Consider the following 47,824-nt stretch of genomic DNA (forward strand, 5'->3'; position numbering starts at 1 on the left):
AAAAAGTTTTTTAAACAAGAAACTGTTGTGTGCTTAAGTTTTTGTTTTGTTTGTTTGTTTCTATGGTTATAGTATATGAAACAGAAATGTCCAAAACGTGTTATGGAATTGAAGATTCCTTGAAGGATTTGTAAACAAAATATGAACAACGGCCTATTTTGCGAATGGGGTTCTGAATAGCTGCAATAGCTGCGGTCTTACGGTTCCAGCATTGACTTCACATAATCCTTCGGTGACAGCCTCGTATATTTCTTAAAGATCTGGCTGAAATACTGGGGATTATTGCCGAAACCGACCATTTCCGCTACCGCATAGGGAGATTCTTCTGAGTGCTCCAGTAAAAGTTTTTTCGCCTCCTGAATGCGGAGCTCTGTTACATAGGCGGAAAATTTGCTGCCAGTCTGTTTGACGAACATTTTGCTGACATAATCCGGATTCATAAAAAGATAATTTTCCGAGATCCATTTCAGTGAAAGGTTGCTGTCACTCAGATGCTCTCCGATGTACTTTATGACCTTTTCCACACAGTCTGTGTATTTGTGCTGCGGTTCCACAGAGAAGATCGAGGTCATGATCTGCTCCGCAGATGGAATCAGGTCATTCATGGTGACACAGACGTTGACTGCCATGAGACTGTCTGTGGTCTGCAGTTTGCTGAGCGGGTAATATTCCTTCTTGGAGGCCTCCATTACCAGACGGATCATCTGGGTCTTGGCCAGATCCACATCCTGTTCCCCGGATAATTCTGTGAAAAATCTTCTCTGCAAAAGTTTTTCCGGTGGCATTTCCGTGAGGAACAGCTGTGTCAGCAGGGAATCTACCCGGGAAGCAGTCTTGCTTTTACAGGTTTCCACACAGGATACGATGACCTGCGTGATCTCTGTTTCATTGGAAGGCTTTAACAGATAGTGTTTCACACCATAGCGCATGGCGGTCCGTGCAAATTCAAATTCACCATATCCTGAGAGGATGATAAACTCTGTGTTCAACTGGGCAGCACGGACCTTTTCAATCAGATCCAGCCCGGATAAACCGGGCATCTTGATATCTGTCATGACAATATCCGGGTATTCATCCAGAATACAGTCAAAGGCTTCAATACCGTCTTTGCAGACAGCAGCCACATCAATTCCCAGAGAATTCCAGTCGATCAGGGAATGGATCGTTTCACGTATGATCTTCTCATCATCCACGATAATCATCTTTAACATAAGGTATCTCCATTTTTACTACAGCAAAATCATTTTCGTTATAGAAGTGCAGCCCGTATTGCTGGCCGAACATCAGCTGGATGCGTTCTTCAATATTTAACAACGCAATGCCCAGACCCTGTTCCTGAATCTTATGTGTCCGGAGATTCTCCAATAAATCATCGGGGAATTCAGATCCGCTGTTTTTCACATAAATCTGTATCAGCCCCTGGGAATACACACAGGTGAGATTGATGATACATTCATCCGTGATCTGCTCCAGTGCATAGTGTACGGCATTTTCCAACAACGGCTGAATGGAAAGCTTGGGAACCTGTGCATCCAGACAAGCATCCGGAATGCTTTCCGTAAAATTCAGACGGTTGTCAAAACGAAGCTGCTGTATAGTCATATAATAATGTATAATATCAAGTTCCTGCTTCAACGTAAAGCGTTCTTTTTTGTTCAGCGTCATCCGCAGGAAATGACCCAGGGAGTCTGCAATCTGTGATATTTCCGGCTCTCCGATGGCCTTGGCCCGCCAGTTGATGGCATCCAGCGTGTTATACAGAAAATGCGGATTCATCTGGGATTCCAGACTTTTTAACTGCGCATCTTTAGCCAGCAGCTGTTGACGGTAATTTTCAACAACCAGTGTCTGGATCCGCTCTGCCATATGTGTAAATTGCCTGTGCAGAATACCAATCTCATCGGTACGATCATTATAATCATAAGGAATCTCTGCCAGTACGGTGGAGTCTTCACCGAACCGCTGCATACGGTAGAGCAGCAGATCAAAATGTCTGGTGATCTTACGTACGATCAGGTGGACGATCAAAATGGAGCACAGGAAACCGCAGAACAGGATCAATACATATAGAAATGCAGTCATCTGCTGGGATTTTGCCACTTCGTCATAAGAGATCAGATGCAGATAATTCCATTCATTGATGTCCATGGTGCCGCGGATGGCAAAATATTTTCTGCCATTCAGGGTGACAACAGCATAACTTTTGATTTTATCATTGATTTTCTGTACTTCCTCTGTATCCAATTCCGGAGAAGAGAACAGCAGCTGGTCTTTCTCATAGATGATCCAGTAGGAACCTTTATATTCATTGCTGATCTTGGACATTTCCGTTACCAGATCTCCCAGATTTACATTGATGATCAATGTTCCGAGATTATCCAGTCGTAAGTTCTTGATCTTTTTGATCTCCCGGACAAGAAATATACCGTGGTCTTCCGCATGGGAAGTTACCCATACCGGGGAGCCTTCCCCGGCCTCTGCCAGAGCTATCAGTTCTTTAGTCAGATCCGCATCCGGCCGACAGGCAATATTTTCATTGGTATAAGTGATGAATCTGGGGCAGGAAATTGCCGCCATTTTCAGGTAGGGCTGGCGGTATTCCAGGTAGTGTTTCTGTAAAGCAGAATAAATATCAGAGTAATAATGTACAGCATAGTCTTCCTGGGGCTGGTAGATTTCATCCAGTGTTGATTGGACTGTAGAATCTGAACGGACGATATTGGTCATGGTCACCAGATCCTCCAGCCGGTTAGTAAATTCATAGGAGACTAACGACGAGGAAGACTGCATGGACTGATACAGCAGCTTATGATAACGCGATGTAATAATGGAAAAGGCAGCTACCAGGAAAAAGAACAGAAAGAGAAGGTCAATCCCTATGGTAGAGAGCAGTAACTTGGTTTCTAACTTCTGATTTGCTATTTTTCTCGAGATATTCTTATTAAAAAATGACATGATATACAAGCCTCCATCAGTTCTTTATTGATTATATACACAACATGCACATGTTTTCAACAATGATATCGGTTTTTTGGTGCAAATAGACGGAAAAGTATATTCCTGGAAAAAATAAGAACTGTTATAATTAGAACATCAAAAAGAAGTAAATCCATAGCGGATTTACCTTTCGATACCAAAAGGAGGGTTATATTAATGAAAAAGAGAGTTTTATCCCTGTTAATGGCATCCGCCATGATCGTCGGACTGACTGCATGTGGTTCTTCCAATGAACCCGCAGCTACCGCTTCCACCGACAGCGGTAATACCGCAACCACGACTGCTGACAACAGCGGAAGTGCAGCGGCCGGAAATGTATCCATGACATTCACCTGGTGGGGCAACCAGACCAGAAATGAACGTACACAGGCAGCCCTGGATCTGTATTCTGAGCAGAATCCCGGTGTAACCTTTGATACACAGCCTGCAGAGTGGAATGATTACTGGACCAAGCTGTCCACCCTGGCAGCAGGTAATTCCCTTCCCGAGTGCCTGCAGATGGACTATTCCTATCTGGCACAGTATGTAGCAGCAGATCTGCTGGTAGACCTGACACCTTATGTAGAAGATGGTACGCTGGATGTATCTAATGTATCTCAGGGTATTCTGGATGCGGGTTCCATTGACGGTAAGTTATATGCAGTCTGTGCAGGAATGAATGCACCTTCCCTGTTCTACAACAAGACCTTGCTTGACAGCCTTGGAATCACTGTAAAAGATAACATGACAATTGATGAGTTCGAGGCAGTGGCACGTGAGGTTTATGAGAAGTCCGGTGTTAAGACTGATCTTCCTTACAGTGCAGGTGACAACTATCTGCCCTATGCAATGCGTTCTCATGATGTGGTGAAGCTGTTCAATGAGGATTCCCTCAATGTAACAGATGCAGCAAGTCTGGTACCGGGCTTCCAGATTTATGAAGATGGTGTCAAGGACGGATGGATCATCGGCGCAGATGTTCACGCTGAACTGACTTCCAACTCTGTAGAGCAGAGTCCTCTGGTATACTTCTCCTCCGAAGCAACCCAGTCCTGGTGCGGATTCTTCTGGTCCAACCAGCTGTCTGCTATGGTAGCGGCCGCTCCCGAAGGCATGGAGATCGGCATCACCACATGGCCTTCCGAGAACCCTCAGAAGTCTAACTTCTTAAAGCCCAGCCAGTTCTTTGCAGTATCCAGAGATGCCGGCGAGAATGAGGCAGAAGCTGTTAAGGTTGTAAACTATCTGTTGAACTCTGAAGATGCTAACAAGATCCTTCTTGGTGAGAGAGGTGTGCCTGCTTCTTCCGTAGTAGCATCCGCCATCGCTCCTCTGCAGGATGAGACTGCACAGGTGGTTACCAAGTATGTAAATGACGTAGTAACTCCCAACTGCTCCGCTATCAGCCCTGCGATCCCTGATGGAGCAAATGAAGTATATGATTACTACAACCAGCTGGTTGATAAGATCCTCTATGGTCAGATGACCGCACAGGAGGCAGCAGAAGATCTGTTCAAGATGGGCAACCAGATCATGTCCAGATAAGCTGTCTGAACTTACATAAGTAATAACAATCTTACAACATTTTTTAGAATGACAAAATGGGTACTGTGGAAGCATCCGCAGTACCCATTCTGAAAAAAGGCTGCTTCTATGAATGCTGCAGCAACGGAGGTAACGTTATGAAGACAACAAAGCACATGACTATCCGTCAGAAGCTGAATACGGAAAAGGCTGCAGGTATCGTATGTACTATGCCATTTATCGTTGGATTTCTGGCGTTTATGATTATTCCCATGTGTATATCGCTGTACTATTCCTTCTGCGATTACAACATTTTACAGCCCCCTACATTTACCGGCTGGGCGAACTTTAAGAGAATGTTTTCCGATGCAACGTTTTATCAGTCGCTGGTGGTAACTTTCAAATTTGCCATCATTTCGGTTCCGTTACGACTGATCTTCGCATTGATCGTTGCGCTGCTTTTATTTAAGAGTACGAAAATGACAGGCGTTTACCGTGCACTGTATTATCTGCCTTCCATTATCGGCGGATCTGTAGCAGTAGCAATCCTCTGGAAGAGACTGTTTGCGGTAGACGGACTTGTAAATAAACTTTTGATGGTGTTCGGAATGAAAGAGCCGGTAGCCTGGCTGGGAGATACCAGAACCGCAATCTGGACTCTGATCATTCTGGCAGTATGGCAGTTCGGTTCTTCCATGCTGATCTTCCTGTCTGCATTGAAACAGATTCCTGTCAGCCTTTATGAAGCGGCAAGAGTGGATGGTGCCAACGGATGGCAGCAGTTCTGGAAGATCACACTGAAGCTTCTGACCCCCACGATCCATTTTAACCTGGTAATGCAGATGATCAACGGCTTCCTGGCATTCACACAGTGCCTGATCATCACACAGGGTAAACCCATGAACTCTACTCTGTTTTACACGGTATACATGTACCAGCAGTCCTTCCTCTTCGGAAGTACCGGCTACGGCGCAGCACTGGCATGGATCATGTTGGCATTGATCGCATTTATTACATGGATCCTGTTTGCAACCAAAAAACTGTGGGTATACGATGGCGGTTTATAGAATCGGAAAGGTACGCCGCAATGCGTAAGTGGGTGTTATTATGAAAAGAAAAAAGACAATCAGTAATATTATATATCATGTTTTAGTATGTGCTTTCGGACTGGTAATGATTTACCCTCTGGTATGGATGGTAATGAGCTCCTTTAAGGATACGAACACCATCTTCACTACGGCCACCAGTCTGATCCCGGAGAAGTTCACATTACAGAACTATGTGAACGGCTGGAAGGGTTTTGCCAAAGTAGGATTCGGCACCTTCTTTAAGAACTCCCTGTTTATCTCCATTACCGCCACCATTGGAACCGTACTTTCTTCCTCTGTGGTAGCCTATGGATTTGCCAGATGCAAATTCCCCGGCAGAAAGCTTCTCTTCGCAGCAATGCTGGCATCTATGATGCTGCCGGCACAGGTACTGATGATCCCTCAGTATCTCTGGTATCAGAAGCTGAACTGGGTTGGAACCAATCTGCCGCTGATCGTGCCTTATTGCTTTGCTATTCAGGGTTTCTTCGTTTATATGATGACAAACTTTATTGAAGGCATTCCCAGAGAGCTGGATGAGGCAGCAAAGATTGACGGCTGCTCCTATTATACCATTTTCACCAAGATCATCTTCCCGCTGATGGTTCCTACCATGATCACCGGATGTATCTTCTCCTTTATGTGGAGATGGGATGATTTCCTTGGAGCATTATTGTATGTCAACAAGACAGAGAAATATCCTGTCAGCCTGGCACTGAAAATGTTCTGTGACCCCAGTTCTTCTTCCGACTACGGTGCTATGTTCGCTATGGCAACCTTGTCTATTCTGCCTGCAGTATTGATCTTCTTCTGCCTGCAGAGATATCTGGTAGAAGGAATTTCAACTTCCGGCCTGAAGGGCTAAGAGAGGAGCAGAGAGATGATATACGATGTATTGGAATACGGTGCAAAAGGTGATGGCGTGACGAATGACGCTGCAGCCATCCAGAAGGCGATTGATGCCTGCAGCCAGGCTGGCGGCGGTAAGGTCCTGTTACAGGGAGGACATGTCTTCCGGAGCGGAACTATTTTTCTGAAATCAAATGTAGAATTTCATCTGGAGATGGGGGCTGTCCTGAAAGCCAGTGACCATCTGGAAGATTTCGATATGTTGAAAGTGGGAACGCCGCAGATCAGTAAGGTAGATACTCCGACCTACAATGCCTGTGATTACAATGGAAAACCGACGCTGAATTTTGTATACAGCAAGGATGCCGAAAATGTGGCCATCACCGGATTTGGTAAGATTGACGGCAACGAGAAGATATTCTATGGAAAAGTGACCAAATGGCATATTGACGGATATTTTTATCCAAGAGTACCTTTGCTGTTCCTGGAAAATGTAAGGCATCTGACCATCCAGCAGGTAACCCTGACCGGCAGTGCATTCTGGACCACTCATCTGGTGGGATGTAAGGAAGTATTGATTGAGGGAATCCGTATTATTAATAATCTGCGTCTGGCTAACTGCGATGGCATTGATCCGGATCACTGCAGTAATGTGAGAATCTCCAACTGTCATATTGAATGCGCAGATGACTGTATTGTATTTAAGAATACGGCGGCTGCCATGGAATATGGTCCCTGCGAAAATATTGTAGTGGATAACTGTACCATGATCTCCACCAGTGCCGCTATCAAGTTCGGCACGGAGAGTGAAGCACCTTTCCGGAATATTTCCGTGACCAACTGTAGTATCCAGCGCACCAACCGTGCTATTTCCCTGCAGTTACGTGATAAAGGCTGTATAGAAAATGTCACATTCTCCAATCTGAATATTGATACCCGCCTGTTCTCCAAGGTACATTGGTGGGGCGAGGCAGAACCCATTACCATCACTGCGGTGAAGAGAAATACGGAGACGAATGTGGGATATATCCGGAATGTCCGTTTCCAGAATATCAACTGTGTCGGAGAGAATGGCATCCTGATCTATGGTGACGATTCGAAAAATATCCGGGATATCACATTTGACGGTATTCATGTCCAACTGGAGAAGAAGACGGACTGGCCGAAGAATTGCCATGATCTGCGTCCCAATGAGGGGAATGTGATCCTGGAGGATTCTCTCAGAGTGCTGTATGCCCGCAATGCGGAAAATATCCATTTCCGGAATTTCTCCTATGAGATTACTGAGGACATGAAGGGCGAAGTGCAAGATCCTATTTTTATTGAAAACTGTGAAAATGTGGAATACTGATCCATAGATATGAAAGCTATGGACATAAAAAGACCTCCGGAGATCAGAGAACATCTGACTTCCGGAGGTTATTTCTTGAAATCTTATCGATCCAGCTTGTTGGGTTCGGGATAGGTCTCGCCGAAGGTATCTACGGTAACACTTTCCATTACCTGGTCCTCCAGGGGACGATCGCTGTAATCGGTAGGGGTCTCAGCAATCTTATTTACCACATCCATACCCTCAATGACTTTACCGAAAGCGGCATAAGAGCCATCCAGATGAGGACTTGTCTTGTGCATGATGAAGAACTGGCTGCCTGCGGAATCGGGATGCATAGCTCTTGCCATAGACAGAACGCCTTCGGTATGTTTCAGATCATTGGTCACGCCGTTAGCAGCGAATTCACCCTTGATGCTGTAGCCGGGGCCGCCCATACCGGTGCCATCGGGACATCCGCCCTGGATCATGAAACCGCGGATGACACGGTGGAAGATCAGACCATCATAGAAATGCTTGCTGATCAGGCTGATAAAATTGTTAACGGATTCAGGTGCAACTTCGGGATAAAGCTCGCATTTGATCACACCGCCATCCTTCATGGTAATAGTAACAATAGGATTCTTTGCCATAATAATTTCCTTTCTTTCTTGACAGAAATAGAATAAAATGATGTCGGGGTCAAAAGCCCCCGACTTTGATGCCTACGAATTGCTTCGTGCTACGCACTCTCACAATTATACCCAATATTCGCATATCGTGGGATTATCATCCCACTTTTATGCTCATATCGGAGCGGGTCCTAAGGTCTTTCACCCACCTATGAGCAAGCTCATGTGGGCTTAGACCTTTTGACCCTGGCATCATAAAATATAAATATTATTGTAATGGATTCCCGGGGAAACGTAAAGAGGAGAATTGCTGCAGATGGATTTTTTGAAGCAGGTGTCAATAGAAATATATCCGGAAGGTGCATCGGACGAGGAACGAAAAAGCTACAGTAAAAAATATGGTGCGCAGATGCACGCCCTGCTGGATGCGATTCGCAGACAGAGACAGGAAAGAGAATTTTCCCAACAAAGAAACGGGTCGGGAAAAGAGTGCTTCGAAGAGAAAAGCGTCCGGGATAGCATGATGTCCGGGTATGAAAGCGGGCAGGGAAAACTCTGGATCGTAGATAACGGTATACGTGCACAGGAACTCTTGGAGCAGGGCTGCCCGGTGCTTGTCTGGCTCCATGAGGACAACGGGGATCAGGATTTTAGCGGTGTCCGTTATGCCTGTGAAAATATCAGTGAACTGGATTTTGATTATCTGGAGAAGGTCTATCGCAGATACGTGGGCATTCCCTGGGAGATTCTGACCACGGAGAGGTGTCTCATCCGGGAGACCGGTGCGGAGGATCTGGATGCCCTTTATGAGATTTATGCGGATCCTTCTGTGACGAAGTACACAGAAGGACTCTATCCGGAGCGGGCGAAAGAAGAGGCCTATCTGAAGGATTATACGGAAAATATGTATTATTTTTATAATTACGGCGTCTGGACGATCTGTGACCGGATGACCGGACAGGTGATCGGCAGAGCGGGATTCTCCAACCGCGAGGGTTACGAGGATCCGGAGCTGGGCTTCGTCATCGGTGTCCCGTGGCAGCGGCAGGGGTATGCCACGGAAGTATGCAAGGCATTATTAAAATACGGGAAAGAAGAATTGGGATTTGAGCGAGTGCAGATGTTAGTGATGCCAGAGAACGAAATATCCCTGCACCTTGCGGAAAGACTGGGATTTTCCCAACTGGATCAAGTCACCTGGGAAGGAACTTGCTATGAGCGACTTCTTATGGAACTGTAAAAATATAAAGAAAATATAAAAAACATGTTGACACTCTAAAACCACGGTGCTATACTCTCAACATAGCAAAGGCGCTACAGAATAAAACTGTAGCGCCCTTTTTGTTATGGCGACGAGGAAAGTAAACATCGTGCTGGCACGAATGGTCACTTGACGACCGCTAATCATACCGGGATGTATATCCCGGGTATTGTCCGACAGTATCACAACGCGCGTGGCCGGACAAAAATAGCGTATGGGTATGTGGAAAACAGTTTAACTGCTATACCCTAAGGATGCGATGCAATGGGGCTTCGAAGGATGAGACCATAGTATCGCATATTTTTTTACACCGGTGAAGTATGGTGGAAGATATTTCACGAAGAGTGAGGAGGAAAATGTTATGACAGAAGAAATCTTAAGTGCAGTAGACGGTCAATTATTTGCAGTCTGGTTTCTGATCGGTGCGGCCCTGGTGTTCTGGATGCAGGCAGGATTCGCAATGGTGGAGACCGGATTTACCAGAGCCAAAAATGCCGGTAATATTCTGATGAAGAATCTGATGGATTTCTGTATCGGTACTGTAGTATTTATTTTGATTGGCTTTGGATTGTTACTTGGTGAAGATGTAGTAGGTCTGATCGGCAAGCCGGGACTGGACATCTTTACTGCCTATGAGAATTTTGATTATTCCAATTTTGTATTTAATCTGGTGTTCTGTGCTACCACAGCTACCATCGTATCCGGCGCTATGGCAGAGAGAACCAAGTTCTTATCCTATTGTATTTATTCCGGTGTGATCTCCGCATTGATCTATCCCATTGAAGCTCACTGGATCTGGGGCGGCGGCTGGCTTTCACAGCTTGGCTTCCATGATTTCGCAGGTTCCTGTGCAATTCACATGGTAGGTGGTATTTCCGCACTGATCGGAGCAAAACTGTTAGGACCCCGTATCGGTAAGTTTGATAAGGATAAGAGTGGTAAGATCGTAAAAGTAAATGCATTTCCCGGACATAACCTTCCGATTGGATGCCTTGGTGTATTTATCCTGTGGCTTGGCTGGTACGGATTCAATGGTGCTGCTTGTACTTCTGTAGAGCAGTTAGGTTCTGTATTCCTTACCACTACCGTAGCTCCCGCAATCGCAACTGTAGTATGTATGGTATTTACCTGGATCAAATATGGCAAACCTGATGTATCCATGTGTTTGAATGCATCTCTGGCAGGTCTGGTAGCGATTACCGCTCCTTGTGATGTGACGGATTGCTTCGGTGCTATCGTGATCGGTGCAGTAGCAGGACTTCTGGTAGTATTTGGTGTATGGCTTCTGGATTATAAGCTTCATATTGACGACCCTGTAGGTGCTGTTGCAGTACATTGCATGAATGGTATCTGGGGTACTATCGCAACCGGTTTATTTGCAACCACTTCCGCACCCGGCAATGACAGTGTGGTAGGCCTGTTCTATGGCGGTGGCTTCAGGCAGCTTGGTTTGCAACTGTTAGGTTTTGTAAGTGTGGCGGCATGGACTGCAGTAACTATTACCATTGCTTTCCTGATCATCAAGGCTACCGTAGGCTTACGTGTATCTGAGGAAGAAGAGATTGTTGGTCTGGACTCCTGTGAGCATGGTCTTCCTTCCGCATATGCAGGCTTCAGCATTATGGATATTTCCAACACTATGACCATGGAGGTAAATGAAAATACCAGCCTTGGCGTAAGTGATTATGACACAGCTTCCGCAGCCATGAAGGAAGCGGCAGTAAAGGTAGAGACAGCTCCGGCAGCAATTCCTGCAACCGGAATCTACAAAGTAGTGGTTATTGCAAAGCTTGCCCGGTTCGAGGTACTGAAGAAGGCTCTGAACGATCTGGGTGTAACCGGTATGACCATGACACAGGTCATGGGCTGTGGCGTACAGAAGGGTGCCGGCGAGATGTATCGTGGTGTTGAAATGGATGCGACCCTGCTGCCTAAGGTGAAGGTAGAAGTTATTGTCAGCAAGATTCCCGTAAGCGCAGTCATCGATGCTGCCAAGAAGGCTCTGTACACCGGACATATCGGCGATGGCAAGATCTTCGTATACAACGTTGACAAAGTAGTAAAGGTTCGTACCGGCGAAGAAGACTTCGCAGCTCTGCAAGACGTGGAGTAATAATGCCAGGGTTATAATCCCTAAGACACGACGTGCCTGCACGGGAGTGGCTTGCCCCTAACTTAGCTTTTATCTAATCCCTCAATTTGGTATATACAGGGCTGTGCCCGGATGCTGCGACTCATCCGGGTGCAGACAGGATCCCCGGGTGCTTCCACCACCCGGGGTTTTTCCTGACTTCCGATGTGGATAAGATTACCCTCTTGAAAAGGTTTTGTGGAAATGATACTATCATCGTAGAAGTATAGATTTTCAAAGGGCATATTAATATGGAAGCAAATACAGAGAAAACACAAAAGCAGACAGAAAATGTTATAGAGAAAGAGAACAAGATCGTAACGGGAGTCATCTGGCAGCAGCTGCTCCTGTTCTTTTTCCCTATTTTGTTCGGGACCTTTTTTCAACAATTATATAATGCTGCAGATGCGGTGATCGTAGGGCGCTTTGTCGGAAAAGAAGCTCTGTCGGCGGTAGGTGGGGGCACCGGTACGCTGATCCAGCTGCTGGTGGGATTTTTCGTGGGATTGTCCAGCGGTGCCACAGTCATTATTTCCCAATATTATGGGGCAAAACGTGCCGAGATGGTAGGCTATGCCGTGCATACCTCCATTGCGTTCAGTCTGGTGGCGGGAGTCGGCATGATGATCGTGGGTATTACGGCGGCACCATGGGCACTGCGCGCGATGTCTACACCTGAGGATATTTTGGGACCGTCGACAACCTATATCCGAATCTATTTTCTGGGCGTTATCGGGAATCTGATCTACAATATGGGCGCAGGTATCCTGCGGGCTGTGGGGGATTCCAAGAGACCGCTATATTTCCTGATCGTCAGCTGCCTGACGAATATTGTGCTGGATATTGCATTTGTCATCGGACTGCATAGGGGTGTGGCTGGAGCCGCACTGGCGACCATTCTGTCGCAGGCACTCAGTGCGGTACTGGTATTGTGGGTGCTGATGCGGACGAAGGATATGCATCGTCTGGAACTGAGAAAGATCCGTTTTGATGGAAGAATGTTCCGCAGGATCATCCGGATCGGACTTCCGGCGGGATTGCAGTCGGTGATGTATACATCGTCCAATATTCTGATCCAGTCCAGCGTTAACGAACTGGGAACGGATACGGTAGCGGCATGGACAGCCTACAGCAAGATTGACAGCCTGTTCTGGATGATCGTCAATGCCTTTGGCATATCGATCACTACCTTTGTGGGGCAGAATTATGGTGCGGGGAAAATGGATCGTGTACACAAGGGAGTCCGTACCTGTATGGGGATTACAGCCGGGGCAACCGTACTGTTGTCCGTGATCCTCTATAATTATGCATCGATCTGTTATCAACTGTTTACCACAGATGCACAGGTGGTAGTGATCGGAGAACAGATTCTGCATTTTTTGGTACCTACATATTTTACCTATATTGCCATTGAGATTTTGTCCGGTACTCTGCGCGGTATCGGCGACAGCTGGCTTCCCATGATCATATGCTGCCTGGGGATCTGCGCACTGCGCGTGGTATGGATCCTGACAGCCGTACCTCTGAAAAATGACATTCTCACCATTGTATTCAGCTATCCGCTGACCTGGACGGTGACCAGTATTGCTTTTATTGTGTATTACCTGTTTTTCAGCCGGCTGAAGATCGTGGGACGTAAGAGATAATTCGTAAGATATTGCACTTTATTCTATAAAATTCGCATAGAAACGGGATGAAAATAAATTTATAATAATGTGTAACTATTCAGAGCCATGCAAAACTGTGTTCTGCGAATGCTTGCATTCAGGCAGATAAGCAGTTTTATATGGCGAAGTAACCTCATGAGCAAAAAGGAAGCCTCGCAGAGGCGGTTTTGCGAATGGGGTCTGAATAGTTACAATAATGTCAATAATTTTCTTTCGGAAAAAGGAGGTATTTAAATGTATCAGGCAGATGAGAAAAGATATGAAGAAATGAAATACAACCGCTGTGGTGCCAGTGGATTGCAGCTTCCGGCAGTCTCTCTGGGATTATGGCACAATTTCGGCTCCAATGGGAATTTTGATAATATGCAGGACATGTGCCACACAGCATTTGACCATGGCATTACACATTTTGATCTGGCAAATAATTATGGACCGGTACCGGGCAGCGCTGAGGAGAATTTTGGACGGATCCTTGCAAAAGGACTGGGAAGGTATCGTGATGAACTGATCATTTCCACGAAGGCCGGTTATGATATGTGGCCCGGCCCTTATGGCAACTGGGGCAGCAAAAAGTATCTGGTAGCCAGCCTGGATCAGAGCCTGAAGCGCATGGGACTGGATTATGTGGATATCTTCTACCATCACAGACCGGATCCAAATACACCGTTGGAGGAGACCGTTCGTGCACTGGATGGCATTGTCAGATCCGGTAAGGCATTGTATGTGGGAATTTCCAATTACAATAAAGAACAGACCATTGCAGCGGCAGAACTGTTCAAGGAATTGGGCACACCGTTTATTATCAACCAGAGAAAATATTCCATGTTTGTAAGAGATATTGAGAAGGATGGTCTGAAAGATTACGCGGCAGCTCACGGCATCGGTATCATTACCTTCAGCCCTCTGGCACAGGGACTTCTGACCGACCGTTATCTCCACGGTATTCCCGAGGACAGCCGTGTCCGTACCGACGGCAGGTTCCTGAAAGAAGCGGCGATCGTGGAAGAGACATTGAAGAAGGTACGTGCACTGAACGATCTGGCAGCCCAGAGAGGACAGACCCTGGCACAGATGGCACTTTCGTGGATCTTAAGGGATGGGGATATTACCAGTGTTCTGATCGGAGCATCTAAGCCCTCACAGATCTTGGATAATATCGGTATTGTACATGCAACCGCATTCAGTGAAGAAGAGAGACGCAGAATTGAGGAGATTCTGGCATAAAAAAGCCGGTGCCTGCAAGAATATTGCAGACACCGGCCTTTATGTTATCTTCCGTAGAAAATCTGTGCGATCGGGGAATCCGGAGACAGGATCACCGTCTTATTATCGCCGGTCATGGAAGCCTTCAGTGCATCCAGGCTTCTGACGAAGGAATAGAAATCCTGTTTGGATTCATCGGAATAAGCTTCTGACAGAATTCTCATGTATTCCGCTTCGCCCTCGGCAATAAGAATCTCCGCATTTTTATTGGCCTCCGACAGGAGAACATTGACTTCCTTATCTGTGGTATTGCGGATTTTCTGTGCCTCAGAGCTTCCCTCTGCGGTATAGGTTGCGGAGATGTTTTCACGTTCGGAGATCATACGCTCGTACACAGCGGCTTTGTTGTCACTGGGCAGATCCAGCTGTTTGGTTTCGAAGGAGAGCAATTCAATACCGTATTGCTCAGTGGTGTTCCCAATGTTTTTCATAATGGCTGCAGCCAGCTCTCCGTCACGCCCGGAGATGACGTCGTTCTGGGTCGTACTGCTTATGATATTTTTCGTAGAGTTATATACGATGGTGTCCAGACGGCTCTCTGCGTTGGAGATGGAGGAGTTCAGGGTCTGGGCAAATTTCAGAGGATCATTGATCTGCCATAAAATGTAACTGTCACAGATCATGGTCTTCTTGTCACTGGTGATGACATCGGAGGAAGACAGATCATAGAGCAGGATCTCCTTCGGAAGCTTATCGACGCTCTGTACAAAAGGAATCTTAAAGGTAACACCTGCAGAACTCACTACATGGTCTACTTTACCGAACTGTCGGATCAGACTGTATTCGTTTTCGTTGGTAACGACAATGCTGGAGGATCCGATGATCAACAATGCCAGTACTAATAGAATCAGAGATATATTTTTCACTTTTTTCATATTTATAAAACTGCCTTTCTGTAGACAATGGTTATTGTGCAGCTTCAGAGGTGCTGCTCTCCGAAGAAGCGGAAGCGGTACCTGTGAAGGATTCCAAAGGATAGAAGGTCTGTGTATTGCCGTTGGGGCTTTCGATGACAACCTTAAGGTCAGGCAGTACTTCTTCCATGGTCTCGTAGAACATACGCTGTTTGGTGACGGTCGGGTTCTTGATATATTCCTCGTACATAGCGTTAAAACGCGCAACCTGTGCAGTAGCCTCATTGATGCGCTCGGCCTTTTGCGCCTCAGCGTCTTTGATGATACCGTCGGCCTGTGCCTGCGCCAGAGGAAGCTGTTCATTGCGGTACTTATTGGCATTGTTCAGGGCAGTTTCTTTTCCCTGCTTGGCGGTTTCCACGGCCTTGAAAGCTTCCATGACTTCGGAGGTAGGCGGCTCGGAATCCTGGATTGTGATATTTACCAGTTGGATACCGATATCCTGTTCGCTCAGACGCTCCAGAATCATTTCTTTAATAGCGGCCTGAATCTCATTTTTTCCGGTAGTCAGGACATCGTCCACCGGATAACTGCCGATCACGGTACGGATACAGCTCTGGCTGATGTTACGCAGGATCAGTACGGGATCCTTGGATGCATAGACAGCTTTTACCGGGTCACTGAAACGATACTCTACGAAGAAATCGACGTTGACAAAATTATAGTCGGAAGTGATCATGAGAGAATCATCGGTTTCCGAAGAATTGGAATCTACATCATATCCCAGGGAAAATCCCTGAATGGTGGTATTTACTTTACGAACCTGCTGGATGAATGGTATCTTAAAATGAAGTCCGGGATCCGTTACCGCTTTGGCCTGGCCTAAAGTGATCAGAACCGCCTGCTCCTGTTCACGGATCTGGTAAGTGGAATTAAAAGCAAAAATAGCGATTACCAGAATCACAAGAATGATGCCGGGGACTTTCCACCAGCTTTTTTTCGTTTTTGCTGCTTCCGCGGTGCCGGAACCTAAATCTTCAAAGCCGTTCTGGCGATTACGGAAGGAGTTGAATTTTTTCATAAATATGCTCCCTTCTCATTGTAATTCGTTTATTGGTTGTATATTTTACTATATTAAAGGATGAATGAAAGGAAGGCAATGGAAAATTCTGCACGATAAAGAGGGTTAATGCCGGATTCTTATCAGTTGCAAAATTGTTCCAGTCGTAATATGATGAAAACATGTGGGATGAAAATTATCATATTTTAAAACCACAACAGAAATTACAGTAGAAAAGGATGGAAAAGATGAAAGTATATACTTGTTTTCCCGGCGGAAAAGCCAAAGCTCTGACCATGAGTTATGATGATGGTAAGTTACAGGATAAGCGGCTGATCGGTATTTTTAATAAATACGGGATCAAGGCAACCTTCAACCTGAATTACGGACAGGTCGGAGAGCGGCCCCGTATGACCTTCGAGGAAATGGAAGGATTATACGACGGTCATGAGATCGCAACTCATACCATGACCCATCCCACCATTGAGAGATGCCCACTGGTGGAAGTCGCAGAGGAACTGTTGGAAGACCGGAAAGGTCTGGAGAAATGGACCGGCCGGATCATCAGAGGACATGCATATCCCAACGGTTCTTACAGTGAAGAGATCAAACAGCTGTACCGTCAGTTGGGCGTGGCTTATGCCAGAGTGGTAGAGACGGTTCCGGATTTTGCACTGCCAAAGGATCCGTTGGAGTGGCATGCTACCTGCCATCATAATGATCCGAAGCTGATGGAGTACGCGGAATTTTTCGCCGATTTCAAGAAGAGCCAGTACCTGAAGCTGATGTATGTCTGGGGGCACAGCTACGAGTTCGATAATAATGACAACTGGGATGTGATCGAGAACTTCTGTAAATACATGGGCGGCAGAGACGACATCTGGTACGCCACCAACATCGAGATCATTGATTATATGGATGCAGCGAAACGTTTACAGTTCTCTGCGGATTACGAAAAGGTATATAACCCCAATGCCTGCAGCGTATGGCTGCAGTTAAACAGTGACAAGTGCGTGGAGATCGAGGGCGGAACCCTGGTGGATCTGAATACATTGCTGTAAAAAGTTAAGCCGGATAGCGATGACTGTCCGGCAGGTGTGCTGGAGAATACACTGATGAAAACCATAAAACTTGCGGACAGACAGTAAGAAAGATAGGATAGTAAAGACCGGATGGTGAGCTTATTTTTTGATAAGTTGTCGTGCAATTTATTAGAATGGAATTTTTGAAAGAGCCAGCACCTTGAATGGGCTGTCTCTTTCAATGTCACCTGTAATTGACAAACTTGAATTTATATAATTATTCCTCTAACTTTCCCCATTTTACAGGCTTTCCCGCCTGTCCATTAGTGAAATGATATGTAGTTTCCCTTATTTTTGCCCTTATGAGATAATCACAAGGGAAATAAGGGAAATTTTTTAGTCATTGCCCACCACTTTATCAAGAAGCCGAACTGATTTTCGTTTCGCATCTCTTGTGGAGTGAGCATAGACGTTCATTGTGGTACTGACATCTGAGTGTCCCAACAATTCCTGCACATCTTTTGGGGCAGCTCCATTTGCTAAAAGGTTGCTTGTATAGGTGTGACGTAACTGGTGGAAATGAAAGCCTTCAAATCCCTCTAATGTTTTTGCCACCTTTCTGCAAACAGTCCCCAAAGTAGTTGGAAGTTCCAAACAACCATCCGGTCTTAAACAGACGAAAGAAATTTCTTTATAATCTGTCGGGACTTCCTCTGTTCTGTCTAAACAATAATATTCGTAGTACACTCTGTTTTTCTCTTTGACCTCTTTGTAGTAGTTCGTGTGATAAAGTTCTCCGTACTGCATTCGATTTTTTAACTGCTCTTTCCGGGCATTACGGAAAATCTCTACCAGTGTATCTCCAAAATCAACAACCCTTACTTTTTTCCGCTTGGTTGGTCCGATGATATATTTGCGCTTTGAGCCATCATATCGGATGCTGCGTCTTATGGTAAGGCATTGTTCTTCCAGATTTACGTCCTGCCATGCCAAACCGCAGGCTTCTCCAATACGAAGCCCGGCATAATAGGCTATCTGGATTGGAAGTATTGCGGCTGGGTTCTTTTTTTGCAGATAAGCAAGCAATCTTTCATAATCTTCTCGTGAAATTGGTTGGACATTTCCGTCCATATCCTCATCGGAAAACAAATCCACTTCATCCGTCTGATACCGCAGTTTAATATACTGCATGGGATTGAACGTAATATACTGCTTTGGAAATACTGCAAAACGGAAGGACTGCTGCATGACTGCGGAAAAAGAATGGATATAATCTTTGCTGTAACCCTTTCTCTCTTTTCCGTCGGGATGAACTCCCCCGAAGGAAAGCAAATCGAAGAAGGATTGCAAATGTTCAGAGGTTACATTTTTCAGTTTCCGTTCTGCCAATGGGTGTTTCTTGATATTTCGGATTGTTCCGAGGTAATTCTCCACCGTACCATTGCTGAGCGTACCTGTTTTTAATTCCTCCTCTGCCCACACATCCAAAAGCTGTCCGACTGTGAGATTTTCCGCTTTGGCAACAAATTTCTTTTTCTCATAATCATCCATTGCCTGACGGAGCAGCTTTTCAGTTTCACTTTTGCTTTCTGTTCCAACGCATTCTTTCTGAACAAGATTGCCGCTTGCGTCCTCTACATAGAAGCGGTAGTACCATTTCTTTCCTTTTTTTCTTACAGATCCTTTTGCCATAATCGTATGTCTCCTTTCGATATTAGACAATCGGAACTGATGAAATGCTTCGTGCGTGTAAGTATATCATAACTCCGGTTGTCTTACTATACCGATTCGGAATCTTCGTATAAGACTTCTGATAAAAGATTTGCAAGCCTTTGTTCTGCTGTTTTTGGTTTCTTGGAATAGAGCCTTACAACGTCTGCCATCTCATTAAAAGCATTGATGGTGTGAGTGATTTCCCTTAAGAACATAATCTCATTATATTCATCATTCGATTCAAACCCTATTGTTTTGGCAATATCCGTCTGACCAGCATTCCCCTTGAAGTTTTTGCAGGCGAACTGGAAGGAATCCAAAAACAGACCATATTGTTTTAACATCAGCAGTAATAAATCTTTTGAAAAAGCATCTTCTTCTTTGGTAAGGGCAAGCGGTAACTGTTCCAGAATATCTCCCATCGCATCACGAATCTGTAACTCTCTCTTATCCGTAATGTCGGTTTCATATTCATCTGTTTCCCCTTTGAGCCATTCCACAGATACATGGAGTGCTTCCGAAAGACCTTCCAGCACCATTTTTTTCGTATTGTCAATCGAACCATTCTCATAACGCAGGATTGTAGAAGCGGTAACACCCATCTTTTCTGCGACATAAGGCTGTGTCAGATTCAATTCCAGACGGCGCTGTTTTACTCTGCTGCCTATCAGCTTGCGTAGTTCTTTATCTTTCATGCTGACTGCCTCCTTTTTCGGTATGTATGAATTATAGCATTGTTTTTCTGTAATTGCAATATGCAACTTAAAAATTATTTTTAATATTTCGCAACGCTTGACAAAAAGATATGAAAAGGATATACTTACATCACAAGAATTGCATAATGCAATTTATAAGGAGGTGATTATATGACGCAAAGAAAAATTGCATTATCCATCGAAGAAGCTGCTGACTATACGGGAATCGGCAGAAACACCTTAAGACAGCTTGTAGAATGGAAGAAACTTCCAGTATTAAAGGTTGGTCGCAAAGTCCTGATTAAAACCGATATTCTGGAAATGTTTATGGAAGCGAATGAAGGTCGTGATTTGAGGGATAGAGGAAATGTAAAAGCCGTAACAAGAACTGCGGCAAATTAAAAAGGCGGCTTCCAAAGAAACCGCCAAAGGTTCTATCAGACCGAAGCCATGATATACCTACACGCAAGAAGATTATACCATGTGCTTCTTCTGATACGCAACCGAGAACTTATGTTTGTAAAAGAAAGGGGAATGTAATCATGGCAAAATCAACAAAAAGTTATGAAGAACGAATGCTTGAAATGGAAAAGAAGGAACAGGAAAGCCTTGAAAAAGCAAAACGATATGCAGCACAGAAGAAAGAACTTCTGAAGCGAAAGAAAGCCGAAGAAAGTAAAAAACGAACCCATAGGCTCTGTCAGGTTGGCGGTGCGGTGGAATCCGTTCTTGGTTCGCCTATTGAGGAAGAAGACATCCCAAAGCTGATTGGTTTTCTGAAAAAGCAGGAAGCCAACGGGAAATTTTTCTCAAAGGCAATGCAGAAAGAAACAAATACCGATATGGAGGAAGTGTAATGGCGGAGGGGATGAGGTTTTCATTCCCTTCATTGCTTTTTTATGAAGGGCGCACTTATGGACAACCAGAGGTCGTCCCAATAAGTTTGCCACAAGTGGCAACCGGTCTGCGCTCACGCTTGCCGGGCTCGTTCCGTCGGCGGGGCTTTCAGCCAGACCTGCTCATGCCGCAGGAGGCACTCTTCGCCAGAGGGGCGCATTCCATGCAGGCTGCTATGCGCAGGGCACTCTTACGCAGAGGGCGTTCCGGCAATGCTGCTTTTCCTAAAACCGAAAGCAATGTTGCCGGAAATCTATGCCGGATGTGCAGAAAGGAGGCATCCAGACATGGCGATTTTTCATTACACAGTCAAAATAGTCGGACGTAGTAAAGGGAAATCTGTTATCTCCGCTTCCGCATATCTCAATGGGGATGTGATGAAAAATAAGGAAACCGGGCGAATCAGTTATTACACTTCTAAAAAAGAAGTGGTCTACACCAGTCTGATGATGTGCGAAAACGCACCTCCTGAATGGCAGATAGTACCAGAGGAAAATATAAAACGCTTTCAGAAATCTGTCCGATACAAAAAGTCAGCAGATAAAGAAGCTGCTTTAGAAAAATTTAAAATCACATTTCAGAAACAGAGGTTATGGAATGAGGTATTGAAGATTGAAAAAAGTGCGGATGCCCAATTTGGCAGGTCATTTGAATTTGCCCTTCCCAAAGAATGGAACAGACAGGAACAAATTCAATATACAACTGACTATATCCAAAAAACTTTTGTAGATAGAGGAATGTGCGCTGATTGGAGTATCCACGATAAAGGGGATGGCAACCCCCATGTCCATCTGCTTCTGACTATGCGTCCTTTTAACCCGGATCATTCTTGGGGAAAGAAAGAAGTCAAGGATTGGGATTTTGTCAGAGATAAAAACGGAAATATCGTGATTGATGAATCCCATCCGAACTGGTGGCAGGATAAGAAAAACCCTGACCGTCATGGAATCCGTATCCCTGTATTAGACGAAAACGGAATTCAGAAGATTGGTGCAAGAAACCGCCTGCAATGGAAACGGGTGCTGACCGATGCTACTGGATGGAACAATCCAAAAAATTGTGAACTATGGCGGAGTGAGTGGGCAAAGGTGTGTAATGAACATCTTTCTTTGCATAATCAGGTCGATCACCGTTCTTACGAAAAGCAGGGAAAACTCCAGATTCCTACCATCCATGAAGGTGCTGACGCAAGAAAGATTGAACAAAAGTTTCTTGCCGGGCAGGAAATAAAAGGTTCGTGGAAAGTAGCGGAAAATCAAATCATAAAACAACAAAACACGTTATTGCAAAAGATACTGGACACCTTTGGGAAAGTATCAGGTGCATTATCATTATGGAAGGAGCGATTAAATGACATTAGAAGAAAGCCGGGAAATTATACCCTTAATGGAGTCCATGATTGGGCAAATCGAAGAACAGCAGACCTTAATGGCAGAAATGCTTCTGGAAATGCAGAACCGGGACACCCAACTCTCTCTTATGCAGGAACAGAATCAGAAATTGCAAAAATTAAACAGCGAGTTATCCGAGCTGCTCAACATTTTGCCAAATACCGAGGAACTACTTTCCAAGATGGAAGAACAGAAAACGAAGATAGAACTTTTGGAAAACGAAAATCAGCAATGGCAGATATTGGCACAGAAGCTGAACAGCGAAAACAGTTTATTACTGAAACAGAACACCGAATTGCTGAACTGGAACAGCAGGTAGAGAAAGGACGTGATATAGATGAACGAATCCAGAGAATTAAAGAACGCCGAACAGTTGGAAGAACTTCTGCTCTTGACCGAGGAGATACAAGAAGAGTTGGAACAGAAAGACCAGCTTATCGTGGAACTGAAGACGCAGCTCAACGAATCTCTGACCTTGAACGAGAAATTAAACAAAGAGAACAGAGCCGGGAATATTCAAGCATTAAAGAACGACTTGAAGCTGGCAGACAGAGCATTGCGGAGCGAGAAAGAGAAGCTGCGAAGCGCAAACGTCACGATAGAGGAATGTCAAGATAAAATACGATGCTTAACACAACAACGGGATTATGCCCGGACACATCAGAAAATCGTAGAGATACCGGTAGAAAAGCCGGTACTCTATAAAAAATGCGAAGCCTGTGACCGGACAGCCTATCAGAATGCAAAAGCAAGATACGAAACACAAAAAGAGCAACTTGCAGGACAATATAAAGCAAAAACGGTAATGTTCCAAACAACCTTGTTCCTTCTTGCATGGTATTCGCTGACAACCACTCTTTTTCAGGCAGTACAGTCAGATGTGTTCCTTTCCGATTGCAAATCATTCTTCCATGATGCAGCATCATTCATACAAACTTTTATCGGTTGGACGATTGATGCCGGGCAATCTGTGGCACAAATCAGCACAAAAATTCCAAATGAGATTATAGCCGGAATCATATATTGGTTATTGATGATATTGGTTGTTGGAATATGTGTGGCAGGGACAGGGATACTGGCAATACTGATAGAAATAAAGGTTATAGAATTATATAAGAAAAACTGTTGGGATGTTATTACCCTACTGATGATACTGACAAGTGCGGCTGTCATCATTTATTTTGGAGAAGTAATTAAAAAAGCATTATCAATAAATCTGTTGTTCTTTTGGTTAATTTTACAAGGAATATATCTTACAATTCGACGCTATATAAGTCAAGATACTGATTGACTAGATACAAAATATTTGATAAAATATAAATAGAAATACAGCAGATCAAAGAAGGTAAAACTTATGAGAGCAAAGAAAGTGATTGTAGGGGTAGCTATTAGTGCAATGTTAATTTCTTCATCAATTCCAGTAATGGCATTTTCTGTTACAAACGGGAATAAGACATTTGATAAAAAGTGGGAATTGAGCACTACATCTGATGGCGGAAAAGGTGTTTTGACTTATGGTTATAATACTCTTGCTATTAATGAAGATTATGCACACGCATATCATTCAACTAAAGATCATTACGCATATGTCAAGAATGGAAATGGTTCTTTTTCGGGTTCAAATGTTGGTAAAGGTAATTGGTCTAAAATTGAGGTTGCTCATAAAGGAAATAGTATTACCTACGGTAATAGCTACTAAACAAAGGTTCGGGATAATGGCTGAGTGGTTGGAATTCCAACCACTCTTTTTTGTGGAGTGTATATAAATGAAGAAAAAAATAAAATATATAGGAATTGTTTTGGTTATTTTGTTCTGTTGCTATAATTTATTTTGGTACTTCGGGAGTTATAAACCATATAACGAATTTCAGAAAGACTTCCCTGAAATAGAAGAATCTGGAGTAAAAATTTACACAGATAAAGATGGATTCCAGTATAGTGTGTCTGTCCCTGATTATTTGCTTTGGAATGGAAATCTTGCGATAGCTGAGTCAGATGTTCGATATGCACTAATTATTTGGATAAAACCATTTCACCAAGGAATAAGTCAAGGCGTGCTATTTAATGACTATAAGGATTTGAATACTCAAATTATGTTGTCAAGTAGCAAAAAAGCTGAAGATCAAGAAGATCAATGGATTGTTGATGAAAATAGCACAATATTGACTACGATATTTGAAAAAGCAAATAAAGTATGGAATCTGGGGTTGAAATAAATGAAAGCAATTAAAAACTTATGTTTGTTTTGTTTCCTGATTTTTGGAATACTTATGCAATCTGAAATATTTCAAGATCAGCTTTGGAACTTTTCTACAGCATATTTTACGTCATCACGCTATGAAGTTGCTAGTGAAGATATGTCGCAGTTTCTGAAAGATGTATCAGAAACTGCAACGGAGAATGATGTACATATTTTTTCTCAGTACAATGAAATCAATAATAAATACCTTTCAACACTTCATATTTATGGCGATGATAAAGTAATCAGACAAACATTAAAAAATACTGCAAACATAGAAGAATCAGAATATACCGCTTTAGTTTCCGGAATTACGAAAGTAAAATTTCATAATCTCTCAGAATTGCAAAGTACCTCTGTGGGTTATGAAAACTTTATCTCATACATAGGAAATGAGGACAATATTATCTCTGCATATCAGAAATTATCAGAAAAATATAGCTTAACTTATCCAGAATATTGGAATTCTACGGAAAAGGACATGATTTTTATTATATGGGGTATGATTATTGCATTGATGATTGTTCTAAATGTAATTGAAGTGGTTAGGCGAAAAAAAGAGGTTGTTGTACGAGTTTCCTTAGGAGAAAGTGCTGGTTTCATAGCATTTAAGGCTGCTTTATTCGATGTAACTTTTGACATTGCATTATTTATTGTTGCAAAAATATTGCTGTCAAATTATATATCGGGAGCATATGAGAATAGACTCGTCACAATTTTATATTCCATTGGAATTATTCTTTCCACTATTCCATATTGTTCTTTTTGCTTTTTTGATATTAGAAAGGCATTCGCAAATGCAACACACAAAAGAGGAGTGGATTTTTTAATTTATTCGTTAAAATTTATAGCAGGGGTAGCCGCTGTTTTTACAATTACCACTAATATTAGTAGTATTCATAATAACCTATTTACAAATGAACATTTGTTAGAAGAATATTATGATGCAAATTATTTTACCGTAAAGACTACTGATTTTAATGCTGAAAAAGAAGAAGCTTTTTGGAATAAACTATACAAGAATGAATATAACACATTAAAGCCTGTAATATGCTTGAATATTTTAAATGATAAAAATGATGTGATATATGTAAATAATCATGCAAAAGATATGTTACAAGGTTTTACGAAGCAGATAAATGCAGTAGAGAATGAATCTTCTGATTTGATTATTTTCATTCCAAAGAATAGATATTTTGCTAAAAACAAGCAATTAGCCTATGACTCCTTGAGCCATGTTTTAAATCATGATAATTTACAACAATTAAATATTCAGTACATAGAGTATAGCGAAACAGAATACTTTTCCTATTTAGATACAAGTAGAATAAATGGTATCGAAAAAAGCAAAAATCCGATAATTATTTATCAGGCAAACAAAGATTTAGCAGTCAATGGTGGGTATCTTGAAAGCTATAAAGCAGGAGCAGTTTTATTTCAATGTGATGAAAAACAGCTAAGAAATATCAGCAAAAAGTATGAAGATATGCTTGGAAATTATCAGCTAGTAATTACAAACGTACATGAACAGTATTTATATAATCACACATTTTTAATAAAACTCGTGGGATTTTTAAGTTCTCTTTGTACGATTGTATTGCTTTTAAATATTATGATTATTGTTACAGTAAGTAGACTAGAGTTCCGAGAAAATGCAATGAAAATTTCCTTGATGAAAATCTTTGGATATAGTTTATTTGAACGGCACAAAACACTTCTTAAAATGATTGTAGTGGAAAATTTTGTGATATTAGTAGGTATGCTTATCTATTCTTTATTATCGGTACAGACTGAAGTAGGAATTAGCATTCTTGTTAGTTCATTTATGGCACTAATAGAATTTACAATTATTTTCTTTAATATCACAATTGTTGAAAAAACAAACATACCGAAATCATTAAAAGGAGGTTGCTTATGATAACAATTGAAAATCTATGCAAAGCATATAATGATAAAATTTTGTTCAAAAATTTTCATTTGGAAATTCCAGATAGCCGTTTTTTGGTAATTAGTGGCGAAAGTGGATGCGGAAAAAGTACTTTACTTAATATGATTGGAGGTATTGAAACTCCTGACAAAGGTTCTATTATTGTGAATGGTTTTGATGTGGCAAAAAAAGGAAAAAAGCAGAAATATTTCAAAGAAGTTGTTGGATTTTTATTTCAAAATTTTGCCCTTTTGGAAAACAAAACAGTAAAAGAAAATCTAGAAATAATAAAAAAATCAGGTAGAACGGATATTTCAATAAATGAAGCTCTTGAAAAAGTTGGTTTACAGAAAGTAATTAACAAAAAAGTCTATCAATTATCTGGTGGCGAACAGCAGAGAGTTGCGTTAGCTCGTTTAATGCTAAAGAAATGTTCGATTGTATTAGCAGACGAACCAACTGGTTCCTTAGACAAAAAAAATAGTGAGATTGTTATGAATATATTGCATGAGTTAAGTGAACAGGGAAAAACAGTTATTGTTGTAACTCATAGTGAAGAAATTGTAGCACAAGAAAAGCATGTTCTATATTTATAATTACCCATAATAGAAGAATATGTTCTTTCGGGAGACACCTCCTCTAAGAACATATTCTTTTGGTTAAAATTGATTATAAAGATACTTTTATTTCAGTATATTCGCTATATTGATGGGATATATATTTGCATATTATTTATATGGATAAGGATTATAACTCTAGTGAGTCTTCTGCATCTACCCACATCTGTAAATTACCCTCAAGATATAATCTTGCATATTCCAAAGGCTCATCCACAGCCAATGAAGTAAGCGCACATTCTGATCCGTATGTGGTTTTTAGATTTTTTTCAGCTTTCCAGCAATCAATGCGAAGCATATATCCGGCACTTGTGTAAACATCAATACTATCGTGATTTATGTTGTATTCTGCATAAATTGTTCTCATCGTATCTTATCTCCATTTTCTTTTAATAATCAGTTATAGAGTTAAATATCGAAAACATTTCAATCAGTTCACCATGTCGTTATTGTTATACTGTGTTATGAAATTTTCTTTCCCTTATTTTTTCCCATATTAAGGTTCATGAAAACCAATGTGAGAATATAACACAAGGGAAAGAGTAAGGGAAAGCTCACTTGCTACAAACTTAGTATTTTCAAGGGTTTGCGAAGAATTTGATAATTAAATATAACAGTTATTAAATTTCCTAAAATATGTGAAATATCAACTGAAATTTATATAATTGGTGTGCCTATGTGCTTATCTATTCTCCATTGTGGAGGATTTCCATCATCAGCCCAGTATTCATCCATTGACGTAATTTTATCATTTGCTGTTCTTATGAATGACACCACATGGAAATATACACTTCTATCTTGGGGATAAACTTTTGTTACCGTGATGAATAAATCGCCTATCACTTCAACTCGTTCAACTGTTCCATCCCAATCACCTGGATATTCACAGTTTGCAATAATGAACTCATCGACCGTAAAGTGTTCGTTGGAACAATGCCAATTCACATACGCATCTTTGTGAAAAAAACTTCTGATTGTGTTCTCATCTTGAGCCAACACAGCCTTAATAAAACTGCATACATCCATAATTACTTACCTCGTCAAATTCCGATTTTCTCAATTCTCCAAACTGGAAATTAGCGATTTCTTTTTCCGGTATTCTCTGTCCCACGGATTTCCTCATGATAGAAATAATCTACAATCACCGGATGCCCCTGCGGGACTCTGCCATAAGGCATTTCATTATCCACAAAGGCACAATCATACTTCTTAGCCATTTTCTCAGCTTTTACTTCAAGTGCTTCAAAGTAGCTGCGGTTATGCTTGTTATAGATCTCGTCGTAAAGTGGTACAAGATCAGGATATTGTCCGGCGATATAATCCATAATTGTCTTTTTGAAACCGCCTCGAAGATTGAGATTTTCGAGCCAGAACAGATCGCACTGATCCTTTACCCGCTCAAAGATCGCTTCAAAGTCCGTGATACCGGGAAATACCGGGGATACGAAACAGACTGTACGGATCCCTGCTTCATATACCTGCTTCATAGCAGCGATACGACGCTCAATGCTTGAAGCAGAGTCCATATCGTTCTTGAAATTTTCATCCAGTGTGTTGATCGACCATGAAACGGTCACTCGTCCATGCTTTTTCAGCAGATCAATATCCCGTACCACAAGATCAGACTTTGTGCAGATCAGAATATCTGCGTCACTGCCGATCAGCTGCTCCAGAAGTTTTCTGGTATTCCCGAATTGCTCCTCCTGTGGATTGTAGCCATCTGTCACAGAACCGATGACCACCCGCTGTCCGGCATATTTCTTCGGATTTTTAATTTCCGGCCAATGCTTCACATCAAGGAAAGTGCCCCATTCCTCCTTGTGCCCGGTAAAGCGCTTCATAAAAGAAGCATAGCAATACTTGCAGGCATGTGTACAGCCCACATAGGGATTGACCGAGTAACCGCCTACCGGCAGACTAGACTTAGTCATGATGTTCTTTGTTTCCACCTCACGAATGAGGATTCCATTTATTACTTCTTCCATGATTTCTGTACCTCTAACACTTTATTAAATTCTTCCGGCATTTCCTGAATCATATTTTCATCCCCTATGATAGGGACAAGGTCTTCCTTCATAAACACCGGAATGCCGAGCTTATGTGCCTGGTCCGCCAGAGACCATGCCCATTCCGGCTCCGTATGAATCTTCCTGTTCTGAACTCCGGTCATGGTGCCGACAACGATCCAATTGATTCCGGAAAGGTCAACTGTGCCGGGATCGTCGAATAACGGCTCAAAGGTAACATGGTAATGTTTTGCTCTGACGTTTTTCCGAAGGGCATCGATACGCCACAGTTCTGCTTTCCTCGTCACCGTAACGCCAAACCATGCGTTTTCCAGATCGGTATCAAAATCCAGCAAATCAGGTCGCTTGGTAAGGAACAGGAACTGATGCTGCGGATTTTCACGGATCTTTGCAAGTACCTCGTCTCTCCATTCCGGCTTCCATCCGGAGAGATCGCTCATCCCGGTAAGAAGAAAGTTCTGCGGACGTTTCTTTTCCATCATCTTGAGCTTACCCGGAAAGAATTCAGGGTTAGCGAAGTCATCAATCATATGCCAGCGTTTCACGTTGTTGCGGGCATAGCAATATGTACACCCCACTGTGCAGCCAATGACAATATTCATGTTCTGAATCTGATCTTTGATACAAATACTCATGACTTCTGCCACTCCTCAAGATTCTTTCTGATGCGGTCGAGACATTCCTCAAACCGGGTAATTTCTTCCTCTGAAAAACCTTTGTAGTAAATACTGCCCATCTCATCAGATACAGAATCGTACTCGCCCTTTAAGGCATGTGCTTTCTCAGTCAGAAACAGGAGTGTTTTCCTTTTGTCCGTTTCAGACTGAACACGGCTTATCAGCCCTTGATTTTCCATTCTTTCCAGCATTGTAGTAAGAGATGTTATCGCTAATCCGCATTTAGTCGAGAGTGACCTGATTGAGATACCATCCTCCTGCCACAGCACATAAAGAATACGTCCCTGGGCTCCATTAAACGCATCAATATTCTTTTCACTGAGAATCTTCTCGAAAATCCGGTCTCCAAGCTGTTTTATTTTGGTGACAAGAAATCCTCCATTCATTTCCATACAAAATCTCCTATATAGTAGTTTATCAAAAACATACTATATAGGAGCTTTATTGTCAACAGTTTATATGTCCTAATAGGTAAATTCCGTTTTTTTCGATTCTCCAAACTGGAAGTTATTAGTGCTTATCTTTTAGAAAACAGCCAGCTACAGCGACGCCAAATCCAAGAAAACCTAGGACATATCCAAAGAAATTATTTGTTGTCACAGCAATTCCTAAAAGTATTGTTGCAATCCCCAATAACTCAACCTTAATTCCTTTCATAGCAAATACCTCCGTTACAAACTTGAATTTTCTTATGCTCCTGTTCTATTTTACAACCACAGTGTGGACAATATTCTTCACTATTTATAGGTACAACCCTTAATGATTTGCCACAGAATGGACATTGATTTTTGATTACAATTATGATTAACCTATTATAAGTTATTCCACTTCAATTTTTGCAAATATCATCCAATCTGCAATACATGAAATTAAAATAACTATTCCTAAAAATGCAGGTACTCCTGCAAATTGTTCTAAATAATTTGAATGAATTCAATATTATGCTTTTTTCTCCTTAAATGGCTTCAGAAAGATCACCCATCCATAGATCAGCAGATTCATTACCAGTGCCACAGGAATAGCTCCCCAGTGGATTTGCTGATTCTGAAGTACATCCGCAGAGTACGTTCCTGAAAAAACTACCACCATATTATTATTCAGAAAATGAATAATTATCGGAACCCAGATATTCTGGGTTTTCATATAAGTATATGCCATAAAAATCCCCAGTGAAATACAGGTAACAAACTGGCTTGCCAGAGCCGTCAGCCCCATATCCGGCGTAGTGTAATAGAAGAAGTCTATTGGCAGATGCCATACAGCCCACACACAGCCCAAAAGGATTACGCCGCCTTTTAGTCCAAATTTTTTCTGAAGAAGAGGCTGAAGATAATATCTCCATCCGTATTCTTCTCCAAAGAATGCCACTACTGACAGGAAAAAGTTTACCAAAACAGTAAAAAAAATGATCCAGGTAGTAGGATTTGCCATTATTTTGCCAAATTCAGAAAGCTGGCCGCTCAGAGCACAGGCAATCACAAATCTGAGAAGATATAATCCAATAAACAACAGGATCATACGAATAGATATATTCCAATGTTCGCTGTTCAGTCCATAGGATCTGCGCTTTTCTTTACCGGATTGCAGAAGAAGAATCCAGAAAATAACGCTGCCACCTATTATAACGTACTCCATGATCGTTGCCCACTGAGAATATGGCATGCTCATCAGATCTCTATTTTGGGGAGCCAGAACAGAAGCCGCCGTGCAGACAACCAGCACCGCCGTGAGAGCTACAAAGAATATGAAAAAAGCCGTTGGAAGATTTTTATCTCCTTTTTTGGTAATTAAATAAGCCATCATCACACCTGCTGCTGGATACAGCATCTGCGCATTTGGAAAAGCGCTGAGATCAAGACCTTTTCCATAGCCATACCACATCAGAAGTCCCATTACATATGTGATTCCGTATGCTATAATCACATAAATCAATAGCTGTTTTTTCTCTGTTTGCATAAATTTCATAATTTCCTCCTTGCAACTTCAAAGTTATTTACTTCTCTTCATACTTTTTAACGATAACTAAACTATAAACAGCCATAATTACAATTGTTTCCACCATCACACCAATAACCGACAACAGAACGTATGGTGTATTTTGACCATCTAACAGCGGAATTCCTAATATAACAAAAATGATTCCATAGATTATAAACAATAGTCCGCTCGCACGATTGTAACCTTTAACATCTTTTACTTTTATTGTTTCGGTATTAGCCCAGAATCCAACGGGATTCTTAGAAAACATATCTTTTATTCCTAATCCAATTATAAACACTCCCAAAAGTGACCATATAACAAACCCAATCATATTGTTTCTCCTTACAAACCGCATTAAAACCATAATGAGACACATTCTTGTATTTCCCAAAATCGAGATTTACTAATTCTACAAATCCCGATTTTCTCAATTCTCCAAACTTGAATTGAGATTTCATATATTCCAAGGGATTTAATAACTGTTATATTTTATTATCAAATATCTCTCAATCCCTTGAAAACACAAAGTTTATCGCAGGTGAGCTTTCCCTTATTGTTTCCCTTGCGTTATATCGTCCCACCAGTGTTTACGAACTCTGATAAGGGCAAAAACAAGGGCAAGAAAATTATATAAAACAGTATAACACAAAATAAAAGTGACATTGTGAACTGATTGAAATGCTTCTGATTTTTGCAACAAATGATTGATTTAACGATAAGGAGATTTGATACGATGAGAACAATATTTGCAGAATACAATCCCAAGCGCAACAGTATTGATGTTTACACCTCTGTTGGCTATATGCTCCGCATTGACTGTTGGGAAGCTGAAAAGAACTTAAAAACCACACCAGGATCAGACTGTGCATTAAACGCACTCGCCATTGATGAACCTCTTGAATATGCCAAATTATATCTTGATGGAAATTTGCAGATGTGGGTAGATGCGGAAGACTCATTAGATATTTTTTAATTTTTAAACAAATACAACAGTTTAAATCGCTATTAACCACAATATTTCCGGAAAATTCATCATAGGTTTGTGCAAATGCAAAGAAACGGCGGCTCTGAAAATCAAAGCCGCCGTTTCATAGGCGCGTGAAAATGTGTCTGCTCTGCGACGGCTTTTTTTCTTTTGCCGTCGCGCTGCAGATAACCTATTCGTTCTATTTTGAACTTCTTTTATGCTACCTGATGTCTGCAATAGGAATGAATCGCCAAGAATGTAAACACAAATAATTCAATTCCTGCCGAAATCAAAATAACATGCGGTGTCCAGAAACTCATTCCACCGATATTCAGATAATTGAAATCTGCAAGCTGAGAAAGGAAATTGTTCTGCATACCAATTCCGGCAGATGGAAGTATGGTAGAGAGCCATGTTGCTCCCATCGCTACATAAGCAAAAAGCGGCATGAGAAGAACTACAATAGAGATCAGCAAAACTGTCAATGTGTCTTTACATTTTGCAGACAGGAACAACGTACAGCTAACCGTTGCTAATACAGAAAGTAAGCCCGCTGCTGCGAGAATTATCTGCAACTGCCCCAGATTGATGTTTGGCAGATTAATGATAGAGTATCGCATCTGAAACGATGTTTTTAAGCAATCCGTCCCGAACGCTGCATCTAAAATCAGAATGTGTATCGTGATCCCGACAAGGAAAGTAACAACGAAAAGTGTAAATGCCGCCAGAATTTTGGTAATTGCTAATTGTTTATGCCCGTATTTGGTGGTTCGCAGGATGCTGTCACCGCCCGTTTGATATTCTCCGGCGAAAGTAGATGCTGCGATTGCCACACACAAAATAGCAAGGAACAAAATATAAAACTCAATATAATCAAATGCATCTTTTGAAATTCCAGAATGAAGATAAAATGGCGTATCAAGTTCTGAATATTTTTCAAGAGCTTTCTGCTGTGCGGTTTCGTTTTCTCTTTGCTCATTCCGCATGACATCCTGTAAATGTTCTGCGCACTTTTCATAATAGGCTCCGTCAATGTCATTCGGGTCAATATCCATTAAATCAGCACCAATGCCTGTTACTGGATCAGCAAACGCTTCGGACAGACCCATCAGCAAGTGACGGAACGGGACGATTTTTTCAATAAATACAGCCAGAGGAAAGCCCTCTTCCTCGACTGGCCCATATTCTCGAACGCAGCTTTGATAAGTTTCCAAAGCCGATTTGATCCTATCCGGGGTCACTTCACCAGCGGATGTTTTATATAAATCTTGTTTGTACTTGATAGCTGCCAAAGGATTGTATCAAGTGCCGCCCTAAATGTGTGCCGCGATCTCCGGCAGCTTCCCGCGTCCATGCAAACTCAATATCGGCGGTTTCCAGCCCGCAGCCGAAAGAGGACGCAAGCAGCTTCCCGTCTGTCTTTTCGGGATTTAAGATATAGTCTATCGCAGCCTTTAAGGTTGATTTAATAGGGTGCGTCTTTGTAACCGCCATATCTCGTCCACCGCCTTTTTAATGTCCTCTATATCCTGCCTGTAAACCGTCCCCGTCGCATTGGCGCGTTTTGCAATTTGGTTGATGTTCCGGCTCACCGCTTGCAGTTCCCGGATATATGCTTTTGTGTCGCTTCGGTCAACGACAAGAATATACCCGTCTATCGCCATTTTACGGAAGTATGCCCCATACTGCTTTATGGGAAGCTGCTTCATCTTCTCGTCGATCAGCCGCTTTTCTTCTTCCGTAACGTAAAACTTCATCTGTATATTTCTCTTTCGGTTTTCCATTTCCGCACCGCCTTTCGGTATAAGGGTTTGGGATTATCCCAACAAGCATTTTCCGCAAACGGGTACTCGTTTGCTGTGCTTGCTATCTACTCCATACCCCCACCGAAAGGCGGTATTTGTTGCGCGTTCCTTTGATTTTGGACGCAAAAAAAGATTGCAGCCGCCATGCGCTGCAATCTCCCGATTTCTCATATTGTGAGGTTAATCCTCTGCTTTTTCGACTTCCGTTATCTCCCTTGCTGTTGCGGTTACAATCCGTATGCCTTTATCGCTCATACCGTCCAGCAGCGCGTCAAGCTGCCGCCGCCCGGTGGATTTCTCCGCATTGCTGTTCGGGAAGAAAAATTGATCTACCGAAATATGATACCGGGTTACAAGGTCATAGAATACCTGTAAACTCGGCTGTTGTCCCTTGTTCTCGATATTCGCAAGGTAGCGCGGGGAAATATATAACTCGTCGCTTACCTTTTTGCGGCTCTCGCCGTATTCATTTCTCGCGGCTTTTATAGCTGCCCCGAAAGCCTTAAAGTCGTACAATGGTACGGGTCTTTTTGCCATTTTCATTCACCCTGTTACATTTTACAGTTCACCTTTCTTTTTGGATATGTCCACACAATTCATATCATTAGGTTAAATACTTCCTGTTGTGTATTGACAGTAGACTGATTTTCTGATAAAATAAAATTTATGTAAAAGGAGGTGGCGTTTATGTTGCATAGCATGCGTATTAGATAAGCATTGAAAAAAAGGATTTTCCCATTTTCAACATGGGCTTTTTTGTCATGCTTATTTTGCGGATGCTATACAAAAAACTAACGACGTATAGATATAGTATAGACATAGTGCAAGCTATGCCTTAGTTTTGTTGTACTGCTCTGTGCATTATAAATGCAGGTCAATGCTCATGTTGAGGATTGACCTGCATTTTTTTGTGTAAAAAGGACGAGTGAAATATAATGCTTAAAAAATATTGGATAAAATGTCCGATTTGTAACGGAAAGACGAGAGTTCAAGTATTTCATAATACTGTATTAAAAGATTTTCCTCTTTTCTGCCCTAAATGCAAATTGACGCATATCATTGATGTAGAAAAATTAGAGATTGTAATCAAAAATACAGAAAAACAAACTTTTATTATTTAGAAGAAAGGATATAAAAATGAAACGTTTACCTAAATATACGCCTGCGGAAGTACGGAATGATCCATACGGATTTACTTACAAAGAAATGTCGGAAGTTATTGGCGAGAATGAAGCAAAAGCCTTATATGAAGAATTATATAAGCAATTACCACGCAAAAAAAATCTATCAATGTTGGTAAAAAATATTTGCAAAAGCAGTGATACTGAAAAGTATGTTTACGAACTGAAAGACAACAAATACATTGAAACGGTTTTTATCAAGCGGCGAGATGGTGGAACTGTTTGCGTGAGCACACAAGTCGGTTGTCCTGTTGGTTGTATTTTTTGTGAGTCCGGGCGAAATGGCTTTGTTCGTAATCTAACATCGTCAGAAATCGTACAACAGATTATATTGTTGCGTCGAAAAGTAAACCGTATCGTTTTTATGGGTATGGGAGAGCCTTTATTCAATTATGACAACTTGATAAAAGCAATCCATATTCTCCGAGATAGATATGGGCTCAACTTTCCAACCGACGGCATTACCATATCAACAGTTGGTCCGGTCGATCAATTAAAAAAATTGCGCGAGGAACATCTTAAAATTCAGTTGACAATATCTTTACACGCAGCAACACAATCTGCAAGAAATCGTATTATTCCTCACATGCGCATATATGCTATTGAAGATGTTGTTAAGCAAGCCTTATCCTATTCTGAAAGGCATAATCGCAAAATTGTCTTTGCGTATTTGCTTTTACCGGGTATAAATGACCGGCCCTCAGATGTAAGACAACTTGCAAAATGGTTTCGGGGCAAAAAAGTTATGATTAACGTGTTACAATACAACCCAACAAGCAATTCAAGAATTAAAGCACCACAGAAACGGGAAATAGTTGCATTCAAACATCAATTAGAGCAAGCAGGACTTGAAGTTACTATGAGAGTTTCTCATGGCAGAGAGATTAACGCGGCTTGTGGACAGTTAGCTAACACATATAATAAATTCAAAAAAAAATGATTAAAAGTGCCAGACGCATAGACGCAGAGCCGATAACGCATTAGGTCAAAAAACCTATGTGTTATCGGCTTTTTTATTTAATATTGCGCAAAAGCCGCTGTTCCCTATTATAGAATGGATTGCGGGTAGTGTATTAAAGTCGCCCTTTTTTAAGGATACGGCGGTATCGGGGAGGTATCGCCGTGTCCATTTTTATTTACTGTAACCCGCCTAATGCTTTGCGGTCAAAAAAAGCTATGCTCCGCAAGCGGGATATTCCGGCTATGAGTATGAACTGTCAATACATCTAAATACTTCTTACATTTCCTTTGCGCTCGTCCGCGTCTTGCGGACGGGCGCATTTTGCTTTTTTCAACTTTTTTCTGAAAAACGCACTCAAGAGCCATCTCCCGAACGGGTACGGAGCGAAAGGGGCAGAGAGGACAAGCCCTTAACTCCCGTCCTCTACTCCACGCGGGAAGGAGGTGAACTCTATGGAGCTATCTTCTTCCGACAAGGAAAGAATACAACATCAGTACGACGCATTAGCAAAGAAAACTTTGGTTGGCGAAGCGAAAAGCCACCGCCGCACTCTTGCGAAACGCGCAGCACGCGAAGTACCTTTTTCGGATTTGAGCGAAAGCGAACTCGCGCAGCTTTTCACAACGGACGAATACAAAAGCGATTATTTCCGTTTTCAAGTGTCCGGCTTTGATGTACTCGTCAAAAATGAACTGCTTGCCGAAGCCCTTAACGCTTTGCCCGAAAGGAAACGCGACATTATCCTTTTGTCCTACTTCTTGGACATGAGCGACGCGGAAATTGCTGAACTGCTGAATGTTGTACGCACGACGGTTTTCCGGCACAGGAAATCCGCGCTTGCGAAAATCAAACAGTATTTGGAGGGAAAAGCAGATGATGAATACCGTTAGGAAATCTGAAAATCTGTTGCCGTTCCCTGTCATTTCCGCAGCGGCAAACGGCGACACAACCGCCATGTGCGCGATCTTGAAGCATTACGAGGGTTACATAGCGAAACTTTGTACCCGCACGCTGAAAGACGACGCGGGCAATACCTATTCCTATGTGGACGAGGAAATGCGTAACAGGCTGCAAGTGCGCCTTATTACCCGCACCCTTGCTTTTCATGTAGGATAATCTTTTAGCCCATGCGGGGAGCGTGTCCCCTTTCCACGCTTCCCGTTATGGGCTATTTGTCGTTCCGTAACAGCACATCGGAAACGGTGTACTGTTACAGGCCGACAAAGCCTATTGTTCCTTGACAAAGAAAGCGGCCTTTGGTGCGCAGCATAACAGGCAACGGGTACATTCCGTCTGTACCGAGCCGGGCGGCGGGTACGCCATGACCGCTTTTCCCCGTTGGGGAAAAGTCGAGCGAGAACTACCGCGCCGTAAAACAAGTTTAGCAGCTTGTGGGCGACGACATACAAGGCGGCACAATGATACTCCCGCGTTGAACACCCTCAAAGTATTGCGCGGCGCACCCATAAGCATGGGCCGGGGTGAAACTCCCGTGAGGTTGCAGCTAACAACCGCCCGTTTTGCCTTTTGACGAATATAGTTTATCCATACAGGAAAAGGAGGTTTTTCTAATGGATAAAAAACAGACAATTACAACCGAACGCAAAATAGGGAAAATCACCTATCTTGTTCAAGCGTTGCCGAGTGAAAAGGCAACCGATACAATCCATAAAAAGATTGAAAAACTCATTGTAAAGGATTTGCAGAAAAAGCCCGGAAATCCGGGCTTTTTAGCGTCCGAGTAGTGCATTAGGCGGCGGGATATGGTATAATGATAGCAACACATTATACCTGTTTATTCGGCTGTCGGAAAGGAGGACTAATGTTACAGTCGAATAAAATCACCGCCCTTTACTGCCGTTTAAGTCAAGAGGATATGCAGGCCGGAGAAAGCGGAAGCATACAGCACCAAAAAATGATACTTCAACGCTATGCGGACGAACACCATTTTTTGAACACAAAGTTTTTTGTGGACGACGGATTTTCCGGCGTGAGTTTTGAGCGCGAGGGGCTGCAAGCGATGTTGCAGGAAGTGGAAGCCGGACGAGTGGCGACGGTTATTACCAAAGACCTCTCCCGTCTTGGCAGAAACTATCTGAAAACGGGCGAACTCATAGAGATTGTATTTCCCGAAAACGGAGTGCGCTATATCGCGATTAACGACGGAGTTGACACAGCGCGGGAGGATAACGAGTTTACCCCCTTGCGGAACTGGTTTAACGAGTTTTACGCCCGCGATACAAGCAAGAAAATCCGTGCAGTTAAACAGGCACAGGCGCAAAAAGGCGAGCGTGTCAACGGGGAATATCCATACGGCTATATCCCAGACCCGAACAACCGCCACCACCTTATACCCGACCCGGAAACCGCGCCGATTGTCAAACAGGTTTTCGCTATGTTTGTTAGCGGCGTGCGTATGTGCGAAATCCAAAAATGGCTTGCGGAAAACAAAGTCTTGACGATTGGAGCGTTGCGCTATCAGCGCACAGGACAGGCGCGGTATCAGCGGGCAATGATCGCCCCCTATACTTGGCCGGACAAAACGCTCTATGACATATTAGCAAGGCAGGAATATTTAGGGCATACCATAACCGCGAAAACTCACAAGGTATCCTACAAGTCGAAAAAGACCCGGAAGAACGAAGAAGAACAACGCTATTTCTTCCCAAACACCCATGAGCCGCTTGTTGACGAGGAAACCTTTGAACTTGCGCAAAAGCGGATTGCTACCCGCCACCGCCCGACAAAAGCAGCGGAGATTGATATTTTTTCCGGCTTGCTGTTTTGCGCTGGTTGCGGACATAAGATGTATTACCAACAGGGCGTAAATATCGAGCCGCGCAGGTTTTCCTATTCTTGCGGCGCATGGCGCAACAGGGCAAGGACAGGCAGCGAGTGTACCTCTCATTATATCCGCAAAAACGTACTTCTTGATTTAGTGCTGGAAGATATGCGGCGGGTTTTGCAGTATGTTAAGGAACACGAACAGGACTTTATCTGTAAAGCTACCGAGTACGGCGACATGGAAGCGAGAAAGGCATTAGCGCAGCAGCAAAAGGAACTTTCCAAAGCACAGGCGCGTATGACCGAACTTGACACGCTTTTCCGCAAGCTGTACGAGGACAACGCATTAGGCAGACTGACAGATGAACGGTTTGTGTTTCTAACTTCCGGCTACGAGGACGAAAAGAAATCCCTTGCCGCAAGGATAGACGAGTTACAACAGCAGATCGCAACCGTTACCGAGCGAAAAAGGGATATATCAAGGTTTATTCAGATTGTCGGGAAATACAGCGACATACAGGAATTGACCTATGAAAACGTCCATGAGTTTATCGACCGTATTTTGATACATGAATTAGACCGGGAAACCAACACCCGGAAAATCGAAATCCATTACAGCTTTGTCGGACAGGTTGATACCGAGCAGGAGCCGACGCAAGTTGTCAACCATGACCGCCGTAACATGGTAGATGTAAAAAGTATCGCTATCTAACCCCAGCAAATGTCAGCCCCGTTATTTTATCCGTTTCCTCAATTTTAGCCGTTAGCATTATGATTGGATAAGTGTATTTCTTTCGGATAAGCTGGCAAAGTGAAAAGCCGTTCATATCCGGGAGCATAATATCCAGAATGGCAAGATCAATGTCGCCGCTTTCAATACACGACATGGCATCCGTTGCGCAGTAAAATTTATAAACGACGTAATTTTCGTTTTTCAAGTAGACCTCCAACAGATCCGCTATATCTTGCTCGTCATCTATAATCAATATCTTTTCAGACATATTTTCAACTCCTTTGCTCATATTTCCAATTAAGTATAGCAAATACAACATCTAAATTCACAATGGATTGCCTGAGAAATTATTAAGATTTTCCTAACTTTCGAATTTAGGCAACTCAAAATGCTAACGTAATTTACATATCAGTTTTTTATGTGTCATACATATTCTCCAATATACTTCCATATAATGCACAGATTGACTTCACAATTGCATGCCATGAAATATCAGCAGCATAAGAATAATTTTTTTGATATGTTTTCCATAAGGTCTCCATAACCGGACTTGATTCAATTTCATCAAATATTTCTCTTATATCCTCAGCTTCTATCAGGTCTAATGTTCCCCTTTTTTTGGCTGTAGCCACAAGTGCAGTCCATAAAACTTGTTTTTGGAGTTGTTCTCCATACAACTTTTGTAAAATATAAATATCATAAAAATCTCTCATTCGTGTATTTGTAACGTTTCGACTAACAACAGTTTCCAATTTTTCAGCCAATACCGTTTCCAGATTATATGCCCATACCTCAATAGTGCGGTCTTCAAGCATAAGATTAAATTTGTACTTGATTTCTCTTGGTGTAATTACATCCCCTGTAGAAATATCAATCTTTAATGGTGTGATTACACCATCAAATTTCGTTTCCATGCTTACACGAACACCAGGATAATCTGCTTCTTCCATGATTTCCGATATCCGTTTGACCCGAAATGAAACACCATCGTCCAGTGGAATTGATATAATTTGGGATATAATCATTTCTACATCCTCCACACTAACATTAGTGCCTTTTATGGTAGCATCCAGATCCATAGTAGCTCTGGCATCCAGACCAACCATTGCCGCCACAAGCATTCCACCTTTTAATATAAACTGGTTTTTATACTCTGATAAAGAAATTCGTTCTAAAAAACGTTCCATCATATAATTCCGCATCAAAATCTGTGCATCTGCGGATTTTTTCTTTGACATATTACGAATTAAATCCTTTAATTGTCTTGCCGTTGTTATCATCTAAAGTAACACCTCCAAATATGGTCTAAGTATGTTTTCAACATGAAACATAGCTGCGTATTTCATAAGCATCCGTAAGTTTTTATCCTTACGTTTTGCATATTGTTTCAATGCGTCTTGAAAGACCTGCATTTCAACATTTTTTCTGCTACGAAGCAGATCACAAATTGTTCTCTCCATGTCATAAACGGGAACGGAATGTCCGAATGATGTCTGCATAGCTATGATTCCTATTTCATGTAAATCCTTTTTTACTGTGTACACTTGAAAACCGTCTTCCTGCAAACGACTTGGATTATATCCAGTTCTTACTGTTATGGTGTATTTCAAAGGATCTCTGTCCGTTAAATCATGAAAAAACAATGCAGTTTCATGAGAAAATACAGCTTGACCACAACGTAAATGCAAAAGGTACATTGCATCTGTCCACGTATCCGGCGATACATACACACCATGAGCAGCTTGTTCTAATCCTCGTTCCTTCACATATGCATAAAACACAGACTTACTAATTCCATTATTTAGAACTTGAAATGTCTGAATTGTCCCTCCACATTCACGCAACAACAAATCTAATTTTTCAAACTGAGTCATATACTTTCTCCTTTCGTGCTAATATGATAATATATATTAGCACGAAAGTAAAGACATATAGTACCAATAAAATATCGGTATTTTTGTTTTAATGATATCCCCTTGTTTCTCGCCATCCCTTTACATACCACCTGATTCCAACATATACCAGTTGCACGAATAATAAGAGAAATAGCAGATTGATTGGCAATGTTATCTTTATCCACTTCCCAAAGTAGATAGCTGTTGCCATGCTTATAAGTATTACCATTATGGTAATCATATCCCAACAGCACTTCTTATATAACTCTGCAATCTTTATCTCTATAAATGCTACAAGTATTCCAGCACCCACCAAACATCCACCGCAGATCAGTATTCTTATCAGCCAATATACAATTCCGGCAACGACAGGATTGGATATTCCATTACTAATCTGTGCCATGTTCTTTCCTGTCAGTATAATCCACCCTGCAATGGTCTGTATAAAAGTGGCGATTGTATCAAAGAATACCACGCAATCAGAAATAAATATTTTTGACCGTATCATCTGAAAAAGAGTAGTTGATACGGAATACCATATCAGCAGAAACATCAATGCTTCATACATGGCTGTTTTTGTTTTATATCTGCCTGCCAGTTTTTCTCTCTGCGTATCATACTTTTCCTTGGCTTTCAGATAAGCTGTCAGGTTACAGTTCCCACACTTTTGATAGAGTACTGGCTTTTCAACCGGTATCTCTACTTTTTTCTGATGAGAGAGTGCATAGTCCCGTTCCTGTTCTGCCTGCCTTAGCTTATCTTGACATTCCTCTGTCATGATTTCGGCAGCGTGCGTTTTCTCTTTCTCTCTCTGCAACAATTCTTTTGTTTTCCTCAAGTCGTTCTTTAAGGCTTGAATGTTCCCTGCTCTGTTCTCGCTGTTTAACCTCTCGTTCAAGGTCAGCGATTCGTCGAGCTGCATTTTCAGTTCCCGGATAGTCCTGTCTTTCTGGTCGAGTTCTTCCTGCATCTGCTCTGTCAGCAGAAGCAACTCTTCCAGTTGATCGTCGCTCTTTGAGTTTCTTAATTCGTTCATCAATCAACCTTCCTTTCTCTAATTGCTGTTCAAGTTCAGTAATTCGCTGTTCTGTTTCTGCAATAGCCGGTTCTCGCTGTTTAATTTCTGTGCCAATTCCTGCCATTGCTGATTTTCGTCTGTAAGCTTCTGTATCTGGTCTGTCTTTTCTTCCAGAAGTATCAACAGTTCTTCTGTATCCGGCAAGATTTGAAGCAGTTCTGATAATTCGCTCTCTAATTGCTGCAATCGTTCTTCCTTCTCCTGAAAGCACATCAGCTTCTCGTCCTTTTCCTGTATTTCCTGAAGCATCTCTGCCATGATATTCTGCTGTTCCTCTATCTGTGTAATCATTGCTTCCATCATGGGAATTACTTCTTTGCTTTCTTCTAATGTCATTCAACCACTCCTTCCATATTGACAATGCACCGGATACCTTACCAAAGGTTGTGATTACCTTTTGCAGTAGTGCATTTTGTTTTTTAATCATCTGGTTTTCCTCTACCTTCCATGAACCATTCCATATCTGTCCGGTGAGATATTTTTCCTCAATCTTTCTTGCATCCGCACCCTCATGAATCGTAGGGATTTTTAATTTGCCCTGTCTTTCATAAGAGCGGTGGTCAATCTGATTGTCTATGGATAAATGCCGGTTACACATCCCAGCCCATTCGCTTCGCCATAACTCACAATTCTTTGGATTATTCCAGCCGGTAGCATCGGTCAGAACCCGTTTCCATTGTTTTCGGTTTCTTGCCCCGACTTTCTGTACTCCGTTTTCATCAAGTACCGGAATGCGGATTCCATGCCGGTCAGGATTTTTCTTATCCTGCCACCAGTCCGGGTGGGATTCATCAACCACGATATTTCCGTCAGTATCTCTGACAAAATCCCAGTCCTTGACTTCTTTGCTGCCCCATGAATGATCCAGATTGAATGGTCGCATGGTTACAAGTAAATGCACATGTGGGTTTCCATCGCCCTTATCGTGTATGCTCCAGTCGACACACATTCCCTTATCCACGAAAGTCTTTTGAATATATTCGGTTGTATAATCAATCTGTTCCTGTCTGCTCCATTCTTTCGGCAGGGAAAATTCAAATGAGCGTCCAAGCTGTGCATCTGCATTTTTTTCTATCTTCAATACCTCATTCCATAGACGCTGTTTCTGAAATGTGATTTTAAACTTTTCCAGTGCGGCATCTTTATCATCCGCTCTTTTATAACGGATAGACTGTTGAAACCTTTTTATATTTTCTTCCGGTACATGCAGCCATTCAGGAGGTGCATTTTCGCACATCATCAGACTGGTGTAGACGACTTCCTTTTTGGAAGTATAGTAACTGATTCTGCCTGTTTCCTCATTCTTCATCACATCTCCATTAAGATATGCCGATGCGGATATGACAGATTTTTCTTTACTGCGCCCGACAATCTTTACTGTAAAGTGAAATATCGCCATGATACGATTCCCCCTTTCTGCCGTATCCGGCATTGATTTCCGACAGCATCTTCTTCTGGTTTGGCAGAAGTGAAGCTGTCGGAACGCCCTCTGCGCAAGAGTGCCCCCTGCGGCATGAGCAGGTCTGGCTGAAAGCCCCGCCGACGGAACGAGCCCGGCAAGCGTAAGCGCAGACCGGTTGCCACTTGTGGCAAACTTATAAGGACGACCTCTGGTTGTCCATAAGTGCGCCCTTCATTCAAAGGCAATGAAGGGAATGGAAAAACCACTCCCTCCGCCATTACACTTCCTCCATATCTGTAAGTGGCTCTTTCTGCATCGCCTTTGAGAAAAACTTTCCGTTTGTTTCCTGCCTTTTTAAGAAGCCTATCAACTTTGGTAAATCTTCCTCCTCAATCGGACAGCCAAGAACCGATTCCACTGCGCCACCAATCTGACAGAGCCTGTGGGTTCGTTTTTTACTTTCCTCTGCTTTCTTTCGCTTTTCCAGTTCCTTCCGCTGTGCAATGAGCTTTTTTGTAGCTTCAATGCTTTCCTGTTCCTTTTTCTCTAATGCACGTATTCTTTCTTCATAAGTCTTTGTTGATTTCGCCATATCGTCTTCATCCTTTCTTTTTCCGATAAACAACAGTTTCCGGTTGCATATCAGGAGAAGCACATGGTATAATCCTCTTGCGTGTAGGTATATCATGGCTTCGGTCTGATAGAACCTTTGGCGGTTTCTTAGGAAGCCGCCTTTTTAAGTTGCCACATTTCTTGTGACAGCTTTTACATTTCCTTTATCCCTCAGATCACGCCCCTCGTTGGCTTCCATGAACTTTTCCAGAATGTCAGTTTTAATAAGGACTTTTCTTCCGACCTTTAATACCGGAAGCTTCTTCCATTCAACCAGCTTTCTCAAAGTGTTTCTGCCAATTCCTGTATAGTCGGCTGCTTCCTCGATGGATAATGCAATCTTTCTTTCCGTCATCTTGTCACCTCCTTACGAATTGCATTATGCAATTTTTGTTGTGCTGTTAGTATAGCGGTTTTATATTGTGTTGTCAAGCGTTATGAAATTTTAAAAATAATTATTATATTGCATATTGCAATTATGTGAGGTACATGCTATAATTCATACATACCGAAAAAGGAGGCAATCAGCATGAAAGATAAAGAACTACGCAAGCTGATAGGCAGCAGGGCAAAACAGCGTCGTCTGGAATTAAATCTGACACAGCCTTATGTTGCAGAGAAGATGGGAGTTACAGCTTCCACAATCCTGCGTTATGAGAATGGTTCGATTGACAATACCAAAAAGATGGTGCTGGAAGGTCTTTCGGAAGCACTTCATGTATCTATTGAATGGCTCAGAGGGGAAACCGATGAATACGAAACCGATATTACGGATAAGAAAGAATTACAGATTCGTGATGCAATGGGCGATATTCTCAAACAGTTACCTCTCGACCTTAGTAAAAAGGAAGATGCTTTTTCCAAAGATTTACTGCTGTTGATGTTAAAGCAATATAACCTGTTTCTGGAATCATTCCAGTTTGCCTGCAAGAATTACAAGGGCAACACGAATGAAGCTGATATTGCAAAAGTAATGGGGTTTGAATCGAATGATGAATATAACGAGATTATGTTTCTCCGGGAGATCACCCACACTGTTAATGCCTTTAACGACATGGCAGATATCGTAAGGCTTTATTCCAAGAAACCGGAAATGGCAGAACAAAGGCTTGAAAATCTTTTATCAGAAGTTTTGTATGAGGATTCCGATTCGGTATAGAACGACAACCGGAGTTATGATATACTTACACGCAAGAAGCATTTCATCAGTTCCGATTGTCTGATATCGAAAGGAGACACACGATTATGGCAAAAGGATCTGTAAGAAAAAAAGGAAAGAAATGGTACTACCGCTTCTATGTAGAAGATGCAAGCGGCAATCTGGTTCAGAAAGAATACGCTGGAACAGAAAGTAAAAGTGAAACGGAAAAACTGCTCCGTCAGGCAATGGACGATTACGAAAGCAAGAAATTCATTGCAAAGTCGGAAAATATTACAATTGGAGAATTACTTGATATATGGGCAGAGGAAGAATTAAAGACCGGTACGCTCAGTAATGGGACAGTCCAGAATTACCTCGGTGCCATTACCAACATCAAGAAGCATCCAATTTCAGAGAGAAAGTTGAAAAATGTAACATCTGAGCATTTACAAGCCTTCTTCGATCTGCTTTCCTTTGGTGGCACTTATCCAGATGGTTCAGAAAGAAAAGGTTATAGCAAAGATTACATTCGTTCTTTCTCGGCAGTATTACAGCAGTCATTCCGATTTGCAGTATCACCAAAGCAATATATCACTTTCAATCCGATGCAGTATATTAAGCTGAAATACCAGACGGATGAGGTTGACCTGTTTTCCGATGATGACATGGATGGCGATATACAGCCAATTCCACGAGAGGATTATGAAAGACTGATTGAATTTCTACAGAATTACAATCCACCGGCAATACTTCCAATCCAGATAGCTTATTATGCAGGACTTCGTATCGGTGAAGCCTGTGGTCTGGCATGGCAGGATGTGAATCTTGAAGAACAGTGCCTTACAATCAGACGCAGTATCCGATATGATGGTTCAAGGCACAAGAATATCATCGGACCAACCAAACGAAAAAAGGTAAGGATTGTTGATTTTGGAGATACACTGGCAGAGATTCTTCGCAATGCCCGAAAGGAACAACTTAAAAACCGAATGCAGTACGGAGAACTTTACCATAAAAACTACTACAGAGAAGTAAAAGACAAAAACAGAGTTTACTATGAGTTCTATCATCTGGACGGAACAGAGAATGTTCCAGAAGATTATAAGGAAATATCCTTTGTCTGCTTAAGACCGGATGGAAGTTTGGAACTGCCAAGCACGTTAGGAATTGTTTGCAGGAAGATTGCTCAGAAACTGGATGGATTTGAAGGATTTCATTTTCACCAGTTGCGACACACCTACACAAGCAACCTTCTGGCAAATGGAGCAGCACCAAAGGATGTGCAGGAACTGTTAGGGCACTCAGATGTCAGTACCACCATGAATGTCTATGCACACTCTACAAGAAAAGCCAAGCGGGAATCTGCAAGGTTACTTGATAAAGTGGCAGGCAATGACTAAATAAAACTTTCCCTTATTTCCCTTACGATTATCTCATAAGGGCAAAAATAAGGGAAAATACATATC

General features: G+C 42.3%; 51 protein-coding genes and 2 pseudogenes. 26 read left to right on the top strand and 27 right to left on the bottom strand.

Annotation, left to right across the window (positions count from 1 at the left end; all coding sequences use genetic code 11):
* Positions 1-197: 197 nt before the first annotated feature.
* Both OCV96_RS10720 and OCV96_RS10725 read right to left on the bottom strand, forming a co-directional pair.
* Positions 198-1,211 (bottom strand): response regulator transcription factor, encoded by a 1,014-nt coding sequence (locus OCV96_RS10720; protein WP_022313105.1) that lies wholly within the window; start codon positions 1,209-1,211, stop codon positions 198-200.
* The gene (locus OCV96_RS10725; RefSeq protein WP_118539902.1) at positions 1,186-2,955 is read right to left on the bottom strand and encodes a sensor histidine kinase; all 1,770 of its coding nucleotides are present in this window, start codon (positions 2,953-2,955) and stop codon (positions 1,186-1,188) included. Before OCV96_RS10725 ends, OCV96_RS10720 begins: the two co-directional genes overlap by 26 nt.
* A gap of 198 nt (positions 2,956-3,153) precedes the next feature.
* Here OCV96_RS10725 and OCV96_RS10730 point away from each other — a divergent pair, with 198 nt between their 5' ends.
* From OCV96_RS10730 to OCV96_RS10745, 4 genes are all read left to right on the top strand, one after another.
* Positions 3,154-4,521 carry an ABC transporter substrate-binding protein gene (locus OCV96_RS10730; RefSeq protein ID WP_117465128.1) on the top strand — a complete coding sequence of 456 codons (1,368 nt, stop codon included), beginning with the start codon at positions 3,154-3,156 and terminating at the stop codon, positions 4,519-4,521.
* Positions 4,522-4,658: 137 nt separating this feature from the next.
* Positions 4,659-5,567, top strand: coding sequence for a carbohydrate ABC transporter permease (locus tag OCV96_RS10735; RefSeq protein ID WP_022313101.1), 909 nt, complete (start codon positions 4,659-4,661; stop codon positions 5,565-5,567).
* Positions 5,568-5,607: 40 nt separating this feature from the next.
* On the top strand, positions 5,608-6,453 hold the full coding sequence (locus OCV96_RS10740; RefSeq protein ID WP_117465130.1) for a carbohydrate ABC transporter permease: 846 nt from the start codon (positions 5,608-5,610) through the stop codon (positions 6,451-6,453).
* Positions 6,454-6,468: 15 nt separating this feature from the next.
* Positions 6,469-7,788, top strand: coding sequence for a glycoside hydrolase family 28 protein (locus OCV96_RS10745; protein ID WP_317239299.1), 1,320 nt, complete (start codon positions 6,469-6,471; stop codon positions 7,786-7,788).
* A gap of 83 nt (positions 7,789-7,871) precedes the next feature.
* Here OCV96_RS10745 and OCV96_RS10750 read toward each other — a convergent pair whose 3' ends face one another.
* Positions 7,872-8,399 (bottom strand): peptidylprolyl isomerase, encoded by a 528-nt coding sequence (locus OCV96_RS10750; RefSeq protein ID WP_262594510.1) that lies wholly within the window; start codon positions 8,397-8,399, stop codon positions 7,872-7,874.
* Between the two features lie 295 nt (positions 8,400-8,694).
* Here OCV96_RS10750 and OCV96_RS10755 point away from each other — a divergent pair, with 295 nt between their 5' ends.
* The 4 genes from OCV96_RS10755 (at position 8,695) to OCV96_RS10770 (ending at position 14,661) form a co-directional block, all read left to right on the top strand.
* Positions 8,695-9,618, top strand: coding sequence for a GNAT family N-acetyltransferase (locus tag OCV96_RS10755; protein WP_262594512.1), 924 nt, complete (start codon positions 8,695-8,697; stop codon positions 9,616-9,618).
* A gap of 382 nt (positions 9,619-10,000) precedes the next feature.
* Positions 10,001-11,752 carry an ammonium transporter gene (locus tag OCV96_RS10760; protein ID WP_118668593.1) on the top strand — a complete coding sequence of 584 codons (1,752 nt, stop codon included), beginning with the start codon at positions 10,001-10,003 and terminating at the stop codon, positions 11,750-11,752.
* A 269-nt stretch (positions 11,753-12,021) separates the two neighbouring features.
* Positions 12,022-13,416, top strand: coding sequence for an MATE family efflux transporter (locus OCV96_RS10765; RefSeq protein WP_227063976.1), 1,395 nt, complete (start codon positions 12,022-12,024; stop codon positions 13,414-13,416).
* Positions 13,417-13,671: 255 nt separating this feature from the next.
* On the top strand, positions 13,672-14,661 hold the full coding sequence (locus tag OCV96_RS10770; protein ID WP_022312343.1) for an aldo/keto reductase: 990 nt from the start codon (positions 13,672-13,674) through the stop codon (positions 14,659-14,661).
* Positions 14,662-14,705: 44 nt separating this feature from the next.
* Here OCV96_RS10770 and hflC read toward each other — a convergent pair whose 3' ends face one another.
* Positions 14,706-15,575: a protease modulator HflC gene (gene hflC, locus OCV96_RS10775; RefSeq protein WP_022312342.1), complete on the bottom strand. Its 870-nt coding sequence runs from the start codon at positions 15,573-15,575 to the stop codon at positions 14,706-14,708.
* Between the two features lie 31 nt (positions 15,576-15,606).
* Entirely contained in the window at positions 15,607-16,635 is a 1,029-nt protein-coding gene (hflK, locus tag OCV96_RS10780; protein WP_117465136.1) for an FtsH protease activity modulator HflK, read from the bottom strand.
* A gap of 227 nt (positions 16,636-16,862) precedes the next feature.
* Here hflK and OCV96_RS10785 point away from each other — a divergent pair, with 227 nt between their 5' ends.
* The gene (locus OCV96_RS10785) at positions 16,863-17,675 is read left to right on the top strand and encodes a polysaccharide deacetylase family protein (protein ID WP_117465137.1); all 813 of its coding nucleotides are present in this window, start codon (positions 16,863-16,865) and stop codon (positions 17,673-17,675) included.
* Positions 17,676-18,032: 357 nt separating this feature from the next.
* Here the strand turns inward: OCV96_RS10785 and OCV96_RS10790 are convergent, their stop codons facing one another.
* Complete coding sequence (locus OCV96_RS10790) at positions 18,033-19,328, bottom strand: tyrosine-type recombinase/integrase (RefSeq protein WP_005608354.1); 1,296 nt, start codon at positions 19,326-19,328, stop codon at positions 18,033-18,035.
* Positions 19,329-19,414: 86 nt separating this feature from the next.
* A complete protein-coding gene (locus OCV96_RS10795) occupies positions 19,415-20,044 on the bottom strand; it encodes a helix-turn-helix domain-containing protein (RefSeq protein WP_005608353.1) in 630 nt (209 codons plus the stop codon).
* Between the two features lie 171 nt (positions 20,045-20,215).
* Here OCV96_RS10795 and OCV96_RS10800 point away from each other — a divergent pair, with 171 nt between their 5' ends.
* The 8 genes from OCV96_RS10800 to OCV96_RS10835 all read left to right on the top strand — a co-directional run bounded on the left by OCV96_RS10800 (position 20,216) and on the right by OCV96_RS10835 (position 27,094).
* Complete coding sequence (locus tag OCV96_RS10800; RefSeq protein WP_004843519.1) at positions 20,216-20,446, top strand: helix-turn-helix domain-containing protein; 231 nt, start codon at positions 20,216-20,218, stop codon at positions 20,444-20,446.
* Positions 20,447-20,586: 140 nt separating this feature from the next.
* Positions 20,587-20,901 carry a hypothetical protein gene (locus OCV96_RS10805; protein ID WP_005337289.1) on the top strand — a complete coding sequence of 105 codons (315 nt, stop codon included), beginning with the start codon at positions 20,587-20,589 and terminating at the stop codon, positions 20,899-20,901.
* A 327-nt stretch (positions 20,902-21,228) separates the two neighbouring features.
* A complete protein-coding gene (locus OCV96_RS10810; protein ID WP_262594516.1) occupies positions 21,229-22,950 on the top strand; it encodes a MobA/MobL family protein in 1,722 nt (573 codons plus the stop codon).
* Positions 22,889-23,623, top strand: coding sequence for a DUF6040 family protein (locus OCV96_RS10815; RefSeq protein ID WP_005608347.1), 735 nt, complete (start codon positions 22,889-22,891; stop codon positions 23,621-23,623). The genes OCV96_RS10810 and OCV96_RS10815 overlap by 62 nt, the downstream gene beginning before the upstream one ends.
* 63 nt (positions 23,624-23,686) lie before the next feature.
* Positions 23,687-24,031 carry a broad-spectrum bacteriocin mediterrocin MdcF gene (mdcF, locus tag OCV96_RS10820; RefSeq protein WP_005608346.1) on the top strand — a complete coding sequence of 115 codons (345 nt, stop codon included), beginning with the start codon at positions 23,687-23,689 and terminating at the stop codon, positions 24,029-24,031.
* Between the two features lie 67 nt (positions 24,032-24,098).
* Positions 24,099-24,548, top strand: a complete 450-nt coding sequence (locus OCV96_RS10825) for a hypothetical protein (protein ID WP_004843525.1) — start codon at positions 24,099-24,101, stop codon at positions 24,546-24,548.
* Positions 24,549-26,489: a DUF1430 domain-containing protein gene (locus OCV96_RS10830; RefSeq protein ID WP_005608344.1), complete on the top strand. Its 1,941-nt coding sequence runs from the start codon at positions 24,549-24,551 to the stop codon at positions 26,487-26,489.
* The gene (locus tag OCV96_RS10835) at positions 26,486-27,094 is read left to right on the top strand and encodes an ATP-binding cassette domain-containing protein (protein WP_005608342.1); all 609 of its coding nucleotides are present in this window, start codon (positions 26,486-26,488) and stop codon (positions 27,092-27,094) included. Before OCV96_RS10830 ends, OCV96_RS10835 begins: the two co-directional genes overlap by 4 nt.
* A gap of 151 nt (positions 27,095-27,245) precedes the next feature.
* Here the strand turns inward: OCV96_RS10835 and OCV96_RS10840 are convergent, their stop codons facing one another.
* The 8 genes from OCV96_RS10840 to OCV96_RS10875 form a co-directional block, all read right to left on the bottom strand.
* A complete protein-coding gene (locus OCV96_RS10840; RefSeq protein WP_004843528.1) occupies positions 27,246-27,482 on the bottom strand; it encodes a DUF6061 family protein in 237 nt (78 codons plus the stop codon).
* 290 nt (positions 27,483-27,772) lie between these two features.
* A complete protein-coding gene (locus tag OCV96_RS10845) occupies positions 27,773-28,141 on the bottom strand; it encodes a nuclear transport factor 2 family protein (RefSeq protein WP_117465138.1) in 369 nt (122 codons plus the stop codon).
* 50 nt (positions 28,142-28,191) lie between these two features.
* A complete protein-coding gene (locus OCV96_RS10850; RefSeq protein ID WP_117465998.1) occupies positions 28,192-29,100 on the bottom strand; it encodes a radical SAM mobile pair protein B in 909 nt (302 codons plus the stop codon).
* Positions 29,088-29,777: a radical SAM mobile pair protein A gene (locus tag OCV96_RS10855; protein WP_117465997.1), complete on the bottom strand. Its 690-nt coding sequence runs from the start codon at positions 29,775-29,777 to the stop codon at positions 29,088-29,090. The genes OCV96_RS10850 and OCV96_RS10855 overlap by 13 nt, the downstream gene beginning before the upstream one ends.
* Positions 29,774-30,211 (bottom strand): radical SAM mobile pair system MarR family transcriptional regulator, encoded by a 438-nt coding sequence (locus tag OCV96_RS10860; protein ID WP_004853467.1) that lies wholly within the window; start codon positions 30,209-30,211, stop codon positions 29,774-29,776. The genes OCV96_RS10855 and OCV96_RS10860 overlap by 4 nt, the downstream gene beginning before the upstream one ends.
* Positions 30,212-30,329: 118 nt before the next feature.
* Positions 30,330-30,476 (bottom strand): hypothetical protein, encoded by a 147-nt coding sequence (locus OCV96_RS10865; protein WP_181968682.1) that lies wholly within the window; start codon positions 30,474-30,476, stop codon positions 30,330-30,332.
* 282 nt (positions 30,477-30,758) lie between these two features.
* Entirely contained in the window at positions 30,759-31,784 is a 1,026-nt protein-coding gene (locus OCV96_RS10870) for a CPBP family intramembrane glutamic endopeptidase (protein WP_117465996.1), read from the bottom strand.
* Between the two features lie 28 nt (positions 31,785-31,812).
* Positions 31,813-32,130 (bottom strand): hypothetical protein, encoded by a 318-nt coding sequence (locus OCV96_RS10875; RefSeq protein ID WP_117465995.1) that lies wholly within the window; start codon positions 32,128-32,130, stop codon positions 31,813-31,815.
* A 402-nt stretch (positions 32,131-32,532) separates the two neighbouring features.
* Here OCV96_RS10875 and OCV96_RS10880 point away from each other — a divergent pair, with 402 nt between their 5' ends.
* The gene (locus OCV96_RS10880) at positions 32,533-32,772 is read left to right on the top strand and encodes a DUF6061 family protein (RefSeq protein WP_003505342.1); all 240 of its coding nucleotides are present in this window, start codon (positions 32,533-32,535) and stop codon (positions 32,770-32,772) included.
* Between the two features lie 209 nt (positions 32,773-32,981).
* Here OCV96_RS10880 and OCV96_RS10885 read toward each other — a convergent pair whose 3' ends face one another.
* The 4 genes and pseudogenes from OCV96_RS10885 to OCV96_RS10900 all read right to left on the bottom strand — a co-directional run bounded on the left by OCV96_RS10885 (position 32,982) and on the right by OCV96_RS10900 (position 35,108).
* Entirely contained in the window at positions 32,982-34,058 is a 1,077-nt protein-coding gene (locus OCV96_RS10885) for an ABC transporter permease (RefSeq protein WP_226820507.1), read from the bottom strand.
* A pseudogene (locus tag OCV96_RS10890) lies at positions 34,057-34,260 on the bottom strand (relaxase/mobilization nuclease domain-containing protein); the annotation flags it as partial. The pseudogene OCV96_RS10890 and the gene OCV96_RS10885, both read right to left, overlap by 2 nt.
* A complete protein-coding gene (locus tag OCV96_RS10895; protein ID WP_002584958.1) occupies positions 34,221-34,550 on the bottom strand; it encodes a plasmid mobilization protein in 330 nt (109 codons plus the stop codon). The gene OCV96_RS10895 and the pseudogene OCV96_RS10890, both read right to left, overlap by 40 nt.
* Before the next feature lie 201 nt (positions 34,551-34,751).
* Positions 34,752-35,108: a helix-turn-helix transcriptional regulator gene (locus tag OCV96_RS10900; RefSeq protein WP_002584957.1), complete on the bottom strand. Its 357-nt coding sequence runs from the start codon at positions 35,106-35,108 to the stop codon at positions 34,752-34,754.
* A gap of 398 nt (positions 35,109-35,506) precedes the next feature.
* Between OCV96_RS10900 and OCV96_RS10905 the strand changes: the two genes are divergently transcribed.
* The 6 genes from OCV96_RS10905 to OCV96_RS10930 all read left to right on the top strand — a co-directional run bounded on the left by OCV96_RS10905 (position 35,507) and on the right by OCV96_RS10930 (position 40,209).
* Entirely contained in the window at positions 35,507-35,692 is a 186-nt protein-coding gene (locus tag OCV96_RS10905) for a cysteine-rich KTR domain-containing protein (RefSeq protein ID WP_003431289.1), read from the top strand.
* Between the two features lie 16 nt (positions 35,693-35,708).
* Positions 35,709-36,692 carry a 23S rRNA (adenine(2503)-C(2))-methyltransferase RlmN gene (gene rlmN, locus OCV96_RS10910; protein ID WP_002584956.1) on the top strand — a complete coding sequence of 328 codons (984 nt, stop codon included), beginning with the start codon at positions 35,709-35,711 and terminating at the stop codon, positions 36,690-36,692.
* 473 nt (positions 36,693-37,165) lie between these two features.
* Positions 37,166-37,603 (top strand): sigma-70 family RNA polymerase sigma factor, encoded by a 438-nt coding sequence (locus OCV96_RS10915; protein WP_003502131.1) that lies wholly within the window; start codon positions 37,166-37,168, stop codon positions 37,601-37,603.
* Complete coding sequence (locus OCV96_RS10920) at positions 37,587-37,829, top strand: helix-turn-helix domain-containing protein (RefSeq protein ID WP_002604473.1); 243 nt, start codon at positions 37,587-37,589, stop codon at positions 37,827-37,829. The genes OCV96_RS10915 and OCV96_RS10920 overlap by 17 nt, the downstream gene beginning before the upstream one ends.
* A gap of 455 nt (positions 37,830-38,284) precedes the next feature.
* Positions 38,285-38,458 (top strand): transposon-encoded TnpW family protein, encoded by a 174-nt coding sequence (locus tag OCV96_RS10925; protein WP_002604472.1) that lies wholly within the window; start codon positions 38,285-38,287, stop codon positions 38,456-38,458.
* A 77-nt stretch (positions 38,459-38,535) separates the two neighbouring features.
* A complete protein-coding gene (locus tag OCV96_RS10930) occupies positions 38,536-40,209 on the top strand; it encodes a recombinase family protein (protein ID WP_069989194.1) in 1,674 nt (557 codons plus the stop codon).
* 10 nt (positions 40,210-40,219) lie between these two features.
* Here OCV96_RS10930 and OCV96_RS10935 read toward each other — a convergent pair.
* The 8 genes and pseudogenes from OCV96_RS10935 to OCV96_RS10970 form a co-directional block, all read right to left on the bottom strand.
* A pseudogene (locus tag OCV96_RS10935) lies at positions 40,220-40,498 on the bottom strand (response regulator); the annotation flags it as partial.
* Positions 40,499-40,646: 148 nt separating this feature from the next.
* Positions 40,647-41,510, bottom strand: coding sequence for a nucleotidyl transferase AbiEii/AbiGii toxin family protein (locus OCV96_RS10940; RefSeq protein ID WP_003505363.1), 864 nt, complete (start codon positions 41,508-41,510; stop codon positions 40,647-40,649).
* Entirely contained in the window at positions 41,511-42,104 is a 594-nt protein-coding gene (locus tag OCV96_RS10945) for a type IV toxin-antitoxin system AbiEi family antitoxin domain-containing protein (protein ID WP_262594519.1), read from the bottom strand.
* Between the two features lie 88 nt (positions 42,105-42,192).
* Positions 42,193-42,903 (bottom strand): DUF6040 family protein, encoded by a 711-nt coding sequence (locus OCV96_RS10950; protein WP_138344492.1) that lies wholly within the window; start codon positions 42,901-42,903, stop codon positions 42,193-42,195.
* The gene (locus OCV96_RS10955; RefSeq protein ID WP_262594520.1) at positions 42,881-44,602 is read right to left on the bottom strand and encodes a MobA/MobL family protein; all 1,722 of its coding nucleotides are present in this window, start codon (positions 44,600-44,602) and stop codon (positions 42,881-42,883) included. Before OCV96_RS10955 ends, OCV96_RS10950 begins: the two co-directional genes overlap by 23 nt.
* Positions 44,578-44,883, bottom strand: coding sequence for a hypothetical protein (locus OCV96_RS10960; protein ID WP_005345966.1), 306 nt, complete (start codon positions 44,881-44,883; stop codon positions 44,578-44,580). Before OCV96_RS10960 ends, OCV96_RS10955 begins: the two co-directional genes overlap by 25 nt.
* The gene (locus tag OCV96_RS10965) at positions 44,883-45,197 is read right to left on the bottom strand and encodes a hypothetical protein (protein WP_014080633.1); all 315 of its coding nucleotides are present in this window, start codon (positions 45,195-45,197) and stop codon (positions 44,883-44,885) included. The genes OCV96_RS10960 and OCV96_RS10965 overlap by 1 nt, the downstream gene beginning before the upstream one ends.
* Before the next feature lie 144 nt (positions 45,198-45,341).
* Positions 45,342-45,572 (bottom strand): helix-turn-helix domain-containing protein, encoded by a 231-nt coding sequence (locus OCV96_RS10970; RefSeq protein WP_003505382.1) that lies wholly within the window; start codon positions 45,570-45,572, stop codon positions 45,342-45,344.
* A gap of 174 nt (positions 45,573-45,746) precedes the next feature.
* On the opposite strand from OCV96_RS10970, the gene OCV96_RS10975 reads away from it, so the two are divergent.
* Both OCV96_RS10975 and OCV96_RS10980 read left to right on the top strand, forming a co-directional pair.
* Positions 45,747-46,376 (top strand): helix-turn-helix domain-containing protein, encoded by a 630-nt coding sequence (locus OCV96_RS10975; protein WP_003505395.1) that lies wholly within the window; start codon positions 45,747-45,749, stop codon positions 46,374-46,376.
* Between the two features lie 86 nt (positions 46,377-46,462).
* Complete coding sequence (locus OCV96_RS10980; RefSeq protein WP_003505396.1) at positions 46,463-47,758, top strand: tyrosine-type recombinase/integrase; 1,296 nt, start codon at positions 46,463-46,465, stop codon at positions 47,756-47,758.
* Positions 47,759-47,824 lie beyond the last annotated feature (66 nt).

It is taken from the genome of Waltera acetigignens (assembly GCF_025567015.1).
GTDB lineage: Bacteria > Bacillota > Clostridia > Lachnospirales > Lachnospiraceae > Acetatifactor > Acetatifactor acetigignens.

Bases quoted from the DNA above. Each gene is read 5' to 3' on its own strand.
- OCV96_RS10720 (WP_022313105.1), bottom strand. From the start codon at position 1,211: ATGTTAAAGATGATTATCGTGGATGATGAGAAGATCATACGTGAAACG.
- OCV96_RS10725 (WP_118539902.1), bottom strand. From the start codon at position 2,955: ATGTCATTTTTTAATAAGAATATCTCGAGAAAAATAGCAAATCAGAAG.
- OCV96_RS10730 (WP_117465128.1), top strand. From the start codon at position 3,154: ATGAAAAAGAGAGTTTTATCCCTGTTAATGGCATCCGCCATGATCGTC.
- OCV96_RS10735 (WP_022313101.1), top strand. From the start codon at position 4,659: ATGAAGACAACAAAGCACATGACTATCCGTCAGAAGCTGAATACGGAA.
- OCV96_RS10740 (WP_117465130.1), top strand. From the start codon at position 5,608: ATGAAAAGAAAAAAGACAATCAGTAATATTATATATCATGTTTTAGTA.
- OCV96_RS10745 (WP_317239299.1), top strand. From the start codon at position 6,469: ATGATATACGATGTATTGGAATACGGTGCAAAAGGTGATGGCGTGACG.
- OCV96_RS10750 (WP_262594510.1), bottom strand. From the start codon at position 8,399: ATGGCAAAGAATCCTATTGTTACTATTACCATGAAGGATGGCGGTGTG.
- OCV96_RS10755 (WP_262594512.1), top strand. From the start codon at position 8,695: ATGGATTTTTTGAAGCAGGTGTCAATAGAAATATATCCGGAAGGTGCA.
- OCV96_RS10760 (WP_118668593.1), top strand. From the start codon at position 10,001: ATGACAGAAGAAATCTTAAGTGCAGTAGACGGTCAATTATTTGCAGTC.
- OCV96_RS10765 (WP_227063976.1), top strand. From the start codon at position 12,022: ATGGAAGCAAATACAGAGAAAACACAAAAGCAGACAGAAAATGTTATA.
- OCV96_RS10770 (WP_022312343.1), top strand. From the start codon at position 13,672: ATGTATCAGGCAGATGAGAAAAGATATGAAGAAATGAAATACAACCGC.
- hflC (WP_022312342.1), bottom strand. From the start codon at position 15,575: ATGAAAAAAGTGAAAAATATATCTCTGATTCTATTAGTACTGGCATTG.
- hflK (WP_117465136.1), bottom strand. From the start codon at position 16,635: ATGAAAAAATTCAACTCCTTCCGTAATCGCCAGAACGGCTTTGAAGAT.
- OCV96_RS10785 (WP_117465137.1), top strand. From the start codon at position 16,863: ATGAAAGTATATACTTGTTTTCCCGGCGGAAAAGCCAAAGCTCTGACC.
- OCV96_RS10790 (WP_005608354.1), bottom strand. From the start codon at position 19,328: ATGGCAAAAGGATCTGTAAGAAAAAAAGGAAAGAAATGGTACTACCGC.
- OCV96_RS10795 (WP_005608353.1), bottom strand. From the start codon at position 20,044: ATGAAAGATAAAGAACTACGCAAGCTGATAGGCAGCAGAGTAAAACAG.
- OCV96_RS10800 (WP_004843519.1), top strand. From the start codon at position 20,216: ATGACGCAAAGAAAAATTGCATTATCCATCGAAGAAGCTGCTGACTAT.
- OCV96_RS10805 (WP_005337289.1), top strand. From the start codon at position 20,587: ATGGCAAAATCAACAAAAAGTTATGAAGAACGAATGCTTGAAATGGAA.
- OCV96_RS10810 (WP_262594516.1), top strand. From the start codon at position 21,229: ATGGCGATTTTTCATTACACAGTCAAAATAGTCGGACGTAGTAAAGGG.
- mdcF (WP_005608346.1), top strand. From the start codon at position 23,687: ATGAGAGCAAAGAAAGTGATTGTAGGGGTAGCTATTAGTGCAATGTTA.
- OCV96_RS10825 (WP_004843525.1), top strand. From the start codon at position 24,099: ATGAAGAAAAAAATAAAATATATAGGAATTGTTTTGGTTATTTTGTTC.
- OCV96_RS10830 (WP_005608344.1), top strand. From the start codon at position 24,549: ATGAAAGCAATTAAAAACTTATGTTTGTTTTGTTTCCTGATTTTTGGA.
- OCV96_RS10835 (WP_005608342.1), top strand. From the start codon at position 26,486: ATGATAACAATTGAAAATCTATGCAAAGCATATAATGATAAAATTTTG.
- OCV96_RS10840 (WP_004843528.1), bottom strand. From the start codon at position 27,482: ATGAGAACAATTTATGCAGAATACAACATAAATCACGATAGTATTGAT.
- OCV96_RS10845 (WP_117465138.1), bottom strand. From the start codon at position 28,141: ATGGATGTATGCAGTTTTATTAAGGCTGTGTTGGCTCAAGATGAGAAC.
- OCV96_RS10850 (WP_117465998.1), bottom strand. From the start codon at position 29,100: ATGGAAGAAGTAATAAATGGAATCCTCATTCGTGAGGTGGAAACAAAG.
- OCV96_RS10855 (WP_117465997.1), bottom strand. From the start codon at position 29,777: ATGAGTATTTGTATCAAAGATCAGATTCAGAACATGAATATTGTCATT.
- OCV96_RS10860 (WP_004853467.1), bottom strand. From the start codon at position 30,211: ATGGAAATGAATGGAGGATTTCTTGTCACCAAAATAAAACAGCTTGGA.
- OCV96_RS10865 (WP_181968682.1), bottom strand. From the start codon at position 30,476: ATGAAAGGAATTAAGGTTGAGTTATTGGGGATTGCAACAATACTTTTA.
- OCV96_RS10870 (WP_117465996.1), bottom strand. From the start codon at position 31,784: ATGAAATTTATGCAAACAGAGAAAAAACAGCTATTGATTTATGTGATT.
- OCV96_RS10875 (WP_117465995.1), bottom strand. From the start codon at position 32,130: ATGATTGGGTTTGTTATATGGTCACTTTTGGGAGTGTTTATAATTGGA.
- OCV96_RS10880 (WP_003505342.1), top strand. From the start codon at position 32,533: ATGAGAACAATATTTGCAGAATACAATCCCAAGCGCAACAGTATTGAT.
- OCV96_RS10895 (WP_002584958.1), bottom strand. From the start codon at position 34,550: ATGGAAAACCGAAAGAGAAATATACAGATGAAGTTTTACGTTACGGAA.
- OCV96_RS10900 (WP_002584957.1), bottom strand. From the start codon at position 35,108: ATGGCAAAAAGACCCGTACCATTGTACGACTTTAAGGCTTTCGGGGCA.
- OCV96_RS10905 (WP_003431289.1), top strand. From the start codon at position 35,507: ATGCTTAAAAAATATTGGATAAAATGTCCGATTTGTAACGGAAAGACG.
- rlmN (WP_002584956.1), top strand. From the start codon at position 35,709: ATGAAACGTTTACCTAAATATACGCCTGCGGAAGTACGGAATGATCCA.
- OCV96_RS10915 (WP_003502131.1), top strand. From the start codon at position 37,166: ATGGAGCTATCTTCTTCCGACAAGGAAAGAATACAACATCAGTACGAC.
- OCV96_RS10920 (WP_002604473.1), top strand. From the start codon at position 37,587: ATGATGAATACCGTTAGGAAATCTGAAAATCTGTTGCCGTTCCCTGTC.
- OCV96_RS10925 (WP_002604472.1), top strand. From the start codon at position 38,285: ATGGATAAAAAACAGACAATTACAACCGAACGCAAAATAGGGAAAATC.
- OCV96_RS10930 (WP_069989194.1), top strand. From the start codon at position 38,536: ATGTTACAGTCGAATAAAATCACCGCCCTTTACTGCCGTTTAAGTCAA.
- OCV96_RS10940 (WP_003505363.1), bottom strand. From the start codon at position 41,510: ATGATAACAACGGCAAGACAATTAAAGGATTTAATTCGTAATATGTCA.
- OCV96_RS10945 (WP_262594519.1), bottom strand. From the start codon at position 42,104: ATGACTCAGTTTGAAAAATTAGATTTGTTGTTGCGTGAATGTGGAGGG.
- OCV96_RS10950 (WP_138344492.1), bottom strand. From the start codon at position 42,903: ATGACAGAGGAATGTCAAGATAAGCTAAGGCAGGCAGAACAGGAACGG.
- OCV96_RS10955 (WP_262594520.1), bottom strand. From the start codon at position 44,602: ATGGCGATATTTCACTTTACAGTAAAGATTGTCGGGCGCAGTAAAGAA.
- OCV96_RS10960 (WP_005345966.1), bottom strand. From the start codon at position 44,883: ATGGCGGAGGGAGTGGTTTTTCCATTCCCTTCATTGCCTTTGAATGAA.
- OCV96_RS10965 (WP_014080633.1), bottom strand. From the start codon at position 45,197: ATGGCGAAATCAACAAAGACTTATGAAGAAAGAATACGTGCATTAGAG.
- OCV96_RS10970 (WP_003505382.1), bottom strand. From the start codon at position 45,572: ATGACGGAAAGAAAGATTGCATTATCCATCGAGGAAGCAGCCGACTAT.
- OCV96_RS10975 (WP_003505395.1), top strand. From the start codon at position 45,747: ATGAAAGATAAAGAACTACGCAAGCTGATAGGCAGCAGGGCAAAACAG.
- OCV96_RS10980 (WP_003505396.1), top strand. From the start codon at position 46,463: ATGGCAAAAGGATCTGTAAGAAAAAAAGGAAAGAAATGGTACTACCGC.